This window comes from Streptomyces sp. NPDC107522, assembly GCF_055657525.1.
Genome location: NZ_JBVKAU010000024.1, coordinates 1 through 57,671, shown reverse-complemented (window position 1 = coordinate 57,671; position 57,671 = coordinate 1). Strand labels below are relative to the sequence as shown.

Below are 57,671 nucleotides of genomic sequence, written 5' to 3'. Positions count from 1 at the left end.
CCCTGTGCACAGTCCGAGATGAGGTAGGCCGGACACATTCCGGCGCCTACCGCTCCTCCTCCCGTCCCTGCCTGGGTCCCGTACCGAGCCAGGCACCGTACAGCCCGCCCATGGCGACGACGACGATCGCCAGGGACTCCGGGGCCACGCCGATGAGGAGCAGGATGATGACGGTCGCCAGCACGGCGACGAAAGCGAACAGGTCGGTCACCCGCTTGGGGCGTTGCATGGGTCCTCCGTAGGTCGTCACGGACGGTCCCTCCGTCCGTGCCGCCAGGTTGAACTGCCGAAGCATTGTCCTCACCTCGCGATCACGAAGGCACTGACCGGGCGCGGCTGCCTGGTGGACAATGGCCGTTGTCCACGGACAACGCACTGCGGAGGGGCATGAGCACGCAGGATTCACCCAGCGGGCGCGGGGCGCCCGCGCCCCGGCCGGGCCGCAAGTTCGGCCCGCTGCGCAACCGTTCCCAGGAGTACGACACCCTGGCTCGCTTCCTGCGAAACCGGGTGGAGGAGTCGGGGCTCACGGTGGCCGACCTGGTCGGCCCGACCGGACTGGGGAAGTCCGCGGTCAGCGAGCGGCTGGCGGGCGCCAAGCTCGATGAAAAGTTCGTGGACGCCGTGGTCCTGGCCTGTACCGAGGTCCCCGAACTCCTGCCCCGGCGGGCCCGCTTACGGTCCGATGCCGCGCGGCTGCTGCGCATTGCCAAGGAGCGGAACACCCCGGTACCCGACCTGACCCGGCACTCTCCCGCCGTGCGGAACACGGCGATGGCCGCCATGGAGACCGCGCAGCGAGCCCAGGAGGAACTCCTGGATGTGCACCGGGAGTTGCGGCGCAGGAGTGATGAGGTCGAAGCCCTCGCCCGGATCCAGCACCAGTCCCAGCTGGCGCTGAACGAGGCGACGACGCTCGCGTCAGCGCTGTCCACGTGGGTGATCGTGCTCGCCAACGAGGTTGAACAGCTCACCTTGGACAGGGAGCTGTCGATGACCGCTCAGCCGTCCGACCTGCCCCGGCTGATGGCCGTGGACGCCGAGCTGGCAGGAGCCGTCTATCGGCGGGAGCGCACAGCGGCGACTCTCGCGCGAACCGACCTGGACCGGCAGCTCGCCACCAGTCTGCTGGCGGAGGCGGTCATCCGCACCCGGCAGGTGCGTCAGGAGATGCGGCACCTGCGGGCCGCGGCAGCACTGCCCGCCACACACGGCACACCTGCCGAGACGCCGGCTCCACCGGACGAGGGGTTGCTTCCGCCCGGCCTGCTGGGTGACGACATCGACGCGGCGCTGGAGCGGGCCGAGACGGTCAGCCGCCGGATCGCCGAGCGTCTGAGCGGGGCCCTGACCGCCCTGGATCCGGGCGCCGAGACCCTGCCGCTGCCCGACCACCCGGCCGCGGACAACACGGACAATGCTGTGACCAGCGCGGACGCTGCGGACAACACACGGCTGTGGGTCCGGGTGAGCGACGCAGACACCACGGTGTTCCTCTGGGCCGAGCGGACGGCCGAGGGGATGCTGAGCGACCGGGACCCGCTCGATGCCCGCTTCGCCGAGGTTGCACGGACCCGGCCGCCCCGGGACGTCCTCCTGCTGGCCGACCGCCTTGAGCAGCACCGGTGGCTGGAAGGAGCGACTCGGCTGCGACTGACGCTGGCGCGGTCGCTGGATGCCCGGGAACTAGGACCAGTGATCCTCGCAGTGCTTGATGCGAAGGACTCCGAGTACCGTGCCCGGCAAGGGGTGCAGATGCTGCACGCGGCCCTGTGGGACCGGTCTGTGTCGGACATCGTGGCCCTGAACGAGTCCATGCATCTCGAGGACGGAGTGAGGTTCCCGGCCGTGCGCACGGCGTTCCGCGTCCTGGCCAAGCGACGGCCCTACGACGACGTTCTTGCCATGCTGAAGGAATTGCTGGGACACGGGGCCCGCGGCCTGCATACAGGCATGCTGTTCGAAGCCTGCGTCCAGTACCGCACGCCCACCGAGGTAGCAGACCTGGTCGCCGAGCTCAGGGCCGTGGACGACGTGATCGGGTTCGTTGTCTTCACCGCCCTTCGTGTGCCGCCCGTCGGCCATACGGAGTTGCTGGTGCGGCTGCGGAGGGTTCTGGAGCCCGTCCATTTCGGGGAAATGCTTCCGACCCTGTACCGGGAGCCGACCAGTGACCTCGCCGGCCACATCGCCGAACTGCACCAGCCGTGGCCAGACGGTCTCGACGCCGCAGCCCGAGAACTACGCGACGACGTCATGCCCTTGATCATCCGCGGGGCGTCACTCGACACCCTGGCCGCGATCGAGACGCGGCTGCAGCGCCACGGCCTGTCCGCCGACGGCATCTTCGGCCCGTACGCCGACCTCTTCCCCCAGTTTCAGTCGGGTGCCGACTAGGCCGGGGACTGTCAAACGAGTGGTGTAACTGGGTAGTTGGGGTTACTGACGGGCCGCTGAGAGGCGGCCGTCGAAGGTGATGTCGAAGGCGTTCAGCGCGGTCTTCCAGCGCATGGTCCAGCGGGCCTGGCCCTTGCGGGTGGGGTCGAGGAACATGATCGCCATGTAGACGCACTTCAACGCGGCTTGCTCGTTGGGGAAGTGCCCGCGGGCTTTCACCGCCCGACGGATCCATGCGTTAACCGACTCGATCGCATTCGTCGTGCAGACGATGCGGCGTATCTCGGTGTCGAACCGCAGGAATGGGGTGAACTCTTCCCAGGCGTTCTCCCAGAGTTTCACGATCGCCGGATACTTGCGGCCCCAGACATCGGCGAACTCGGCGAACCGCTCCAGGGCGGCCTCCTCGTTCGGGGCGGTGTAGACGGGCTTGAGAAGCTTGGCGATCTTGTCCCAGTCCTGGCGGGCGGCATAGCGGAAGGAGTTCCGCAGCAGATGCACCACGCAGGTCTGCACGATCGTCTTGGGCCAGACGGTCTCGACCGCTTCGGGCAGGCACTTGAACCCGTCGCAGACCAGCATGAGGAGGTCGCTGACGCCGCGGTTCTTGATCTCGGTGAGGATGTGCAGCCAGTGCTTGGCGCCCTCGCCGCCGTCGCCGGCCCACAGCCCCAGGATCTCCCGCCGACCCTCGGTGGTGACGGCCAGGGCGACATAGACGGGCCGGTTTGCCACCGCGCCGTCACGGATCTTCACGTGGATGGCGTCGATGAAGACGACCGGATAGACGGCGTCGAGGGGTCGGCTCTGCCATTCGGCCATGCCCTCGAGGACTTTGTCGGTGATGGTGGAGATGGTCTGGCGGGAGACGTCGGCGCCGTAGACCTCGGCCAGGTGGGCCTGGACCTCGCCGGTGGTCAGGCCCTTCGCGGCCAGCGAGATGACCATCTCGTCGACGCCAGTCAGGCGCTTCTGCCGCTTCTTGACTACCTTCGGTTCGAAGGAGCCGTCGCGGTCGCGGGGCACGGTTATCTCCACCGGGCCGACGTCGGTCAGGACGGTCTTGGAGCGTTTGCCGTTGCGGGAGTTGCCGCCGTTCTTCCCGGCCGCATCGTGCTTGTCATATCCGAGGTGGTCGGTGATCTCGCCTTCCAGAGCGGACTCCAGCAGCCGCTTGGTCAGTTGCTGCAGCAGCCCGCCCTCGCCGGTCAGCTGCAGGCCCTCGGCCTGGGCCCGGCCCACCAGCTCGTCGATCAACTGATCGTCCACGGCCTTCGCCGACGCAGCCTTCGTGGGCTCCACGGTCTCGGACTCGGACACGTTCTCACTGGTCATCGATGCATCTTCCATGATCGGGAGTTACACCGAACGTCTTACAGTCCCGTTCTCAAGACAGTGCAGCGGAGTGGAAGGGTGAAGTATCCGGGCCGGTCCAGGACTTGAGCCTGTGGCACGCGGGACCTGGACCTCATGACGCTCACCTGTTGTCCACGGGAGAGTCAGTGGACGGCCGCGGGTGAGCGCGTGGCCGACACAGAGTCTCCAGGACAAGACAGAAGGAGAAGGTCTCATGGCAGTGGCCAATGCGGTGGAACTGTCCGGATACATCACGGCGATGGCAGCATCGGCTCGGGCCGCCCAGGCAGTGCTGTCCGCAGGCACCGATCCGATGACGGTGCGGGAGTTCAAGTTCAAGGTGAACATCAGCGCCGACTTCAACATCAACAGCCAGACGGATGTCGGGCTGAACATCTGGGTGCTGTCGATCAAGGAGAAGCTGACCATCGACTACAAGAGCCACTGGGGCCTGGAGGTCGACTGCACTATCGTCCCGACCTTCGCAACGGTGTAACTGGGGCGGCTGTGGCTTCGGAATTCCTTCCGCTCGATCAAGTGATCGAGATCGTGCATCGTGCGGTGCTTTCGGCCGGCGGTGGTCTCGAACAACGGCCAGGCGGCACACCGTTCGTGCTCGGGGAATGCAGTGCTGCTCTGTCCCTGGAGCTGCGAACCGACGGGCGGCGGGCTGAGGCGCGCTTCCCCTCCATCGAGGAGCAGGTTCCGCCCGAGTACGTGTCGCAGATCCGGCTCACCTTCCGAGCCGGGGTTCGCCTCGACGACGGCTGACGGAAGCAGAAAGCAGGCATGACAGTGCAGATACTCCTGGTGGGACTGCGGGGGCCAGGCGGATTCCTGCGCGCCGACAGCGCTCCCCTGAGTGAGAGCGATGCTCAGCAGCAGCTGGCGGCTGTGGCGGATGCCAAGAAGGCCGGTCCCGACACGATGTTGCAACTTCCGTGGCTGGTCGTCGCATCCGGCGACGTCGTCTTCGGACGCCTGATCCCGATGGCCACCCCGTGACGACAAAAGCAGTACAGGGTGCCCGGCCGTCGAAGCCGGGCACCCTTCTGCGTCGTGCGGGGGCGGGCGGGGCGCCGAACCCACCCCCCGATGGGGCTCGGCGTCCCGCGTGAGAAGAGGATGCGCCCGCAAGTGGAGGACGCGCAGAGGCAGCGGTCCCAAGGGTCCTGGGAGGTTGGCCCGGGGCAGTCGGGACGGGTGCCTCGGGCGCCCCGACGGCCGATCGCACAGCGGCGGCCGGTCGGCGGCCACCGCCCGCTGCCGACGGCGCTGCTGCTTCACAGTCGACTGACAGGTGTCACACCGTGCCGGACACTGGGGCTGCGCCCTCTCCACCGCGCCTGTCCGTCGCTTTTGCCATGGGGGCTGACTGGCCTAGTCGCTGGGCAACTCCCTGTGGGGGCCTCCACCGACAACCTGTCCTCACACAACAGCCTGTCCTCCCGGCCTGGCTGGAGGACACCCCAGAATCCGACACGTCTTCGTTCCCGTCGGCGCCTGCTGGCTGAACCGCCAGGAAGGCTGGTGGCGCATCTTCCGCAAGGCCGCTCTCGCCGGCCAGTCCTTCGCCGGACCACCGAGATCGAACAAGCCACCCGTCTCGCAACAGCCCCGCTCAACGCCCGAGCCCGGCCCTGGATATGGGGAAGACCCGTACCACCAACTCGCCGCCTACGACGCCGATATGTGTACGTCCTTTGAGGAATCCGGCACTAGGCCTGTCCCGGCCGGGCCGGGCGGAGTTCCCGGCCCGGCCGGGACACACGACCGGGTCTTCGGGCGGAGAAGGACCGCACACTAGAGCCATGGCTACCCGTGCGGTGGTTCGGGTCATGGTGCTCGCGAGTGTCGTGCCGAGCGGCTTCGCGCTGTGGGTTTCGTCGCTGCCGCGCTCCCAGCCGGCGGGAGCGATGTCCGCCCCCTCCTTCGTGATCGCCCTGTCGGTGGTGAACGCGGCGGAGGCCGGTATCGCGGCCGTGCTGATCCACGCCCGGCCGCGGAACCCGATCGGCTGGATCTTCGCGGGACTGGCGGTGGCGTCCGGGTGGGAACAGGCTTTCACCGCGTACGGGGGTTACGGCCTGGCCGAGGCCGATCCGGCGTGGCCGGGCGCGCGGTTCGCCACCGTAGTGGCTTCGGGACTGTTCGTACCGGGCTGGCTGGCCCCGCCAACCCTGCTGGTCGCTCTCTACCCGGACGGGCGGCTGGCGGCACGCTGGTGGCGGTGGCCGGTGGGCGCCGCTGTCGCGGGGACCGTCGTGCTGACGTTCCTGTGCCTCTTCGACGCGGACGCTTACGGTGACCTGTTTCCCGCTCTGCCTTTGCCGTTGTCGATGCCACCCACGTTGTTCACTTGGCTCGCGCTGGGAGTGTGTCTGCCGCTGCTGGCGCTGTCGGCACTGGTCATCTGGGGCGGTACCGTCCTCCGCTTGTTACGCTCCCGTCCCCCTGAGCGGCAACTGCTGGTCTGGCTCGTCTGTACCGAAGTCCCCTGCATGGGCGCCAGCTTCTACGCGGCGATGGTCGACAACCGGCCGCTTCCCTCTGTGCTGCTGTCCTTCCTCGTGGTGGTCGCGGTCGCGGTGGGGGTCTTGCGGTACCGGCTCCTGGGGATCGAGGCGGTGCTGCGGCGCGGGCTGGTCTACGGCCTGCTGACCGGGGCGGTGATCGCGGTCTACCTGGCCCTGACGGTGGGAATCGGGTCCGCGCTGAACCGCCATCCGCTGCTTGGTGTGGTGGGGGCCGCTCTCATGGCGGTGCTGCTGGCCCCGGCCCGGGATCGGCTGCAGCGCGCGGTGGACTGGCTGGTGTACGGCGAACGCCGTGATCCGCTGCGGGCGTTGGCCCGGCTCGGCGACCAGGTGGCGGTCGCCGGGGAGCCCGACCTGCTGCCCGCCGCGCTGAGCGCGGTGATGCGGGCCGTACGTGCCCCGGGCGCTGAGGTCCGCGCGCCGGACGGGCACACGGTCGGCCGGCAAGGGGTGATGGCCGTGGCCGGTCCGTCGCTGCCGTTGCGGGTAGGGGGCCGGGACCTCGGCACGCTGACGGTGGCCGCTCGCCGGCCGGTGGCCTCCTACGACACGGCCGACCTCCAGTTGCTGGCGGCGCTGGCGCTGCAGATCGCCACCCTGCTGCGGGCCCTGGAACTCACTGAGGCCCTGGAGGCCGAGCGCGACCGAGTCGTGGCCGCCACCCATGCCGAGAGAGACCGGATACGGCACGATCTCCACGACGGCCTGGGACCTTCCCTCTCCGGTATGGGCCTCGGGCTGCAGGCACTCGCCGATGTGCTGGACTGCGACGGGGCCACGCCGGCGGGGACGCTGCTGACCCGCATCCGCCAGGAGGTCACCACTGCGGTCGGAGAGATCCGGCGGATCATCGATGGTCTGCGTCCCACCGTGCTGGACACACAGGGGCTGGCGGAGGCCATCCGCCAGTACGCCAAGACGCTCTCCGGCACCGTGCCGGTGGAGGTGGAGATCGACGGACTGCCGTTCTTGTCGCCGGGGCTGGAGGCCACCGCCTACCGCATCGTCACAGAGTCGCTCACCAACACCGCCCGGCACGCCGGTGCGTGCCAAGCCCGGGTGCGGGTGTCCGCCGCCGATGGGTCTTTGCGGGTCAGCGTCACGGACACCGGCCGCGGCATCCCCGACCGGGCAGCACCGGGGCTGGGTTTGATGTCCATGCGCCGCCGGGCCCAGGTGCTTGGCGGCACCCTCCACGTCGTCTCGCGGCCGGGACACACCACCGTGGCGGCGACGCTGCCGCTGGAGGCCGTATGACTGCCAGAGTCCCCGTCCGAGTGGTCATCGCCGACGACCACCCCATGTACCGGTACGGACTGACCGCTGCGCTGGCCGCGTGCGAAGACCTGGAGGTCGTCGGTGAGGCCGCCTCCGGGGAGGAACTGCTGTCCGTGGTGGCGGACGTCCGGCCCGACGTCGTCATCACCGATCTCGCCATGCCCGGCACCGACGGCGCCGCCGCCACCCGCGCCCTGCTTGCCGGCCAGCCGGAGCTGGGGGTCCTGGTACTGACCATGCACGAGGACGACGAGGCGCTGTTCGGCGCCCTGCGGGCGGGCGCCAGGGGCTATCTCCTCAAGGGGGCCGACCGCACCGAGATCCTGCGCGCCGTCCTCGCCGTCGCTGCGGGCGACGCCGTCTACGGCGAGGTCGTCGCCCGCCGCATCGTGGCGTTCTTCACCGGCGCGCACCAGCGCTACGCCGCCCAGGTCTTCCCCGGTCTCACGGAACGGGAGCTTGAGGTCCTGGAGCGGGTCGCGGGCGGGCACGGCAACCACGAGATAGCGCGGCAGCTCTGCCTGGCCGAGAAGACCGTCCGCAACCATGTGTCTTCCATCCTCCTCAAGCTGGGGGTGCGCGACCGGGCTGCTGCGGTCGCCGCGGCCCGTGACGCGGGGCTGGGCACGGCCCGACCGTCGGACGGTCCGGGGGGCAGGCCCGGCTGACGGGCGATGCCCCGGCTCGAAGCGCCTGCCCGGGGTGCGTCCCGGCCGTGGGCGTGAAAAGCCCGGCCGATCCAGGACCCCTGCCTCATGCCCGGCCCGGCCCGGGCGAGGGACGGTGAGCGCGAGTTCGCACACCTCTCCGACGGCAGAGGAGCAGACCATGGCTTCCGGAACGTTTCAGTCCCTTCCCGTGCCGCCCACGGCGCTCGACGGACGGATCAGCGCGATCACCCTGGACCCCGACGGCGCCCCGTCCGACGTGGTCAAGAACGGCACCCCGGTCACGGTGCAGGTGGAGTGGCACCTCACCGGGTTCCTGGTGCCGTTGCTCGCCGGCAACTGGTCGGTGCGCGTGGGCGTGGACGAGATCGGCGGTCCGCACGGCTTCACCCGCCCCGATCCCCCGCAGTCCGTCCCGGTGACCGGGAGCGGATCGTACCGGTGCGACCTCGCGCTCACCGGCCTCCGGCCGGGCCGCACCTACGCGCTGATCGCCTCCCTGGGCTACCGCGACCGGCCGGCGCGCCCGCCGCGCTCGGCGGCTACGTCGACATCGGCACCGTCAGCGTCCTGCCCTGTGGTACCTCACCGGGTTCCTGGTGCCGTTGCCCCCCCGTCCCTGGGCCCCGGGCCGCCGGCGTCCCGCGAGGACCCCAGGGGGCCGGGGCCCGTCTGTATCGATATCCGTGGGGAGTTGCACAGATGAATGATCCGTTGGCTTTGCTCGCCTGGTGCGATCCCGCGCGCCGGCGTGTCCGGTGGACCTGGTCGGGGATCTGGGTCGGCGTGCTGCTGGTGGACCGGGACCGGGTCGTCTACTGCGTCGACGGCGAGGAGAGGTTCTCCGCGCCGCTGGAGGGGACGCGGTTCGAATGGCGCGGCGGCAGCCGGATGACGGCGGCCCGCTTCGACCTGCGCCTGCCCGGGACGGCGTTCCGTCTCTATCTCAGCCCGCCGGGCAACGACGCCCCGCAGCCCGACCGGAGCGTGATGGACCAGATCGCCGGGGCGCTCGACCGGTTCTCCGTCATCGGCCTGCTCGACGGCACGCTCGGGACGCTGGGCGACACCTCCGGAGTGCTGGGCAACGCGCTGGCACTGCCCGGCGCCATCGCGCAGCTGCGGGCTGGCCACCGTGCCGCGGAGCGGCTGCGTGCCCAGCTGGCGCAGACGACGCCGTCGTCCGACCCCGAGTCACGGGAGCGCACACCGGAGCCGTGCTTCGCCCGCGGTGACGACGACACCTGGGCCACCGCGGTGCGCTTCAGCCCCGGCGGGGAGACCGTCGCCTGCGCCCACAGCGACGGCTCGGTCCGCCTGTGGAACACCCGCGACGGCACGCCGCGGCGCCGGCTCCACCCTCTCGGCCGCGGGGTCGCCGTCCAGGACATCGCCTACGTCAGTGCCGGACGGGTCCTCCTGGCGGCCGGAGACGACCGCTGCGCGCGGCTGTGGGACGTCCTCACGGGCGACGAACTCGCCCGGCTCGCCCACCCCGACGCCGTCTGCCGGGTCTGCGTGGACGCCAGCGACCGGTGGGCCGCCACGGTATGCGAAGACATGACCGCCCGGGTCTGGGACCTCGCCACCGGCGCACTGCTACGCACCCTGGACGTGGACCGCGCCCACGGCGTCCTGTTCGCGCCCACCGGTTCGCACCTCGTGGTGAGCGGCATCGGCGGGGACGTCTCCCGCTTCCCGTCGCCCGCCGCCGCGTGCTCGGATCGGACACAGACGGGCACGGGGGTGGTGGACTGCCTCGCCTTCTCCGACGACGGACGGCTCGCCGTCAACGACTCCGAGGAGAGCGCCGTGACCCTGTTCGACGACGCCCTCGACCAGGCAGTGGCCGAACTGCGCAACGGCGCTCCCGTGCTCTGCGGTGCCTTCGGCCCCACCGGGCGGTCGTTCCTCGGAGGCGACGAGAAGGGCGATGCGGTGCTCTGGGACACCCGCACCGGGCGACGGCTGCTCAGTCTGGCCCACGGCTCGCCCGTGGAGAGCATCGACTGGAATCGGCGGACGGGACTGATCGCCACCGGCACCCTGGAGGGCCTCACCGTGTGGGATCTGCGCGGACACCCAGCGGCTGTGGAACCCTCGGACTAATACCGCAGTGACACTTCACCATTTCCGCTCGTTAGAGGGTAGTTTCAAGCCCAGCGGGCTGACGGGTCATCAGGAGGCGGTGCGGGTGAGGGTATCGGTGCGGGAGCCGGTCTCCCCTTGACCGCGAGGACGGCCGCCTGGCTGATTTCTTCCTCGAGGACGCCCGCCGCCGCGGCGATGTGTGCGAGCCGCTGGACTGGATCCCCGAGGTCCATCACCCGATCGGGAGTGGCGAGGCCGTCATCCCCGACGCCCTGCTGTACTACCGGCGCGGTCTCACCGATGGCGACAACGGGTCGATGCTGCGGGCGTTCGTGGAAGTCGACCGGGCCACCATGGGACCCGAACGCCTCGCCGCCAAGCTGACCTCGTACGAGCGCCTCTACCGCTACGTGCCCGCGGTCCCGGGGCGCCGGCCGACCCTCGAGGAACCGGCGGTGGAGGAGTGGCGGCGGCGCTACCCGCTCTTCCCCCGCATCTTGTTCGTTCTGGACGGCACCGGACCCGCCGGTGTGGAGACCCGGATCAGCGCCCTGCGCGCCGGGGCCGGTCTGCTGGCGCCGTCCCGCTTCCTGAACGAGGTTCCCGTGCTCGCGGCGCCGCCGGCCGACCTGCTCCAGCACGACGCCCCTGCGCACCCGTGTGGCGTCCCGTCCACGACCCCGACCTCCCCTGGACCGGGCGTGCGATGCAGCAGACGTAGCGCGCTGACCAGCCGTGGTCGGGGGTGAGAGCGGCTACGGCATCTACATCGTGGTGCCCGACGAGGCCCACATCCCCAGCGCCACGACCGACACCACCACCACAGCGATCTCCACCGTGCCTCCAGGTTGTCCGTCGTTCTTCACCACGGTCTTACTGCCGCAACGGCAGGTCGCTCAACTGCCAGCCGCACCCGGCGTCAGGCGAGGGCCCCGCTTACAACGGCTGACTCGGACAGCGGCAGGAGCCGCACGGTGGGCCGCCCAGCCTCCCTGTCGCGACAAGCCGGCGCTGTGGGCGATGACTCTGCTGTGAAGCAGTCGGCTCAGCTATCGCCTGGGGCTTTCGACGCCACAGGTCACTGCCACGGCAGTGTGGGCGTGCCGTCCGGGTCCAGGCCATGGGGCCACATCCGTGTGAGGACCGAGCCTTGTTTACTGATCCAGCCGTAGTCGGCGGCTTGCCGGGCCAGGGCCTCGGCACCGTCCCGGTCCCCGGCCTGCTCCCGCATCAGGGTCAGGCGGTACAGGGCGTCGCTATTACCGTGGTCGGCGGCCTGCCGGGCCGCTGCTTCGGCGCCGTCCTGGTCCCCCGCCTGTTCCCGCATCATTGAAAGCCGGTACAGAGCAGTGGTGTTACCGCGGTCGGCGGCCAGCCGGTAGAGATCCTCGGCGCTTTTCTGGTCCCCGGCCTCCTCGCGCATCTCAGCCACTCCACGAAGTACGTGAGGGCTGCCGCGGTGAGCGGCCTGCCGGGCTAACGTCTCGGCGCGTTCTTGGTCCCCGGCCTGTTCCCACATCATGGCCAGGCGGCGCAGGACATGGTCGTTGCCGTGCTCGGATGCCAGCCAGGCCAGCGCCTCGGCGGCCGCGCTGTCTCCGGCTTCCTGCCGTCTCATGGCCAGCCGGTACAGGGCGTCACTGTTGCCCTGGTCGACGGCCAGCCGGTGGAGGTCTTCGACACCCTTCGGGTCCCCGGCTTCCTCGCGTATGGCAACGAGGACCAGCAAGGCGTGGGCGCTGCCGAGTTCGGCGGCCCGGCGGTAGTGGTCGTGAGCGGCTTTGGGGTCGCCGGCCTCCTCCGCTATCTCGGCCAGAAGGCACAGGGCGTGGGTGCTGTCGAAGCTGGCGGCGAGCTTGGCCAGGGTCTCGGCGCTCTTCCGGTCTCCGGCTTCTTCTCGCATCCCGGCCAGAAAGTACAAGGTGTAGGGGTACCCCTGGTCGGCGGCGAGCCGGGCCAGAGTGTCGGCACCTTCCCGATCGCCGGCCTGCTCTCGGATCTCGGCCAGCCGGTGCAGCACTTGAGGGTTGCCATGGTCAGCTGCGACTCTGGCCAGAGCCTCAGCGCCAGCGTCGTCCCCGGCCTCCTGCCGGATGACGGCCAGCCGGTGCAGAACCTGGGTGTCGCCGGAGCCGGCAGCGACTCTGGCCAGAGCCTCAGCACCAGCGTCGTCCCGAGCCTTCTGCCGGATGACGGCCAGCCGGTGCAAGGCGTCGCTGTCGCCATGGTCGGCGGCCAGCTGGTAGAGGTGCTCAGCGCCTTCTGGGTCTCCGGCCTGCGCCTGCATCTCGGCCAGGCGGTACAGGGCTGCGGGGCTGCCGTGATCGGCAGCGCGCTGGCGGAGATGGTGGGCCCACTGCAGGCGGTGGCGGTAGAGCGCAGCTCGGGCGAGGTTGTCCACGTCGTCGGGGTGGGTCAGGTGGGTGTAAGCGGCGTGCCAGAAGGAAGAGTTGGGGCACAGATGGCTGCGGGTGGTGCGGCCATGGTGTTCGAGGTAGTCGGCGAGCCGGAACAGCGGCCCTGTAGGCAGTGAGGGTGGCGCGTCGGCATGCGAGGAGGGGGTGGGCGGGCGTCGTCTGGGCCGGGGAGTGGTGCGGCGCAGGGGTGCTTGTTTGCCATGGACGGGTTCGGCGAGTGCGGCGAAGACTTGCTCAGCCCAGTCCTCGGCGAGGTGGTCGTAGTCGGTGTCGGTGAGGTAGTCCACGGCGGCAGCGGTCAGGAAGGCCTGGGGCAGGTGCAGGCCGACGCCGAGACGGCGCGCGTCCATCGCTGCTTCCAGCACTGCTTTGGCGGCTGGGGTCGCGTGCAGGTAGCGATTGAGGAGTTCGCGGGCTCCGGCCAGGTCCTGAGTCACCCGCCCGTCGATGTTGGCGCGGGTGAGGGCGTCGGCCAGCAGCCGGTCACCGCCTCGTGCAAGAACGGCTGCGCTGGCGAGAGCATGTGTGTCGAACGTATCCGGGACGCTTACGGTGTGCCCGGCCAGCAGTTCCCGGACCCGGCTGTGGGGGTCCTCCTCTCCTGGCAAGGGCAGCGCGGTGTAGCGGGCGGCGTACTCGGGCCAGAGCGTGCCCAGCACCAGGACAGGGCTGCATTGTGGGTCGGTGAGAAGGCTGTGCACGGCAGCTGCGATACGTTCGCCGGCTGCCCGGTCGCCCAGGTAGTGCTGGGCTTCGTTGAGCCACACCACGGTATGGGGCTGTACGCGGTGCAGGTCCTCAAGGGCGGCCTCGGCGCGGGTCGGGTCGAAGGGGTGCCACAGCCGCCACTTCTCGTCTGCCAGGGGCTGTACTGCCTCCCAGCACGCCCGCGTTTTACCCGTGGAGGAACTGCCCACCAGGACCACGATCCGGCTGTGTCCCGCCTTCACCGCGCGCACCGCATTCGCCAGCACCCGGTCATGCCGGCGCCGTACATACCCGGGCAGGACCAGGCTTCCAGCTGCATCGGAGGCGTCAGCGACTGCGTTGCCTGCCGGATGAACCTCCAGATCGTGTGGTCCCCACTCCCCAATGGGCCGCCCCAGACCAGACTGATCTCCACCTCTGTCCGTGGCAGCGGCCCGCCGCAGCGCCTGCAATTCCTCGACCGGCAGTCGTAGCGCACGGGCCAGCGCCGTCACCGTCTGAGCCGACGGCACCGGCCCTCCCCTCTGGAATGCCTCGGAGACTGTCGTACGGCCCAGCCCGGCCCGGCGGGCCACGTCCGTCTTGCTCAGCCGGATCCGGACCAGTGCGCCGGCCAGCCGGGCGCGCAATTCAGTGAGCGCCGGACTGTCGCCCGTGTGTTCGTCGTCCACGTCCTCGCCCCCGAGTCCCGATGTGTCCGCCGGTGTTCATCTTCGTCCCGGCGAACCCCGGCGCACACCGCTTTCACGAGCCTGGGCCCCATCAACATCTCATCGTGTATCGGGAGTTTGCCGTGATTCTCGCCGTCGTACTTCTCACCACCGCGTTCGTGTTCGTCGTCGCTCTGCTGGCCGCCGCCGGCGCGGGCAAACTCGCCCGCCTGGACGGCGCCACCTACCCCGCAGCCCTCACCCACGCCGCGACCGCCTTCGCCGCGGTCGTCACCCTCGCCGCCGCCGTGAGCGGCGCCCTCGCAGCCCTCCTCACCTGACCCGTGCCCCTGCCGGTTGCACGGTCGCGGCATGGGTGTCGTCCTGGGACTTGTCTTCAGTCTCACGGCCGCCTCGGAACGGCGCCGACAGCACAACCAGAAGGAGCTGTTGCACGGGCGTCCCAATCCATGAGCTGGGGGCGGCTTCGGCGGCCGCCTGCACAGGCGACCGCCCATCTCATCGACGACGCGCGGCTCGTCCAGTCCTGAAGTGCTCAGACGTGGTTGGCGCGGCCGCAGCTCGCAGAGTGAACACGACATCACCACCTCCCCCAAGCCTAAGGAATTATCAATGCAGTTGAGACATTCTCAATCTACTTAGGGCACTGCAGGTCAGAGACATGAGGCCCGAGCCTCCTGGAGACGAGATCGCACATACAGCCAGCTCAGAGGGCCATTTGCCCACCCTCCGCTCCTATGACTGCAGTTGAGACTCTGCAGGTCACAGTCATACTCATGTCTCAACTAGACGAATAACCGACACCCGTCGAATGCCGCGCAGATTGGGGAGGTCACCTGCACAGAGCTGACGGCAACTACCCCGGTCCTGTCCGCCCGCAAGGTGGCCGAGCGCATCAAGGACGCCTCGTGAGCCTGCCGCCGTTCCGCCCCGAGGACTTCGACGAGAAGTGCGAGACCTGCGGGGCTGCGCCCGGGCAGCTGTGCCGCCCCCGGTGCGACCCCGGATACACCGCCGACGGCTTCCGCGCTGACGCTGCGCGCCATGCCGACCGACCCGACCCTCAGCGCCCCCCCCGCGGGAGCATCGCCCCGAAGGAGAGCCCGTGATTGGACCTGTCCACTCCTTGCTGGTCTGGAGTCCCTCGCCCGCGACGTCGCCAGGCTGCTCGGCGCCCAGCGCACCGAGCAGGACGGCGCCGCGGGCCGGGTCCGGATCATCTTTGCCGACGGCCGCACCCTCGAACTCATCCCCAACCGCCCCGGACCCGGATCATCGTCAGCGCGGTTCTGCCCGGGGGAGCCGCAGCGCAGGACCTGACGATCGAGCCCATCACCGTCGCCGCCCAGCCGCGCCCACATCCCAGCGAGACCCAGGACGAGGCCACCGCCCGGCACATCGCCGACCACATCCGTCGGCGCCTCATGCCGCAGCAAATCGCCGTTCATTCGCGGCTGTCCGCCACCGTCGAACGCGCGCGGACGGCCCTGTCCGTTCTCCCCGACAGCCCCGAACAGCAGTGGGTCCTCTCGGACCTGCCTGTCACCCACCCGCTCGGCCTGGACCGGTGGTGCCCCATCGCCTGGTGGCACACCCCCGCCGGGGCGTCCCGCGCCGTCGCCCCGTTCCTCGCCGACATCCTGCGCCGCGCCGGACTGGTGACGACGGAGCCGCACGGCAGCGGGCACGTATTCTTCGCCGAACCGCCGACCGAGCAGCCCGACGCCCGGTTTCACATCGCGCTGGCCTCCGGTCGCGCCGGGTGGGATCTCGTGGACCAGTTCACCGGGGCATCCGTGCGTACGTACGACGATGCCGCGGCCGAGGGCGTCGCCGAGAGCGCGAACCGCGAGTATGAGACTGCCCGGCGCGCCGGGATCCCGTCGCTGGAACTGCCCGGCCTGTCGGACGATCTGATCAAGACGGCACAAGTCCGCGCCCTGGCCGCCGAGTTGGCGCTGTCCGGGCACATGCCGTATGGCTTGGTCGACGTCGACTACACGCAGGCGGCCGGATTCTTCATCTACCCCGGGCCGCATCCGAGCGTGGTGCGGGTGGCGCGGCTCCTGGAGCCCTGGGGGCGATCCGGCCCGGAGCCCGCGTCGAGGCCCCCGAGCGCGAAGTCGAGCACTACGACCGGGACCTGGAGGCCTACGCACAGCTCCTGAACGCTCCAGGCCGCACCGTGACCGTCCAACCGGACGGCATCCAGGTGACGTTCAGCACCACACCGTCCAGGACCTGAGCTGCCGCCTCGGGGCGGGGCAGCGCAGAGAAAAGCAGTAGCCCCACCCCACTATATAGGTATTATGGAACACGTCCTTTATTCGGAAGGATCCTTGTGGACCTGCACGATGCTGCCGCCCTTCTCACCTCTCACGCCCAGCACGCCTTCACACTCCAGCAGCAGGCCGGAGCCGCTCTCACTCAAGGAATTCAGCGCGATCCCGGGCGCCTGGCCCGCCGCGCCCACCAGGCCGACGCGCCGTAGAACCGGCCGTGTTGTGGGACGGGGTCCTGTGGGAAGCCCACGGCACCGACACGCGCGCCCTCTTCTCGCTCGCCGGCCCCGAGCGCTTGGTCGCCGCCGCGCGCACCCTGCGCACCCTCATCCGGGACGGGATCACCCGCGCGTACGACCTGACCAGCTACGACCCCACCCGTCCGGAGTTCCGTGCCGCCGCCCCCGAGAGTCCGGCCAAGCACCGGGCGGAACGGCTCTTCCTCCTCCACACCAACATCGTCGACCACCTGCCCGGCGCACCCACCGCCACCGCCGTCCTCGCCGAGTTGCAGTCCCGCCTCACCGACGCACCTGCCGGACCCACAACCGCCCCGGACGTGGTCACCGCCCTGCGCGAGCACCTCGAAGCCGGTCCTGTGGCCGCCCGCGACATCGCTTGCCGCGCGAGTGAAATCCTCATTCGCGCACTCGAACAGGCCGCCTTCCATGGATGCAGCCTCACCGGCACGGGAGGCAACCGCACCGCCGTGGCCGTCCCCCTCGTCGACGGCTGGACGATCCGCATCGACGACGGAGGCTCCGCCGACCACCCGGAGGAGAACCACGGCACCGCCAAGGGCAGCCCGGGATGGACAGCCCACCTGCACAACCCGGACGGCGACACCACATCCGCCACCCTTCCCCCGACACCGCTCACGAGTGCCTCGCCGACAGCGCAGCATGCGTCCGCCAGCTGACGCAGTGGCGCGACGAGAGCCAGGCCAAGGGCCCCATCCAGGGCTGAGCGCCACCACCACCGCGGACCGCTGCTCCTGCGGATGAGCGTGACCGTCCCATCGCTGCTCGGCGCCCGAGCGATGCCCACGCAGCACCGCCCCAAGGCACGCCACCGGCGCCGAGCAGCGCCCCCTACCCGACGGCCCCTATGACCCCGCCCCAGCCCGAAGACGAAGGAGGTTCCGCCATGTCCCGCTCCGCCAAGTCTCCGCCGCCCGCGCCGGCCCCCGTGACCGGCGACGATCGCAGGTGCGTCGACTGCGGCGTGCCCTGCACCGAGCAGGTGGCATCCATCCCCCGCCTCCCGGGCGGAAGGCGCGGCGTGTACGCCTGTTCCGTGCACACGGCACGACGCCGAAGAGCGCCCTGACCTGCCATTTGACGCTGAGGCAGTGCATAGTTCAGTTGCCCCACTGCAACGCCCGCGAGTACGACACCGAGCCCGACGACGACCTGATCAACTCCGTCAAGGCAGTCGGTGTCCAAGACCCCGTCAGCGTCCGCCCCCGACCGGACGGCACCTATGGCGCGTTCAAGGTCTGGCGGCACGCCCAGGCCGCGCAGATCGCCAACGCCACCGCCGACGCCGACGGCCACGAAAGGCGGCAGATCAAGGCGTTCGTCCGCACCGACCTGGTCGGCCGGGACACGTGGACCCGGTTCCTGTCCCTGATCGCCCGGGCACCCGACGGTGCCTGGCCCCCGGCAACCCCCAATCAAGACTCGGCGGAGTCACGCGAGCATCGCCCAGGCCGTGATGCCGATCGAGACCGCGGCAAATCCCGTGGGCCAGCCCATCCTGGACAGCCGTCCGGATTCCAGGAACGCGGCTGCCAGCACCTCCGCGACCACCGCCAGCGCCGTGGCTGCGGCCAGATACAGCCCTCGAGCACCGGCCGCGTCCGCCAGGTCCTTGTGCCTGTTCTGCGCAGCCCGCATGTCCGGCCAGTCCTCGGGCCGGGCCCGCAGAGCAGCCACGGACGCAACGGAAACCCCGTCGGTGACGGCGGGTGCCCGACCCATGTGCTCCGCCATCACACGCAGCCGGGAGGCATGGCGCGTCTCGGCTGCGGCGACGGCCCGCTCGTGCCGTACGGCGGGAGAGTCCTTCTCGTAGACGACCGCAATCTCGCGGGCAGCCGCATGGATGTCGGCCACGTGTGACGAGGTGACGGCCTGCGTCAGAAAGGCCGAGCGCTGGCCGCTGGCCACGATGGCGGCGCCGAGCCGCAGCGCCTGCCGGGACGCTTCGGCCTGCGCGCGCTGCTCGCCGGAAGCTGCCGCCAACTGCAGCAGAGGTAGCAGGAACAGCAGCACGACCACGAGCAGGTGCAGCTGCGTGCCGCGCCGGCGGTCCGGCGAGGCCGTCGCCGGCTGCGGAATGGGGTCGATGCCGCGCAGGAGGCGGCGCGACCCACCGGCGGACGGTGGCGGGATCCGCCACGCCTCGGGGCGCAGAACGCTCGCGGCAGCCAGCACCGCAAGGATCGCCGCACCGGCCACGGCCAGCGAGACTCGCCCCCACAGCGCCCACCGGTCGCCCTCCGCCATCGTCCGGCCGGGCACGAGGCGGTGGTCGGCCGGATGCTGTTCCTCCTGATCAGCGAGGCGGCGGGGAACGTCGTAGCCCTTCTGGGCGTCCCCGTACCGGTCGCTGCCGATGATGCTCTCCGGCCGGGCACGGTCACGGAGGCTGACCGCCTCCTGCTCGGCGAGCGCGAACTCCGATGCCGCGAGCCGGCCGTCGTCCCTGAGCGGGCCGAGGGCCTCGGCCCGGCCAGCGGCAGCCGCCACGCGGAACGCGAGGGGGGCCTCGTCGGCGTACACATACCGGGCCTCTTCCTGGACCGCCGCCTGCAGCTTCATTTCCTCGGCGACCGCGTCCTGATAGCCGTCACCGGCCTTCTTGAACTGCCAGGTGGCCAGCAGGGTCGCTGCCACAATGACGGCTATCAGCCCGAACTGGACACGGGTCCGCAGACAGAACCGCCGCCGGGGCGGAGCGGTGCCGGCCGGGTCCGCATGCGTGGGGCCGGTCATGGGGACACCCACGTGAAGACGAACTTCGTTCCGTCCCGGCGGATGAGCGACAGTTTCCGGTCCATTACCGTCCACCGGTAGTGCTGCGTTTCCACCGGGGCCGGCCTGTTCGTGTAGTCCCGCTCAGGGTTCTCGGGGTTCTTCCTGGTCACGGTCGCGGAGCGAGGCCTGAGGGTCAGCACCTCCGCCGACGCCTCGTACGTTCCCTCAACGATGTGGGTGAGTTCGTAGATCCCTTCCGCCCCCATCGGGTACGAGAGCAGGCCGACGTACTTGTACTTCCCCTCCTCGGTGAACCGGTACGCGAGTGTGGTGTTGCTGCCCGGCCGCGCGCTCTCCCACGCGCCGACGAGGTCCCGGGGCCCGGCGGCGGCCCTGGTGGGTGAAGCGGACGGCACGGTGTCTGCCCGGTTCCCGGAGTCCGAGCAGGCGGCAATGGCGGACAACAGCAGCGCCGCCAGAGGGAGGAGCGGAGCGCGACGCCGCCGCCCCGGGGCCCTGTCAGGGACAGCACTGGTCATGAGCACTTCCCCCGTACGTAGCTGAAGCCGTCGATGTACAGCAGGTCACCGAGGGTCGGATCGGAATACAGCGACCACGGGTAGGAGATGAGGGGCTGGCCGTTGACGAGGAGCGTCAGCTGCCCGCTGTCAAAGCGTGCGATCCCGGAGTCACCCTGCCTCCCGTTGCTGCGGGCGTACCGTCCGTCGTCGGTGAAGACGTAGGTCCAGTGCGCCGCCGTGTCCGTTCCTCCGCACCAACTGCCCACCACGCGCGGCGGAGTACGGACGGACACGCCACCTGGCGCGCTCCGTGAGTCGTCTCCGGCGGCCGTCCGGGGGCCGGGATTCACCGGCCCCGGTGGTGGTGTTCCGCCCTCCGAGCACGCCGCAGTGGTCATCAGCACCGGAGCGAGCAGCACAGCGCAGAAGAGGCGTGAAAGGAACGCAGTCGCACGCAACTCTTCCCCCCAATCGATCGTGTGTGGTGTCCAAAAACGCTACGGAGCGGCAGCGCACGGCGCCCCAGGGACGACCCCGGGGAGATCCCTGGGGCGCGCACCGGCGCGCAGCGAGGAGAAGAGGGCGCCGCCCGGCGCCGGTGCCGCGCGCCCGACGCCCGTTCGTATCTGGGTTGTCATGCGTCCCGGGCCAGCTTGTCGATCAGCCCCATGCGGGAGGTGATGCCGAGCTTGCTGTAGCTGTTGCTGAGGTGGTACTCGATGGTCTTAACGCTGAGCACGAGCTCGCGGGCGATCTGCTGGTTCGTCATACCCTGCATGGCCAGCCGCGCGACGGTGAGTTCCTGCGCGGTCAGGACCGGATGCCAGGTGCTGCGCGGACGCACGGTCGCGTGTCCGCAGGCTGTCAGTTCCCTGTCACACCGCTCGAGGTACGGCGTGGCCCGGAGGCGACGGAAGGTCCGGTGCGCGGCTTCGAGCTCGGCCGCCGCGCTCTTGCGCCGGCCGGACCGGCGAAGAAATGTGCCGTACGCCAGGTGCAGCAGAGCCTCTTCCCAACAGCCGTCGCCCTGTGCGCAGTGCCGCAGGCCGTCCCGGAACGCCTGCCCGGCGGCTTCGGCGTGGCCGCGGGCTTCCTCCAGCAGCCCCCGGCAGCGTGCGGCAGCCGCCTGCTCCAGCGGCCGGTTCCGCTCGGCCGCGCGCCGCTCATACGGAGCGAGCACCGCCTGCGCTTGCTCCGTGCGGCCGGTGCGGGTCAGGGCTTCGCAGAGCAGAGGGCGCCAGGCGACCAGGCCGGGTTCCTCGATGCCGTACCGGTGGACGATCTCCGGGCTCAGGAAGGGGCTCAACTGCTCGATCACCCTCTCGTGCTCACCGCGCGCGGCATGAACGAGAGCGCGTGCGGTGGCCGCGAAGGCGGAGTCGTTGACGTCCGAGAGCACACAGGCGTGCTCGGCCGCCGACTCCGCATGGGCTTCGGCGGCCCGGAAGTCGCCCCGCCCGGCGAGGGGGTAGGCGGTCACGGCGTGCACCACGGCGAGGATGGATATCTGGTCAGTGTCCTCCGCCAGGGACACGGCATGGGTGCCGTGGGCGATCGCTTCGTCCCACTGCCCGGCCCGGTACGCCGCGTCCGTGAGGAAGCCCAGCGCGACCAGAGCCGCGTAGGGAAGCCCGCCACGGCGGTGGGCGTCGAAGGCCTCCTTCAGATCCTTGCGGGCCTGGTGCAGCTGCCCGTTCCAGAGCCGCAACATGCCGCGTGCGAGAAGGCCGTCCAGCTGCTGCGGGGCGGCCCGCGGCCCGATGTCCGGCAGGTGGGCGAGGGAACGCATGCCCTGTTCGTAGTCGCCGGAGAGGGCCAGGCCGATGGCGAGGGAGTCGCGAAGGAACGACGACCGCTCGCCCGGCGGTAGGGCGAGCCCGCGTTCGGCCCAGTGGATAATGCGCGGGGCGTCCCCCTGTATGAGGCACAGCCAGGCCATCTGCTCGGCGGCCTTGCGTAGAGTCTCCGGCTCCGTAGTCGCGTCACAGGTGTCCCAGCAGGTGGCGAGCTCTCGGCGGGCTTCGTCGAGTCGGCCCGTGGTGAGGGCGAGGTGCCCCAGGACGTAGTGCTGTTCCGCGTCGGGAGCCAGGCCGCGGACCGTCCGTTCGAGTTCGGCGGCCTGGCTGACATCTCCGGCGAGGAGCAGGTACTCGACTCCTTGGAGCAGCCACCGTGCCTGCCGGCCGGGCTCGGCGGCCAGCCGGGCGGCGGCCATGGAGGCGGAGGCCGCCGCGGACCAGGCGCCTTTCGCGGACTGCTGCGAGGCGAACTCCGCAAGGTCATCCGCGAGTTGGCCGTCCGGTCCGGCGGCGGCGTGCACCCGGTGCTGCAGCGCGATCCACGGGTCGACCGCGAGACCGGCGGCCACGCGGTGCAGGTGCGAACGCTCGGCCGGCTCCAGCCCTCGGTAGACGGCCGCACGCAGCAGGGGGTGGGGGAAGGCCACCTGCGGCGGGGTGCCGGTGGGGCCTTCCTCCAGCACCTCGCACGCTATCGCCCGGGTGAGAGCGGTCAGGGGCTCCGCGACAGCGCCCACCTCCGCCGCCAGATGGAGTGGGCTGGACATGCCGAGAACGCTGGCGGCCTGCACCAAGCGGCGTGTTCCGGGGTCGCAGGCGGTGAGTCGTTCGGCGATGATCCGCTCGTACCTGCGGGGTGCCGGCAGGACCGCGCGGCCACCGAGCACGTCGGCGGGGAACTGCTGGAGCAGCGCCTTGACGTGCAGCGGGTTGCCAAGTGTGTGATCCCGCAGCCGGACCATGGTCCGGCGGGGCAGCGACGCGGGTCCGAGGGCCGCGTTCAGCGCCATCAGTTCCGGCACCCCGAGGCCTTCGAGGGTCAGCCTGAGCGTGGTGTCGTCCTGGACCAGCCGGTGCAGCCCCTGCGGCAGCCGGGGATCGGCCGAGTCCCGGGTGGCCAGCACGGTCAGCACCCGGTCCACGCGCAGTCGTCTCAGGACGAAGGTCAGCGCATGGAGAGAGGGAGTGTCTGCCCAGTGGATGTCGTCGATCACCAGAACCACCGGTTTCTGGTCCTGGAACCGCCCCAGGGCATCCAGGAACACGGCCCCTACGGAAACCGGGTCCTGCACGGCGGGGCCAAAAGCGGCACCGTGAGCCGCCTCCGGGAGCACAGCACCGGCCGCACCGGGCAGGTGGCCCATCAGTTGGGTGACAAGACCGTAGGCCAGGTCCCGTTCGAGCTCCTCGCCGCTGGCCGTCAGCATGCGGCAGTCGCGGGCCCTCGCGGCGAGAAAGCGTCGGATCAGGGAGGTCTTGCCGACCCCGGCGGTTCCGTCGACGACAACGATCCGGGGCTCGCCGCCCGCCGCTCTGTCCAGCCAGGTGCCCATCCTGGCCAGTTCCTCGTGCCTGCCCAGGAACGGCGCCTCGGACGTCTGCCGCATTCGTCCCCCACTGGTTCGACGCAACCATGAGCTCGCAGGACGCTGCGGCGCGCAAGACGCCGGGCGCGGGCTTCCTGCCGGACCTCCCCGGGGCCGGGCCGCACCCGCTGAGCAGCCCCCAGGGTGACAGCCCCGCCCGAAGCCGCCAGAGGTTTGCGTCAAAGTGCTGACATGGCGCCAGGGAGCGTGTAGGGGAGCAAGGGCCGTCAGTGCCGGGCGAACTGGACCCGCGTCGGCTGAACGACGTCCGGCTGAACGGTGATGCCATTGACGGTCAGCTGCCCTCCGTAGGCACCTCGTGCCTGCGGCTCGTGCCCGAAGAGCGGCGCGGACTGGCCTCCAGCGCGGCCATCAGATCCTGCGGCGATTCGTCGGGGCAATCGGGGCCTGGAGTTCCCTGCCCGGTGCATTTGAGCGGGGCGGGCGGGGAGTCGAGGTTGCTCCGCCGCCCGCCCCTGGTGTCCGCCGTCTCCCGCTGCCCTTCTTCGCAAAGACCGGAAGGCGGCGGGGGGCATCTGGCCAGGCGCGCCGAGGGCAGCGCCCGGCGGAAGTCTTTGGGCTACTCGCTGTACGCCGACACCATCAGCGGGCGAGGCCGCCCACGGAGCGTGCCGCTCACCTCCCAGTTCCCCGACGCCGTCGACTGCGAGCGCGCCAACCGCGCCGCCGTCTTCCCCGCAGGAATCCAGGGCGGTCTTCCCTGTCTGAAGGTCGACGGCGTCCTGGTCTTCGCCTACCTCGACCCCCAAGTCGGCGCCGTCCGGGTGTCCTCACCGCCCGTCGCGACCGTCCCGCAGCAGGCCGGCACCCGCAAGTACAGCCTGCGCGCGAAGGGCGACGTCGGCGACCGGTGGATCGCTCCCTTCATGGGCGGCCGTCGCCGGTTCCTGTCTGTGAACCTCGAGTATCAAAGGCGGCATGCTGGAACAATCTGCACAGGGTATCTGTCACCATGCAGGCTGGCGATTGCCCGCCGTGCTGCTCTCGGAGGGGCTGCTTCGGGGGGATTCACGAGGGCGCAGGAGGGCCGTGTCAGGGTCCTCTCGCTTGCCCCGGCAGCCGGCGCCATGGCCGGGGTCTTGACCAATCTGGTCATGCGATCAGGAGACAGCACGACAGCACTGGCGTAAGGCCTCAGCGATACATCGGCGCCTGCACATGCAGAGCAAGGCGCGCGACCTCGAACAGTTCTTAAGCCAATGAGCTTCTTCGAGTTGGCCACCGATCAGGTGACGGCCGCGAAGCGCAACGAGCGAGGCCCCCGAGCTGTTGATCGAGATGTCTGACGTCTCAACCACGCTGCTCGGGGGCCTCGTTGGTCATCCATCCTGCCGCACTCGACCTGCCCCACGCACTCGTGGAGTGGGTGACCATGCTCGTCGTCACCCGTGAGGGCGACCGGCGCTGCAAGCTCCGCCCGTCTCAACGCGCGATGGTGGCACTGGTGTACCTGCGCGAACACACCACCCTGGCGAAGATCGCTGCCGGGTTCGGGATCAGCGAGTCCACCGCCCACGCCTACACCAGCGCCATCATCAACCTGCTGGCTGACCGTGCCCCGGGGCTGCTGAAGGTCCTGCGCGAGGCCGATGCGGACTTCGTCCTGCTGGACGGCACGCTCGCCGAGTGCGACCGGGTCGGCGACGGACGGGCCGACTACTCCCACAAGCACCGCCGGCACGGCGTGAACGTGCAGGTGGTCACCGATCCGAACGGCCAGCTGCTGTGGCTTTCACCCGCGCTGCCGGGCCGAGCTCACGACCTGACCGCCGCCCGCACCCACCGGATCATCCGCATCTGCGAGCGCCAGGGCATCCCCATCCTGGCCGATCTCGCCTACCAGGGCGGTGGCCCCTGGGTGACCACGGGCATCAAACACAGGCCCCTGCAGGAACTCAGTCTCACCGAGCAGACCCGGAATCGGGCCCTGGCCGCGGCACGGGCGCCGGTCGAACGCGGTGTCGCGCGCCTGAAGTCCTGGCAGATCTTCCGCCGATCCCGGTGCAGCCCGAATCGCATGACGTCAATCGCCAAAGCCGTCCTCACCCTGGAGCGGCAACGCTGAAGAACCTCAATGATCACCGACAACTCCATGTGGCCACTTGGAGGAAGGATCAGCGCCGGCGTCTGGAAGAAAACATCCGACGGTGACCGCATCGAGGAGGACCGCCTCAACGGCTGGCTCGGCGAGATTCACGGACTCCACATCTTCTCGAAGTCGCGCGCAGCAAAACGTCGAGGGAAGCCGCGGCATGGCCGGCGCCCCTGCAGTGGATGGAGGAGATGACCACGAACATGAACCCCACCGCCGTGCTGCTCGATCTTGCAGCCCGGGCCCAGAGCGTGAGCGACCCGCACGCGCTGCAGGACTTGCTGTCCAGGGGCCCTCGCGCCCGGCGCGAGGGCGTCGCCGATGTCCAGGCAGGCGTTGACCGGGAGGCCGTGAGCCTGTCCGACGCCGGGCTCGCCAAGCGGTGTACTGCGGCGGGTTCACCGTGGGCGGAAGGGACGACGCGCAGCGAGGCGGTCTCCGCTCTGGCGTTCGTGACCTGGGACGCCGCGCCGGCCGCCATGGCCTACGCGGAACTGGCGCAGCGTGCGGCGCGCTTGGGGGTGTGTCTGCTGGGTGAGGAAATGCTGTAGGCCATTTTGGCGTCAGACTGGACACCAAACCACCCCCTTTGGCATTATCGAACCTGTCGCGCTCGATGGTGCCGGCCCCGCCTTGCTGATCCTTCGAAGGGGACCTGATGTCTTCCGCCGAGCGACTCGTGGACACCGGGCAGATCGTGTCCGAGTTCGGCACGAGCAAGTCCCGGATCAGCGAGTGGAGCAACAACCCGGACAGCGGATTCCCCTCGGCCTCCCACACCGAGGGCCGCAAGCGGTTCTGGCGCCACAACGAGGTCGCCGCGTTCTTCGCGCAGCGCGCCCCGAAGAAGCGCACGCTGCCGGCCGCCGTACTCGAGGCCGACCAGAACGAGCTGCTGACCAAGCGTGAAGTGACCCAGCTCCTCGGCTACACCCGCACGTCCACCATCGACGCCTACTTCCGCGACCGGCCCGGGTACTTCCCCGAGCCCGACGAGGACATCGACGGCCCGATGTGGCGCCGCGGCACGATCGTCGCCTGGGCAACCAGCCGCCCGGGCAAGGGCCGGCGCGCCTCCGCCCCGGCCGCCGCACTGCCCGAGGTACCCGTCGACGGGGACCCGGACGAGCTGCTCGGTACAGCTGAAGTCGCGAGCCTGCTCGGCTACGGCAGCGTCGCTTCCTTCTCCAGCTCCCTCTACCAGGGGCGCATCCCCGAACTGCCGGAACCGCAGACCCTGGAGAAGCCGGAAGGCAGCCGCGGCGGGGCCCGCAAGAAGTGGCGTCGGGCCACCGTCATCGCCGCCGCCCGCGAGCGCGGTGTACTGCCGGCCGCCGACCAGGACGAAAACGAGGACCTGGTCGGCGCCGCCGAGGCGGCCCGGATCCTCGGCTACCGCAACGCCGACAGCTTCATCAGCGCCCTCGGACACGGGCTCCTGCCCGATCTCGAGCAGCCCGACGGGTTCGAATACCGCCGCGGCAGTGCCGGCCGACCGCGCCAGCAGCGCTGGAGACGCTCCCGCATCGAGGCGCTGGCCGCCCGCCGGTCCTCAACGCCCTGACCACGACGCGAATCGCGTGACACACGGGATACCGTAAGAACCCGCGGCCTGTGGTTCAAGGGATCGACGAACTCCCGGCGGGCCAGACGCCGCACGATGACCGGTACGGAAAGGCCAGCCACCTCTCCCCCGCGAAACCACACGGCCTCGCGGCACCGGCCATCGCCGTTTCCGAATGGAGCAGCATCTCGACCTTGCTCCAGCTGGCCAGCCGGGGGCGCAAGCCCTGCTCCTGCTGTCTGCCTGCTCAGTGCTGAGTTCCAGCGTCCGCCAGCTGCTGCAACGCCTTGGCCGTCTACGCACCAGCGTGCCGGGGGCCGCACGGGCCATCAGGGAGTGTCTTGGGCATCGGTGAGTCAAGGCACCTGAAGCTGTGGTCGGGTCGACCACAGGCCCGACCAAGCCGTTGTGTCCCCATCGTGACCCTGGTCAGGGCCTCGAGGTCGGTGAGCGGGTCGGGGACAGCAGGTCTTCTCAAGGCCAGCAACAACCCGTTCCAGCTTGCGAGACTGACCATGTCTGCTGCACAGCAGACGTCGCAGAACGAGGCAACTGCCCCGACGCTGCGGCACGCCAAGAGCAAGAACAGCGTGGCCTCAAGAACGTGAAGTGGCCCCACCTGGGAGTCTTTTCTGGCCCCACTTAGCGATCTTGGAAGCGGGTTCCGGGAAATTTGGCCCCACCCTGTGCGCCGGAGGGTTCGGCGTCAGTCGCCGGAGCGAGGTGTGGGGGCGTAGGGCTCGATCTCTCGCCATGGCGGCGGTCCTCCGAGCTGCCGGTCGATGGACTGCTGGGAGCCGTCAAGGGAACGACGGGCCGCGTTGACGAAGGCAAGCTGTCCGGATGCGAGTTCTGCCATGATCCGCTGGAGGTCGTCGCGGTTCTTCGGGCCGCCGTCGGCGACCAGGAGCGCGAAGCGGCCGATCGCATCGGCCAGGTCGCCGGCTGCGTTCGCGACCTCGCGGGTGGCGACCAGGCTGAGTGAGGTCAACGCGGCGTTGAACGGTGGCCAGTTGGCGTTGTTGTGGCCGGTCGTCGAGGTATGCCTCACGCAGCTCGATCTCGACGGCGGTGAACTCCCGGAGGAAGGCTCCGCAGGCTGCTGTCTGGGTGTCGCGCAGCCATTGCTGGTTCTGGCTGCGGCGGCCGACGAAGCCGCCCACCACGATGCCGAGGATGGTTGCGACGGCACCGATGCTCGTGGACGCCAGAGCATCCCAGGGGGCGGCCAAATCGGATTCCTCCTTCAGCACGGTGGCTGTGATCCGTGGTCAGCGTGGCGAACGACTGGTCCATTCTTGATCAAGAGGTCTGCCTTGTGGGGCCGGATCCGGAGGTCAGGTGGTGGCTTGCTGCTGTGCCCGGGTCTGTGCGAGCCGCTATGAGTCGGTTCCGGTCTCGATGATGTTGCCGCCGAAGGTGAGCCGGTCGACGATGGCCGCGCAGAGCCGGGGGTCGGTGAAGGTCTTCGTCCAGCCGCTGAAGCTCTCGTTGGAGGCTATGGCGACGCTGTTCTTCTCCTCGCGTTCAGTCAGGACCTGGAAGAGCAGTTCGGCGCCGCGGCGGTCGAGTCCCATACAGCCGAGTTCGTCGATGCAGAGCAGATCGACCCGGCCGTAGCGGGCGATGGTCTTGGTCAGCTGCTTGTCGTCCGCCGCCTCGACGAGTTCGTTGACAAGCTTGGCGGCCGGCACGTAGCGGACGCGAAAGCCGGCCATGGCAGCTTCGGTGCCCAAAGAGATCAGCAGGTGGGACTTGCCGGTGCCGGAATCTCCGATCAGGCAGAGCGGCAGTCCTTTGCGGACCCACTCGCAGGAGGCCAGGGAGTGGACGATGGCGGGTTCGATGTTGGGGTTGACATCGAAGTCGAAGTCCTTGAGGGCCTTCTGCCGGGGGAAGCCGGCGGCCTTGATGCGGCGTTCGGACGGCGTCGGTCCCGGTCGTCGCATTCGGCCATCAGCAGCTCGGCGAGGAAGCCGCGGTAGGTGAGCTGTTCGCGTTCAGCGGCCTCGGCCATGGCGGGGTACTGGGTGCGGATGGTGGGCAGTCGGAGCATGCGGCACCCGTTATCGACAGCGGCGTCGGCGGCCTGTTCGGTCAGGCCGCGGTGGCGTTGGACGGTCACGGCAGCTCTCCCTGGCTGGCGGGACGGGATGGCGGACGCCGTAGCAGCTGATCGTAGGCGGCGACCGAGGGAAGGGGGCGGTTGTCGGCTGGCAGAGCCGCCAGGCGGTGCTGCGTCAAAGAGGTGACCTGCGGTCCGGGCAGCGGGTCTGGAGGTGTCAGATGGGCAGGCGGACGGGACGATTCTTCGTCCTGGGCGGCCTTGCGGGCCTCGACCGCGACGGCATCGGCGGTGAGGGCGCCGGCCTGCAGGGCGGTCGCGATGCCGGTGACCACGTGTTCGTGCGGCATGGTGCGGTGCAGCAACAGAACCTTGATCAGAGCGCGGGTGCCTTCGGCGTCGCCGTGCGCTCTGCGGACGGCAGCCCACCAGGCGTCATGCACCGGCGTGAACTTGCCAGCCGCGCGGGCCTGGTCCAGTGCGGTGGCTCCGGGCAGGGCGCCGGGCTTGCGCACCAGGGCTTCCAGATAGTGGTCCAGCTCCAGGCGGCAGCTGCCCCGGGGTGACGAGCCGTTCGTGACGGGCGACTTCGTCGCGTCCGTCGTAGACCACCAGCTCAGAGGCAGGCAGCAACACCCGTACTCGCCGCCCGATCAGGCGGACGGGCACCGAGTAGTGGTTCATACGCACGCTGATCTGACCGAACCGGTCCACCCGGGGAGTGAAGACGCGAGCCGTCTCGACCGGTTCGGCAGGCAGCGGCTTCAGCAGGGGCTGCTCGATGGCGAAGTATTCGCCGACGGTCCGCGGACGCGAGCCGATCCGGCGGGCGTCGTCCTCCATGTCCTACTGGTCGATCTTCGCGTTCAGTTCCGCGAGGGAGTCGACCCCGGGGACGGGCACCAGGTGGTTGCGGCGGAAGCGGCCGACCTCGCCTTCGACACCGCCCTTTTCGTGGGCGCCTTCCAAGCCGGGCTGGCAGTAGAAGACGTCCAGGCCCAAGTGTGAGCGGAAGGCGACCCAGCGGTCGGCTTCCTTGCGAGTGCGACCGTAGCAGACCCGGTTAACGGCGGACCGCAGATTGTCGTAGCGGACCTTGCCGGTCGGCAGGCCGCCCAGCACCCTGAAGGCGTGCAGGTGGCCTTCGAAGAAGGCTTCCTGGCCGCAGGAGGCGAAGACGCGGTGCACTGCCTTGCCCGAGTACGACATCCGCAGCGTGAACAGGTAGCAGTTCGTCTGCCGTCCTGCCAGTTTCACCCACACGTCGCCGAAGTCGACCTCGGCCTCCTCGCCCGGACGGTGCGACTGCCGGATGAAGACCTACAGCGGATCCCGGCCTTCCTCAACACGGATCTCCACCCTCCGCCAGGCGACGTAGTCGCAGACCGTGGCGTAGGAGATACCCTCCATTTCCCGCTCGTCGATCAACCGGTCGTAGATCCGCTTGATTGTGTACCGCTGCTTGCGCGGCGCATCCAGGTCCGCCCGCAGGATGTCGTCGATCACGTTCTCGAACACGTCCAGGCGCGACTTGCGCGGTGGCATCTTCTTACACGGCTTGGGCCAAGCCGAGACCAGCGCCTCCCGCACCGTCCGCCGGTGAACCCCGTGCTTGCGCGCCAAAGCCCGGATCGACAGCCCTTCCATCCGGGAGTCCCGGCGGATCACAGCGAACAACTCGACCTTGGTCTTTGGCGGCATCCGTGCCTCCTCGCGGCAGGAGCACACCGATCCTCCCACCACAAGCCCACGGGTGGGGCCAAAACTCGCTCAAATGCCCTCCGCAACAAGGGCCGTGGGGCCACTCCTCATCCGTAGATGCGGCCAGCACTGGTTCCCAGAACCAAACAGCGCGAACACCAAGTGCTCGGCAGTGACCACCACCGCCACCAAGACCCCTCGGCGTACACCCCCAGTACCGTCGAGCCGCTGCCCCATCAACTCCTGTCCGCGCACGCCCAGCACCGAATGGCCACCACCCACCAACTCCACGATCTGCTGCGGCCGAACGCCGCCCGCCAGACCCTCCCCAGCCCACTGAACAAGCCGCAGCACAAGGGCCTCGTCGACAACACGGTGCTGCCCGCGTCCAACCGCTCCCGCGCCAGGTACCTCACCAGCGAAGGCGCCCGCCTGACCCGGGACCCCAACGATACGAACCCGCCCCCCGTACCCCATCACCCCCGCCACAGCCGCCTCACTCAAAACACCACACACCCTCACCATCGTCCGCACCCACCTGCCCTTCGCAGCAGACGCCCGCCGACTCGGACACGAACACGGACCATAGGACTGGACCCCCGAGATCTCCCACCCCATCAGCGACAAAAAGCGACCCGTCACCGACACCGTCACGCACTACACCCCCGTCGACGGCAAACACCCACGCAAACCACGCGCATTCGTGGAAGCCGACCGCAGCACCATGAACATCGAACGCCCCGCCGCGAAACTCATCCAACACGCCCGCCCATTCCAGTACGAAACCCAGACCCGCCAACCGCCGCAGACACTCCCCGCAGGCCCTGCCTGGCTGCGCCGGTACCCCCCCCCCGCTCTTCGCACCCACCAGCCCCTCCCCCACCACACTGCCGGCCGACGACCTCGAGGGCGCAGCCCGCATGATGGCGGCGTACGGACCCCTCTTCGGCGTCGACCGGGACGACCTGTCCTTCGACCGCGAGGACGTGGACGAAAAGCTGCAAGACATCCCCGAAGCCGACGGCGATCAGCAGCCGTATCCGTTCGGTATGCACCGCGATCCGGTGGCCATCTACGTGCGAACCGCCGCGGCCCGCGCGATCAGGTCGACCAGAGTGCGCACGACAACCACGAGCCGGTGAGCGTCGGGGTCAGATGAGGATGCCCGCGAGGTGGAAGGCGGCCTGGCAGGCGATCGCGGTTAACGGGGCAGCACACGGGCCCCTCACCTGTCGACCGAGACGGGCAGGCTCGAAACACCACTTGATCACCGACGGCAGGAAGGCGGCGAGCACGGTGGTGGAATGGGCGGCCGCGTCCCTGCGGGCGACCGGATCGGTCAAGCGGTGATGGTTCCCGCGGGCCTTGACCAATTCACCGAGCATCGTAGGCAAGGAGAGCCGGACGCTGGCCCACCCGTACCCCGGACCGCCACGCGTGCTGACGGACGAGGACCGCCCGCTGGCCGGCCATTCGCCGAAACCCTCTCCTCGCCACCCCACTTCGCAGAGACCTTCGGGTAGCTGTTGGACCGGCACGGGACGAAGACCGGCAGCGTCCGGACGCCGGCCTGGCACGAGCCCGCCATGAAACTGATCCGCGCTTCCCTGAAACCGGCGAGCCGCACCGCACGGCGCCCTGTCGGCCGGTTGCGTACGAAACAGCCCCAGGGGTGCGAGCCCTGGGGCCGTTCACATCTTCAGGCTGATCGGCGAGAGCGATGCCCGTTACGGCGCGATGCCGGAGATTGGGACTCGCTCAAATCCTCCGGTCGGTTCAGAGGCAGGTGGTCTACTTCTACTCCTATGCATCGGGGTCGCAGACCTTGTTGGAGTTCACCGACTCACAGGGGATCGTCGGCAGCGTCCAGCGGGCCCACTCGATCCGCTGGCGGTCGCTCCAGTAGGGGGTCTGCCCCTTTCTGATCTTGACTGCCTGGGCGTACTCGACCTCCTGATCACCGTCGTAGTAGGAGAAGCCCTGATCCATGTAGATGCTGTACTTGCCCGCGGTACTGCCCCAGTTGACCGTGTAGTCGGTGCAATCCTTGATGGGGAAGCCCACCTCGACGCCGAATCCTGGCACACCGGTGGTGACCGTTCCATTGAAGATCTCGTCGCACTTGTTCAGCGTGGTGCGGGGTTGCTGGTCGATGTTGGAGAGGAACTTGGACTCCTGTCCCGGCTTGGCGTAGGAACCGAGGTACATGCCAACGACGGACCAGTCCTCCCCGGAGACGTCCACCGGACGCCCGACCGCCCACCGCTTGTAGACCCAGACGTCGTGGGTGGACGCTGAACCCGCCTTGCACTTCTGCCAGTAGGCGTACATGTACCCGACCCCGAGCATGGTCAGTTTCCACTGTCCGGTCTCGCTGGTCAGCGGGCAATCCATCTCCCCCTGGGTTCCAGTGATGCCGGCATCCGTGTGGTCGGAGTCCGCAGCCACGGTCGAAGAGCCCGCGCCGAATGCCTGTGGTACATCCTCCACCTCTGCGCTGAACCGTCCGTCGTCGTGCTTGGTGACGGTCACCGACTTGATGTCGGTTTCCTCGGGCAGGGTGAGCAGTAGGTCGTGGCCGAGGTCCACGACGTCGACGTCCTCGCGTGAGACGTCGTCGACGCCCTGCCTACGGCTCTCCTGAAGGTAGGAGGTCCGCTCCCGTTCACGGGTCGGAGCCGCCGCGGAGGCGGTCCGAAGAGCCTTGGTGTCGGCTGCCCGGGACTTCGCCCGGGCCTGGCGGAACTGGTCGCCCGAGATGGAAATGACGGTGTCGCCCTCACCTGCTGCGGGAGCGTGATATGCCTGTGCCGCGCCGGTCGTGGCCGTCGCGACGGTGACGAGCCCGGCGACGAGCAACGCCACTCGTCTCCACGGTCGTTGAAGCATGCGGTGACTCTCCTTCGGTAAGTACGCCGTGCCCGCGCGCGGTGCGCGGTCAGGGCTTGGTTTGAAATGGCCTTGCTGCGCTGCAGGGCGGATGGTCGTCCGTCCCACAGCTCGGTCTCCCGGCCGTCCAACAGCCAACCGGGTGGGCCTGTTCGCGCGGGCTGCTGTGTGTCTTGCCGTGCCGTGGTGACTGATCGGCCAGCTGTGCACCACAGAGCCTGCTGACCGCCGACGGGCCGTATAGCAACGGCAATCGGCTGTCCTGGACAGACAGGGGATTGTCTGGGCTCGTCAGGGCCTTGTCTGGACGTGCCGAACTACGGAGCATGCCGGAACCCGCCGTTGTCTCTTCTGCGATGGTTGCCGTGGCCACGGGGCTGGTGTGCGTGAGATGGCGGTTGCTCATGCGGCGATAACGCCGATAGCGAACGTCCCGCCGAGACCGGCGGTCACGAGGGTTCGACGAAAGCGCCTATGCGGGCTCCCTATCAAGGCGGTCGGTGTTCGAGCGCCTACAGCAGCACCTTGCTCCCCAGACCTTGACAGAACGTGCAACAAATCTTGAATTGGCTGCTCAAGGGCGTGCTGCTTGAGGGGCAAGGGCACGCTGTGGAGGCGGTGGGCCGGCCGAGCGTCAACTGGCCGGTGGTTCACACGGCCCGGTCGCCTGGAGGCGGCCAAGTACGGCGAGCACGTCACGGTGTTGTCGCTCGAGCCTGAGCTGTACGTTAGGAGCGGCATCATGCCGCTGAAACCCCACCTGAACCCATTGCCGTCAAAGGCGCGTGGCCGACCGCCGGCGCGGCCTCGCCTCAGACGGTGTCCGACCTTGTCGGAAGGCTGAGGGATGACGGCACGGATCCCGCGTCGGCGAAGGTGACTTCGGATGGCGCGGGATGAATACGCGCCGTCTGCCAGAACGGCACCCGGTCGGGTCCTCGGTCTTCCGGGGCCACTTCGGGGAACACGCCATGACAGCCTCGAACGCCGGTGCGTCGCCCGCCTGGCCTGCGGTGACGCGGAGGGCCAGCTGCACGACTGTCGCCGGCAAGGTGGACCTTCGCGCTCAGGCCTCCGCGGGAGCGTCCGACCGTGATCGTCGGGTTCGGCCCGGTCCACTGCCCCCTTCTCCTGGCTCCGACCGCATGCTGGTGAGCCCAGCAGACGGTTGAGTCCACCGACACGGCCCAGCCGATGTCGTCACCCTCGTCGGCCGCTGACAGGACTGCGGCAGGATCCGCTCCCAGGTTCCGTCCACGGCCCACCTGATCAGCCGTTTGGGAGCTGTTTGGAACGAGCCGAGCTCGTCCGGCAGGTCTCGCCAGGCTACGCCCGCGCTCCTGCCTTCGGCCCGCTCGGCGCTGCCGCCGCCGACGCGCGCCCACATGGATGGTTCCAACGGCCCAGGACGAGCCTCTGGGGCGGCGGACGGTGCCTCGAAATCGGCAGGGGCCGACCATTTGAGGATGCGCCGTCCAACGATATGCCGTCCGCAGCCCGCGCGCGTACTGTGGTCCGGGTACGTCCCAGACCGCGCCCCAGGGCGTGATCGTCGGTCCCGCGTGCCCCCCACGCTTCCGCGTCGCCGGGGCTCGCCCGGGCGAGCGGAGGGTCAGCGATGGGTACAGTCACCACCGACGACGGCACCACCATCTTCTTCAAGGACTGGGGTCCACGAGACGGCCGGCCGATCGTCTTCCACCACGGATGGCCGCTGAGCGCCGACGACTGGGACAACCAGATGTTGTTCTTCCTGGCACACGGCTACCGAGTCATCGCCCACGACCGCCGGGGGCACGGACGCTCGAGCCAGACGGCCACCGGCCACAACATGGACACCTACGCCGCCGACGTGATCGCCCTCACGGACGCGCTCGACCTCCGCGAAGCGTTCCACGTCGGCCACTCCACCGGCGGCGGCGAGGTCGCACGCTACGTCGCACGCGCCAAGCCCGGCCGCGTCGCGAAGGCGGTGCTGGTGGGTGCCGTACCGCCTGTCATGGTCAAGTCGGAGAGCAACCCGGGCGGCCTGCCCATCGAGACCTTCGACGGCTTCCGCGAGGCTCTCGCTGCCAACCGCGCGCAGTTCTACATCGACGTGCCCTCGGGGCCGTTCTACGGCTTCAACCGCCCCGGCACGCAAGTGTCGCAGGGACTGATCAACAACTGGTGGCGGCAGGGAATGATGGGCGCGGCCAACGCTCACTACGAATGCATCAAGGCGTTCTCCGAGACCGACTTCACCGAGGACCTCAAGCAGATCGACGTACCGGTCCTCGTCGTTCACGGAACCGACGACCAGGTCGTTCCGTACGAGGACTCGGCGCCGCTGACGGTCAAGCTCCTGAAGAACGGCACGCTCAAGAGCTACGAGGGGCTTCCGCACGGGATGTTGTCGACCCACTCGAACGTCGTCAATCCCGACATCCTCGCGTTTCTGCAGTCTGACCGCGTCCCCGCCTGACGGAGAGTGATGCTCTTCGCACCATGTGCTCCCGGGGGCCGGCGGAACGAGACGTCGGCCCCAGGGGCATTCGGAAAAGGAACAGCGTGGGATTTGAAGTCATAGGCGCACAGCGGAGTTCGGCGAGCAAGGTCCTGTAGCCGTCATGTTCCAGACTTCGCCTTGTCTTGTGAGACGCGGCGGTCGGGGGGTGCTGGCTCGCTTTGGAGATGGACGAGACGGGCGTTCGTCGCCTGTCCTCCTCATCCATCCAGGGTTGCGTCCGGCGAAGTGATGTACGGGTTCGACCTTATCCGGCGGTTGGTTCCGGATTCTGGCTGCTGCCCGCATAGACGAACGGCCACCGGCTGATCTTCGAGGTGTCGAAGCCCGAAGGAGATCAGCACGATGACCGCACCCGACAGTCTGCTCCTGCACGCCCTCACGGAAGACAACCTCGCCGCGGCGGGTCACGATCTGCTGCGGGCGATGATCAGGAGGGGCGCCTAAGCACAGTCCCGGGCCTGCCGCCATGCCCGATCGAGCCTGCTTGCAGGGTACGGGCGTTTGACAGCGAACCCAGTCGTTCAGGCTTCCTTGTCAGCGAACCTGGTCGCTCTTCGCCCCGATGCCTTTGATCCTGGTCGGAGTTCCCTCCGGGGCGAACGGGTGGTGGAAGGTGAAGGCGTGCGGCGCGGAGCCGTGGCCGTGGAGGTGTTCCAGCCTGGAAACCCCGTCCTGCCAGGTGGGTATCACGCCGTCGAAGACCCACCAGAACACGTAATTCGGGTGCCCTGTCCTCTCGAACCAGTCGTAACGCCTGGTCAGCGCCTCACGGTGCAGACCGGTGTAGACGGCGTCGAAGGCGGGGCGCAGGTCGGTCCAGAGTGAGAGGGTCGCGGCCAGGGCGGTGGTTTCCACCGTACGGCCCTTGCCGTACCAAGTCGGTACGGCGAACGCTCCCCATGCACCCCAGTCCGCCTCGAAGAGCATGCCCCGGTCACCGTCCGCCGCTTCAGCACGCGCGAGGTACCCGGGGTGCTGACTGATCTTCCGGTACACGGCCTCACCCCAGTCGTAGAACTCGCGCATGAGAGGTGCGGGATCGGCGAGAGGTAACTTCAGGACGCCGAATGTGTACACCGCAAGATGGGGCATGCATCTCTCCCTGGTTGGGGGGTGCCTGGTGTGGACCCGGCTCGGTGGCTTACGTCCTGGAGGCGAGGATGGGGCGTGACCGACTCATCACGTCGCGGGTGGCTCAGCCTGAGGGAACTCCTGTGCGGCCGTGGGCGGTCGCCGAAGACCAGGTGAAGGTAGCTGCTTCTGCGGGCCATGTCGAAGTTGCGTTTTCCCTGTCCAAGTGGCCTCTTGCACCGGTCATTGCGAGGGCTGGGGCGGTGACGGGCGGGGCAGGCTGCGGGGTACCAGTGAGCTTCTTCGAGCTGGCCCGCGATCAGGTGACGGCCTATGAAGCGCAACGAGCGAGACGCCCGAGTTGTTGATCGAGATGTCTGACGTCTCAACCACGCTGCTCGGGGGCCTCGTTGGTCATCTAGCTCCTCAGGCAGTGAGGTGGTCGTGGCGGCAGCGACCGCGCCGGAGGGCGCGAAGCCCAGGAGCAGAGGGCGAGGACGCTGCGCAGCACCGTGTCGTGCCATGGCCCGGTGTAGATGAGGTGGTCGGCTCACTGTCGCCAGGTGGCGGCGCTCTTCTGCAGGCGGTCCTCGCATTGGGCGGGCGTGGGCAGGACCAGCGGTTCCTGGTGCGCGTAAGACAGCGCGGCCTGGGTGTCAGCGTCGGCCTGCACTCGTGCGGTGACGGAGTCGTGCGTGCACTGCGGCTTTCCCGCGTTCCAGGCGCAGACGGCGACCGCATGGGGCCCCCGAGGCCGCGACCGGGATCCCGGCGCGCCGGGTCATGGGCGGTGCACCAGCGCCGTCCTCGAAGCGACGCTGAACGCTCCAGCGCATGGGGACGCTGCCGGCGAGGCCCTCGATCCGCCGGACCAGTTCCCGGCCGGGCGCCAGCGAGAGGTGGTCGGCCAGGGTCAGGGCGTCGGTCAGCCGGACCGTGCCGTGCGCAGTGGTGAACGTCGTCTCAAGGACGTTGGTGCCGGCGAGGTAGCGGCGGCTGCGGTGTAGGGGACGTCGGGCCAGAGGAGGAAACCTGCCGCCGCGGGCCTGGTCGAGGACGGCGGCGAACCACGGCGGGCGAGTGCCGGTCGGGCCAGGCCGGCCAGTCCAAGGTGCCGTCGCGGGCGACGAGCGCGGCGCAGCGCCCGTCCCCGATCACGGCGTGGTCCCGCAACGGCGCGTATCCGTCTGCCCTTTACCGGCTGTGCGGTGTCCGGGTCGGTGGAGGTGCGGCCGGATGTGGGAGGCGGGGCTGTCACCTCGAGGCCCCTCTCTCTGGACTATCGTCCAAGTGGGTCCGATCGGCGGAGGAGGTCGTTCAGGGGTACGTCGGGGTCGGCGAGCCGGGTCGGATCGACCGGCTTCCTTGAGGTGACGAGGGCGCGGATCGGGTCGGTGACGTCCCAGACGTTGACGTTCATGCCGGCCAGTACCCGGCCCTCGGCGAGCCAGAACGCGATGAACTCGCGGGTATCGGTGCGGCCGCGGAAGACGACCTGGTCGTAACCGCCGGGTTCGACATGGCCGGTGTACTCCATCCCCAGGTCGTACTGGTCGCTGAAGAAGTACGGGATGCGGTCGTAGGTCACGTCCTGCCCCAGCATCGCCCTGGCTGCGGCCTGCGGCTGGTGGAAGGCGGTGGCCCAGTGCTCGACCCGAATGTGCTTCCCGAGCAGCGGGTGCAGGGCGTTCGCAACGTCCCCGGCGGCGTGGATGTCCGGGTGGGAGGTGCGCAGATGGGCGTCGACGCGGATGCCGTCGTCGACCTCGAGGCCGGCGGCTGTGGCGAGCTGGGTGTTGGGGGTGATGCCGACCCCGACGATGACCGCGTCGGCGTCGACGCGGCTGCCATCCGCCAGCAGAACGCCGCTCGCCCGGCCGTCTTCACCGGTGATCTCGGCGACCTGGACGCCGAAACGCAGGTGGACTCCGTGATCGGTGTGCAGATCGGCGAAGATCTCCGACACCTCGCGGCCCAGCACGCGCAGCAGGGGAAGTTCCGCCCTCTCCAGGACCGTGACCTCCGCGCCGGCCGCGCGGGCGGCGGCCGCGGTCTCCAGGCCGATCCAGCCGGCGCCGATCACCGCGATGCGGGACGCGGTTCCGAGGGCTTCCTTGACTCGGTCGCTGTCGGCGAACCGGCGCAGGTAGTGGACACCGTCGAGGTCGGCTCCGGGCACGGGCAGGCGGCGCGGTGAGGAGCCGGTGGTCAAGAGCAGCTTCGCGTAGCCGATGCGGCTGCCGTCGGCGAGCGTCACCTCGTGTCCGGCCGGGTCGATCGCGGTGACGGTGGCGTTCAAGCGCAGGTCGACGTCGTGCTCGGCGTACCAGTGGGGCGGGTGGACGTAGACCGTGTCACGCTCGTCCTTTCCAAGCAGGTAGCCCTTTGACAGCGGCGGCCGTTCGTAGGGGCGCTCGGTCTCCTTTCCGAGCAGCACGAGGGGCCTGTCGAATCCCTCTTCCCGGAGCGTCTGTGCTGCTTTCGCGCCCGCCAGGCCGGCTCCGACGATCACGAATGCCGTGTTCGCGGTCATGTGCTCTCCTCTGCTGCGTCGGCTGGGCATCAGGTGGCGCCGCGTGTGGTGCGCAGAGCGGTATCCAGCTGCTCGAAGAGCTCCTTGCCGGAGTTCGTGAACTTGGTGATGCCCTCCTCTTCCAGCACGCGCACCACGTCGTCGTAGGCCACTCCGACGGCCTCAAGGTCATCGAGTACCTGTTGGGCTCGCGCATACGTGCCATGGATGGTGTCGCCCGGAACGCGCCCGTGGTCCGCGAACGCGCGCAGGGTCTGTTCCGGCATGGTGTTGACCACGCCGGGCGCCACCAGTTCGTCGACGTAGCGGGTGTCGTCGTAGGCGGGGTCCTTCACCCCGGTGGAGGCCCACAGTGGGCGTTGCGGGCGCATCCCGGCCGCCGCCAGGGCCCGCCATCGCTCCGATGCGCATGCCTGCTCGAAGTGCTGGTAGGCCAGGCGGGCGTTGGCGATCGCGGCCCGGCCGCGCAGGTCCCGTGCCTGGGGCGTACCGATCTTGTCCAGTCTGCTGTCGACCTCGGTGTCCACCCGGCTGACGAAGAAGGACGCCACCGACGCGACGGAGGCCATGTCACGTCCCGCCGCATGCGCCCTGTCCATGCCGTCCAGGAAGGCGCGGAGCACCTGGTCGTAGCGATCCAGGGAGAAGATCAGCGTCACGTTGATGCTGATGCCCTCGGCGAGCGCCGTACTGATCGCTTCCAGGCCCTGCTGCGTGGCGGGGATCTTCACGAACAGGTTCGGCCGGTCCACCAGCCACCACAGGGCCCGTGCCTCGGCGACCGTTGCCGCGGTGTCGTGGGCCACCCGCGGGTCCACTTCGAGCGACACGCGCCCGTCCACCCCGTCGCTGGCCTCGTACACCGGGCGCAGTACGTCGCAAGCCCAGCGCACGTCGTACGCGGTCAGGAGCCTGACGGCTTCCTCGACCCGCACCCCGCGCCGGGCGAGATCCGCTGCCTGCTCGTCGTAACGGGCACCGGTGCGGATCGCCTTGGCGAAGATCGTCGGGTTGCTGGTGATGCCCACGACGCCCTGTTCGCGCACCAGCTCGGCCAGCCGGCCACTGGCGAGTCGCTCCCGGTTCAGATCATCCAGCCAGACGGCTACGCCCTCGGCGGCCAGACGACCCAGGTTCACACTCATGATCTTCTCCTTCGCGTCGCTACGGGTGATCCCCTCCGGTTGCCGCCCAGACTGTCCGCGGACCGGACACAGGCCTCCTTCACACCTGGCCGGGTGAGCCGCATGGAAGGGCTCGCCCGCCTCGTCACCTTCCGTGGCTGCCGCCTGCTGGCAGTGAGACCGCCGCTCGCCTTGGTAGCGCTGGGCGAGTCGGGCGAGCGTGACAGCGCCGAGCAGCAGGCCGAGGTCACGCAGCGCCCGTCGCAATGGCCGGGATGGTCAGCAGGTTGACGATGATGCCCGCGAGCCATCCGGCCACCAGCCGGCCCCCGAAGCGCGGGCGAGCGCTACGGCAAGGCCCGCGACGATCTCGATCGCTCCGACGGCGTACATGGCGTGTTGGGCACTGCCCGGAACGCTGTCGTCGATCCACGGGGCGAGGTAGGCGGGCCAGTCCCGTCCGGATGGGGTGGCTGTGGTTACGGACGACATGACACCCTTCCTTCTATCGACAACCCCCACTAACGATAGAAGCGCGGGAGCCTTCTATTGTCAATCATTATTGGTTTTACAATGTCCTCGTGGACCCCTCGAAGAAAGCACCCCGTCACGACGTCTCCGCCGTCGCAGCTCTTGACGAACCGACCCGCAGGAGGCTCTACGACCCCGTCGCGCGCCGACCGGAACCGGTCAGCCGCGACGAAGCCGCCGAGGTCCTCGGCCTTGCCCGGCAGACCGTGGCCGTCCACCTGGACCGGCTGGCCGACGCATCATTGCTCGACGTCGTCTACGAGGAGCGCAGCGGACGCACCGGACATGGAGCAGGCCGGCCCGCCAGGCTCTACAAGCGCCCCGCCAAGCAGGTCACCGTCAGCCTCCCGAAGCGGCACTACGAGCTGGCCGGACGGCTCCTCGCCCAGGCGCGCTACCCCACCGCCCGCCGGCATGCGCCCGTCCGGAGGCGTAACACCACCCGCAGTTCTCCATCCCCCGAGAGGTACGTCATGGACATCACCGCACCGATCACAGCCTCGGCACCGGAAAAGGACGGCATGCCAACCCGCTTCGCCGGCATCCCTGGGCCCCAAACGACGAAGCCGTCCATCACCCCGCTGCGTGTAGTCCACGACACCGGCGGCATAGACCTGCCCGGCGCCGAACGCGCCGCCGCGCAGTTCCTTGAAGCACTCGGCATCCAAACCGAGACCGAAAGCCTGCACGGCACCCCCGGCCGCATGGCCCGCGCCTACGCCGAACTGTTCAGCCCACGCCCCTTCGACCTGACCACCTTCCCCAACGACGAGGGCTACGACGAACTGGTACTGGCACGCAGCATCCCTGTCCGATCGATATGCGAGCACCACATGCTGCCTGTCGTCGGCACGGCCCACGTCGGCTACCTGCCCGACAACCGCATCCTCGGCCTCTCCAAACTGGCTCGCGTCGTCGAACACTTCGCCTGCCGCCCCCAGGTCCAGGAACGCCTGACCAAGCAGGTTGCCGACTGGCTGCACACCCACCTCGAACCCAAAGGCGTCGGCGTCGTGATCGAAGCCGAACACACCTGTATGACTCTGCGCGGAGTCCAGGCCACCGGCTCCAGCACTCTCACCTCCACTCTCCTCGGCACCCTCCGCCACGACGCCCGCTCACGGGCAGAATTCCTCTCCCTGACCGGCATGCCCACCTGAACCACCACCAGCGGCCCCGCCTTCGGTCAGGCCTCCGCGCGCCGTTGTCGGCGAGCCCGGGCGCGTCCGGATCGCCCAGGGCCGCAGGGCCCGGCAGCCGGAGTGGAGGCACCGAAGCCATGCGGACCAGCACGTTGAGGTTCTTGGTACTCCAGCAGCGGTTCGTGTCCTGATTTGCGTTTTCGGTAGTGGGAGTGACGGGCGATGGTCTGGCGGTGTCTTCGCCAGGCCGACCATTTCAGTGTGTGGGTAGGGCGGGCCGGGGCCGCACACCTCAGCTAACGCGCTTTCACCGTGACCTGTCTCGATGGACCTGAGCCACTTCGGTTCTCTGACCAGCGGTGGTTCAGGTTGAGCGAGACGTAGCGGCAGGGGTCGTCTCGCTCAACCTGGGCTTTGAGGGGCAGAGTTGTGTCGCTGGCCAGTTCCATTTCCCCACTCGCGGCCATGTAATGGGGAGTCAAGTGGCCGCGAATGGTCACAGCGAGTCATCGGCCTGGAAGGACGCCGCGTGATAGCTGTCCGAAGCCCTGGCGGATCCTGCTGGAGCCCCCTCTAGGAGGGGCGTAAGACCGGTGCAGCATGATGAGCCTGTGGACTTCGAGCCGTACCGGGGTGAGTTGGTGGCGTTCTGCTACCGGATGCTGGGCTCGGTGCATGAGGCCGAGGATCTGGTGCAGGAGACGTTGCTGCGTGCCTGGAAGGCCCGTGACCGGTACGACCCGGCGCGCGCGTCGGTGCGGACCTGGCTGTACCGGATCGCGACCAATGTGTGCCTGACCGCGCTGGAGGGGCGCGGGCGGCGTCCGCTGCCGTCCGGGCTGGGGATGCCGAGCGGCGATCCCGAGGCGCCGCTGCTGCCGGCGCTCGATGTGCCCTGGCTGGAACCGTTCCCGGACGCGCGGTTCGATGTGGAGGTGCGGGCCGATCTGCGGCTCGCGTGGGTGGCGGCGGTGCAGGTCCTGCCGGCGCGGCAGCGGGCGGTGCTGGTGCTGCGCGAGGTGCTGGCGTTCACCGCCGCCGAGGTCGCCGAGCAGTTGGGGACCACGGTCGCGGCGGTCAACAGCGCGTTGCAGCGCGCCCGTGCCGCCCTCGCCGACGTGGGCGATGCCGGGGCGGTCACCGAGCCGGACGATCCCGACGTGCGGGCGGTCATCCAGCGGTACATGCAGGCGTTCGAGGCGGCGGATGTACCCGCGCTGGTGCGGCTGCTGGCCGACGACGCGGTGCTGGAGATGCCCCCGGTGCCGCTGTGGTACCGGGGCAGCCAGGACTACGGCCGGTTCCTGGAGCGGGTGTTCCGGATGCATGGCGCGGGCTGGGGCATGCGGGAGCTCACAGCAGGCGGGCAGCCCGCGCTCGCCGCGTACGCGCCGGAGCCCGGTGGCGGGCGCCGTCTGCACACCCTGCAGGTCTTCACCGTCATCGACGGCCGCATCGCGCACAACGTGGTGTTCGCCGATCCGCGCGTCTTCGACGCCTTCGAGCTGCCGGGCGAGATTCCCGCGGGAGAGTTCCGCCGGGAGCGATGAGTCGGGGCGGTGCAGCCGGTACGTACCGGTGAGCACCGAACAGAAGGGAGTCTCATCGTGAGCGTCATCGTCATTGAGTTCATCACCTTGGACGGGATCGTGTCCGACCCGGACGGGTCCGCCGGCACACCGCGGGGCGGCTGGGCATTCCGGCACGGCCCGGAGGCGGTCGCCGGGGACAAGTTCCGGCTCGGCCGCACGCTGGACGACGGGGTACTGCTGCTCGGGCGCGCCACCTGGCAGCTGTTCTCGCGGCTCTGGCCGGGCCGCGACGATCCGTTCGCCGCGCGGATGAACGCCGTCCCGAAGCTGATCGCCTCCCGCACCCTCACCCGCGCCGACACCTCGGTGTGGGCGAACTCCCAGCTCCTTGACGGCGATCTGGTCGACGCCGTCAAGCGCGAGCGGCGGGACGTGGTCATCACCGGGAGCCTGAGCGTCGTGGACCGGCTGATAGCCGCGGACATGATCGACGAGTACCGGCTGCTGACCTTCCTCACCGTCCTCGGCACCGGCCGACGGCTCTTCCCGACCGATGGCCCCCACGCCGAGCTGGAGTGCCTTGCCGCCGAGCGGGCCGGTGCCGCCGTCCTCACCCGCTACCGCAGGGCCGCCTGATGACCGCCCGTTTCATCGCCCTGTACGAGACACCCGCCGCCCCGGCGGCATTCGACCGGCACTACCACGATGTCCACATCCCGCTCGCACGCCGCCTCCCGGGTTTGCGCCGCTACACGATCGGCCGCGACCTGATCGCCGTCCGCGGCGGCCTCCCGTACGACCTGATCGCCGAGCTGGAATGGGACTCGATGGACGAACTGCACGCCGCGTTCGCTTCACCCGAGGGCCGCACCACCGCCGCCGACGCGGCGCACCTGCAGGAACTCGCCCCGGTCCGCAGCATGATCTTCACTGTGGACGAGAGTGTGCTGTAGGCGATCCCTGCCGTACGCGTAACGAACGAACGAGGCCGAGGAGCCCGTCCCTCGGATCGTCCGCGTCGGCGCCGGTGAAGACGCCCGCTCGCCCGAGCGAGAGGGCGTGTCATCTGTCAGGTTGAGGTCTTCGACTGCGACTCGCGGCCTTGGGCACGCAGTTCCTCGTTGATGCGCCGGGCTTCTTCGAGTTGGTCTTCGAGGATGACGATGCGGCAGGCGGCCTCGATCGGGGTGCCCTGGTCGACCAGTTCACGGGCACGGGCGGCGATGCGTAGCTGGTAGCGGGAGTAGCGGCGGTGTCCGCCCTCGGAGCGCAGCGGGGTGATCAGGCGGTGTTCGCCGAGGGCGCGGAGGAAGGCGGGGGTGGTGCCGAGCATCTCGGCGGCCCGGCCCATGGTGTAGGCGGGGTAGTCGTCATCGTCGAGATTGTCGATGGGACGGGAATCGGCAGGGATCATAGACCTCTTCTTTCAGCGGACGCGTCGGGGGGCCTGGGTGCCGTACGGCACCCAGGCCCCGAGCTTTCAACACCATCTACCGGCGAACTGTGCCGGCCTTCTTTGTCCGCAGGTTTCGCCTGGGAGGGCGGGGCTGCGGGGATCGCGGATGCGTGACCGGGGACCACCTTCCAATCCGGGGCCTGCGGTACCCGGGCGGACTCTTCCTCGCCCGGGCGATCCTGATGGCGTCTGCTCCTTACTTTCGGTTACTCGGTTGTACAGCTGGATCCTGCGGGTACTGCTCGCGGCCTCTGCGAGGCCGCGTCCTGCTTGACGTGCATGCGCGGCAGTTCGTGTCTGCCGTGCCCTTATCGACTTCCTGGGTACAGCGGAAACTGTAACCCTGGGATGAGTCAATGTCTACTGCGGCCAGAGCAGTTTTTCCTCAGGTTCGATACATGTTCTTCTGCCGTGCATGCACCTGAAAGAGTGATGTCTCGGGGTGGGTGTCTGTCTATCCGGTCACGGCGGTGCAGCAGCTGGCTGACGGCGCGGCTCTCGTGGAAGGGTGGATGCGGACGCCCCGGGGTGATCGTCAGCGCGCTGCGCTGGGACCATCCTGAACGACTGGGTCCGGTTCCTGAACGACGACGAGCACCCGGACAAGACGGCCGAGATGGCGTACGTGTGGGGATTCATCAACCGGGATTTCGGCGGCGAAGCGCTGCGGTGCCTGTGGAGCAAACACGAGACCAACTACCCCATGTTCGCCGAGGCGGTGTGGCTGCTGCACCGCGAGTTCAGCGAAGGCCGCGGCTCCGACAATCGCCCTCTCTTCGCCGGCCTGCCGCCGATCCCTGCCGACGTCCTGTTCCGGAAGATCGCGAGCTCGTCGGCGGTGGTCTTCCGGAAGCTCACCGAAGACCAGATGGTCGAGATCCTCCGCACGGCACCGCAGGACTACGCAGCGATGCGGTGAAGGCCCCCCGTCATGTCTTCGCGGTCCTGCAAGAGGGCCGCTGGCCTCCGGGCCCGGCATGCTGGATCACCGGTGAAGTGACCAGGGGGATACATGGAGTTAGAGCCCACCGAGCTGTCCGAAGCCATCAAGGCGGTTCGCGCCGGACTGGCCGCAGCACAGCAGGACGGGGACGGCTCCCCGATCCGGTTCACGGTCAAGGACATCGTGCTGGATCTCGGCATCGAACTGCGGCAGAGCGCCTCGGCCGGCGGCGGGGTGAAGGCGTTCGTTGTCTCCGCGGATGCCCGCGGCGAACGCGCGAGCACCGCGACCACCGGATGATCGTCACCCTTCAGGTCGAGACGGGCCCGGGCGGGCGGGACGTGCTCATCGGCGACGCGGGCCGCGGCCTGGACCCGGTGCCCGCTCCCCCGGCCGGCATGTAGGCCTGGAGCAAGGGCAGCCTGGTGGAGCTGCGGACCGTCGAAGTCGTCAACCCCCGCGTCCCCATGTTCCGTTCGGGCGCCCTGGTCGCGCCGGGGCTGCACACGGACCGTGTCGTGCTCGGTGCCGGCCTCCCCGTCGCCCGCTGGGTGAGCTGACCTGCGACTATCCGGATGCACGGCCGGTGTGTTCCATAACCGGCTTCCCCCGGGCCATGCGCAGGCCGCATTCCGTTCTGGCGCCGCCGTATGCACTGGTAGGCAATGGCCTCACGAATCGGCGGGCCGTCCAGGCAGTGCACTGTCTCCGGCGCCACCGGGCCAACACACCGTCGCGAGCTCCGCCGCAACGGCCCCGGGGGGTGAGGGCATGGTCTGTGCGAAGGCAGGTTCGCCGCGTAATGCCTGGGCCAAGATAAGTATGAGCAGTCCCATGACAGCGGCGGGAGACCTAGCGGGTGGCGGATGAGCAGACACAGCGTGCTGTAACGGGGCATGAGTCGGGCCAGAGGCGGGCCGACGGGACGGTGGAGGCCGCGCAGTTGGGAAGGCCCGTGCCTGTGGTGCTCTCGGTCGTGGCGCAGGAGTTGCGCGTGCTGGTGCGGTCTGTGCGGTGTCTGGCTGTCGCGGGGACCGCGCCGTGACGGGGGTGGGGCGTCCGGGTCAGCCCATCGCACAGTGCAGCCCGCACGATTTGGAGGTGCATCCCGCGGGCTCTCCGCCAGGCCGGGGCGGCAGCCCGGGGGTGCGGGTAAGCCTGCTTCCCGGCTATGTGGTTCGCCGCCACGACCACACTCTGGCCGAGGTGGTCCGGGAGGCGGCGCAGGGCCGCAGTCACATGGTGGTGTTGGTCGGCTCCTCGTCGACTGGTAAGACGCGGGCGTGCTGGGAGGCTGTTCGGCCGCTGGCGCGGCTGGGGTGGTGGTTGTGGCACCCGTTCGCCCCCAGTCGGGCTGAGGCTGCGCTTGCAGACCTTCACGCAGTACGGCCGGGCACGGTGGTGTGGCTGAATGAGGCTCAGCACTACTTCGGTGATCCGAGGGTGGGTGAGCAGATCGCCGCTGCGCTGCATGGCCTGTTGACAGAGGCCGGCCGCGGGCCGGTTCTGGTTTTGGGCACGCTGTGGCCGGAGTTCGCCCAGCGGTTCATGGCCTTGCCCCGGCCAGGTGAGGAAGATCCGCACAGCCGGGCGCGGGAACTGCTTGCCGCGCGGCTGGTGTCCGTGCCGGAGACCTTCGACGAGGAGGCGCTGCGCGCGACGGCTGCTCTGGCGGGTGAGGGAGATGTGCTGCTGGGGGATGCGCTGATGCGGGCCGGCGCGTCGGGTCGGATCACGCAGGATCTGGCCGGGGCGCCCGAGCTGTTGCGTCGTTATGAGCATGGCTCGCCGGCGGCCGCAGCCATCCTCAACGCGGCGATCGATGCCCGGCGTCTGGGGGTGGGCGTCCACTTGCCGCAGGCCTTCTTGTCGCAGGCTGCCGTCGATTACCTCGATGAGGTCGACTCCGCGCAGCTCGACGAGGGCTGGGTGGAGTCGACCTTCGCCGAGCTGACCCATCTGGTGCATGGCAAGCAGGCGCCACTGCGCCGCACGACCGCGCGTCCCCCGCACCGCTCCCTCACCAGCGCGCCTGCCGGTAGCTGGGCGGCAAGTACATCGGGTCCGGTCTTCCGGCTTGCCGACTATCTCGAGCAGCACGGCCGTACCGTGCGTCGGCGGCTGTGCCCGCCGGCCTCGTTCTGGCAGGCCGCTTGCGTTCATCTCGCGCATCCCGACGACCTCAGCAGCCTGGCCCGGGCCGCTCACGCCCGGTGCCGTTTGCAGTGGGCTGACCATCTGCGCCGGCGTGCCGCCGACGCCGGCGATGTCCGGGCGCTGCTGGCCCAAGCGGCACAATGCGAGCGGGCTGCTGACTGGGCGGGGGCCAAGGCCCTGTACCGCAAGGCTGTCGACGCCGGGCACAGCCGGGCTCTGGCTCTGCTGGCGGAACTGCACGAGGCGACCGCTGACCCCCAGACGGCAGAAGTCCTGGCCTGGCAGGCGGCCGAGGCCGGCTACCCGCGGGCACTGGCCCGTATCGCGGTGCTGCGGGAACAGGCCGGCGACCGGGCCGGGGCACAGTCCTTGGCACTCCGGGCCGCTGACGGCGGCCATGGTCAGCCCCTCGTCCGGCTGACCGCACTGCGTGAGACGCGCGGACAGCACGAGGACGCCGCAGCAGCCGCCCAGCTCGCCGCCGACCGGGGCCACCCGCAAGTTCTCGCGTTTTTGGCCGGGTTGAGGGAAGCAGCCGAGGACGTTGTCAGTGCGGATGCCCTGTACCGGCAGGCCGCCGACGCCGGCCACACCTACGCCCTGGTCTGCCTGGCGGCGCTACGCGAAGAGGCCGGATGCCCCGCCGACGCCGATGATTTGGCCTTGCAAGCCGCCAAGGCCGGGCACACGCGTGGCCTGACGCTGTTGGCCGGGCTGCGTGCCGAATCCGGTCACCCCGACAGAGCCGAAGCGCTATGCCGCAAGGCAGCCGAGGCCGGCTACCCGCACGCTCTGATCCTCCTGGCCGAGCTGCGGGAAAGAGCCGGCGATCTCAAGGGCGCTGAAGCCCTCTACCGGCAGGCCGCCGACGCCGGCCATACCCACGCCCTGCTGTCCGTGGCCCGGCTGCGCGACAAGGCCGGCGATCCCCACGGCGCGGAAACCGTGTACCGGCAGGCCGCCGACGCCGGCCACACTCCCGCCATCATTGCGCTGGCCGCGTTGCGGGAGAGGGCCGGCGATGCGACCGGTGCCGAAGCCCTCGCCTGGCAGGCCGCGGACGCGGGCAACGCCCACGCCCTGCTCCACCTGGTGGCGGTACGCAGCCGCGCGGGAAACCGCGACAACGCCGAAGCGCTCGCCCGCCAAGCCGTCGATGCCGGACACGTCCTTAAGTTCGACACCCGCCGCGCGTCCCCCCAACATCAGTGGCCCCACGGCCTTGATGCCGATGGCACACCCACACCGCCCTGGTCGTAAAGACCCCTCAGCACAGCTCCTGAAAGGACCTGCCGGACCGTGGCTCGCCGCCGCATACAGGCAGCCACCCGGCTCCAGCGACTCGCAGGGGCCGTTGCGGCCCCAGTGCTGCGTCGCCGCGTGGCTGGCGACTCGGCTGGGCTGGAGGAGGGAGCCGGTGCCAGACAAGGTGCTGGGGCGATAAGTCAGGCGGTGGTAAGGGCGGTGCGTGCAGCATCGAGGAAGGCGGCGTGGGCGCTCTGATACTGCTCCAGGGGAGCGTTCGCGTCGAGGAAGCGTTCCAGGGCTTGAGCGGCATCGGCAACCGGGGCCGGGCCTTCGAGACGGACCAGGGTGAGCGCGTCCGTGACGGCGGGCAGGGCTGCCCGGTAGCGCTCGCGGCAGTCGGCGGCTGCGGGGCTGCCCAGGGCCTGCTGCCATTCCCGGCGGTGTTGGTGGGCGGTGTGGGTGGCGGCGAGGAAAGCGGCGTAGGCGGCGCGGCGTACCTCCCGCTCGGCGGCGCGGTGTTGGGCGGTGAGGGTCTGGCGGGCGACATCGAGCTGGGCGTCCGCCTGCAGGCGTCCGGCCTCCCAGGCGGCATCCGCCTGACGGCGCCCGGCCTCCCAGGCAGCGTCCGCCTGGCGCTGGCCGGCCGCCCACGCTGCATCCGCCTGCCGGACTGCGGCGTCGACCGTGCCTTGCGCCTGTTTACGGGCAGCCGCCAAGGTGAACCAACCGGTCAGCGCGCCGCCGGCCAGGGCGCCGGCCACCGCGGAGCCGGCGGCGATCCACGCCGTCATCGCTTCCCCCGCCACCTGGCCCCTTCCGGCTGCTGTCCGATCCGCTCAACCCACCTCTGCAGTGTGGCAGTTGGAGCAATACGTGAATGCCGGGGCGCTGGCGTTGGCCGCGCACGACTCATCGTTGGGCGACCGACGGAATTCGTTGACCAGCCGTAATGCGGCTTCCGTCGGGTTGGATTCGCGCGCAGGAGTGCCACGTTCCCGCGAATCGCCGACCCGCGACCCGCCATGACGTCGGAAAACGACCAGACGACCCGAGAGCATCATCGAGCGCGACAGCCTCAGAGGTTAGAAGACAAGCCTCACCTGACATCCGTGTTCCACATCCTTCCGAGCAGGACGTGGGGGTCCGCCGACTCCGCCCGGCGGACCCCCACGCAAGACCGCAGGTCAGGGATCTCTGAACAGCTTCTGCTGGCGCCTTCTTTCCAGGAGGCACGTGCCGCCAGCGACCGCGCCAAGTGCCGGTCCCCCTAGGAGAGCAGTCTGAATGCTGTAGGTGACCCCGTTCCCGGCACTCAGGGATGCAAGGAGAAGGACCCCGGACATGACCACTCCTACGGATACCCCGATGAACATGGGGTGCCTCGCGGAGAATCTTTGGCTTCTGGTGGGCGGACGGCCACCGCCAAGGTGCTTGTCGAGGCGCGAGTACGCATCAGCCATGCGGGCCAACAGGCCCCTTGGGTTCTCAGACCTCATCAGATCGTTCTACCCCTCAGTCGGGGAGGTTCCGGTCGGCCCTCCACCGGTTTACCGCAGGGCCGAGCCTCCCCGCGTAGTTACCGGCAACCCCCCACGCCATTGGCTGCCAGGTCGCCGACCAATACCCGCCGAGGCTCCGGTCCGCACCCGGCGTGAAACGGTTGGACACCGCTCCGGCCACACCCGATCCGATGATGACGCAAGCGGCCGCCACGGCCCCGGCAGTCATAAAGCTGCACCCGGCGGCGACACCAAGTCCGATGATGGCGCCGCTGTGCTTCTTCCAGGTCTCCTTTGCCCATTTGGGTATGCCCCATGTGCCGTTGGGGTCCATGAGGTTGGTGGGGTCACCGGAGGCGTAGAGGTACGGGTTGGCTTCCAGGCCCGAGGGGTCGGGCTGGGTGAAGCGGCCAAGCTGCGGGTCGTAGTAGCGAGCCTCGTTGTGATACAGCCCCGTCGGGTCCTGGTAGCCGCCCGCGTAGCGGTAGGGCTGGGGGACCTGTTCGGTGGCATCGGTGATGCCGTTCGGGCTGTAGTAGTACCAGTTGACCTTCTCTCCCTTCGAGTTGACCACGGCTTCGACGGAACCGAGTCCGTCGGTGAGGTAGTAGAAGGTCTCCGGCTCGCTCCGCGTGGTGGTGTGGGTGTGGAAGGAGTTGAGGTTGCCGCCCGGTTCACGGGTGAAGTTCATGTCCACCCCGGCCTTGGTCTGCGCGGAGAGGCCGACCGGGCCGTGGTGGAAGACCGTGTCACCGAACTGCGTACGCTCCGACTGGTCGGTGGATGCGTAGCGGCTCTTGAACTCCTCACCGTCGACCGTGGTCACGGTCATCTGAGAGAAGTCGTTGAAGGACGAGGTCCGGGCCTGGTCACCGGAGGGCAGGGGGCGTGCCGATGTTTCGTTGCCTGTCTTGTCGTAGGCCCAGCCGTCGCTGTTGCCGTTGACGGCGGTGAGCTGGGAGGCGTCGTCGTAGGTGTAGGTGGTGCCTGCGGGGCAGGTGTCTGCGGCCTGGATGCTGCGGGCGGCGGGCAGGTTGCCGTTCTGCGAGGTGAGGTTACCTGCCTCGTCGTAGCAGTACAGCCAGGAGTTGTTGAGGGTCGAACCCTCGGTCTCCTTCGCGTGCCGCAGGCGTCCGGCGGAGTCGTAGTCGAAGGTGCGCTTGAGGCCGTCCACCGCATCGGTGCGGGTCCGCAGCTGGGTGCCGTCGACCTGTTTCCCGTTCACGGTGCGCGTGTAGTCGTAGGCGATGTCGGTCAGGGTGCCCTCCCGGTCGGAGGTCGCCTTGATCCGTATCGCCCGGTTGGACTTGTCGAGGGTGGTCGTCTCCACGATCCCGGAGGGCAGGTTCCGCTTGGTGCGGGCGTCGTTCGCGTTGTACTCGTAGCTGGTCTTCTTGCCGTCCGGATCGGTCAGGGACAGCAGGTTGTTGGTCTTGCTGTAGGTGTACTTCACGGTGCCGGCCGGGTCGGTGTAGGACTCGACGTTGCCCTCGGCCGTGTAGACCAGCACGGTCTGGGAGCCGTCCTGCAGGGTGCGCACCGTCTCCCGGTTCAGGGGGTCGAAGTCGTACTTCGTGATGCCAGTGGCATCGGAGCGCTGCTTAAGATTGCCGTCACCGTCGTAGGCGTAGGTCACGGTTTTGTCGGTGCTGGAGACCTTGATGATCCGGTCGCGCTGGTCGTAGACGTAGACGGTCTTGATGCCGCGCCCGTCGATGACGGTCTCGGGACGCCCCAGACTGTCATAGGTGTAGCGGGTCTCACCCTGCGGCGAGGGCGGGGTGACCTTGGTCAAGTTGCCCTTGGCGTCATAGGCGAACTTCGTCGCCTTGCCGCCTGCGTCCTTGACCTGGCAGCGCTGGCCCGCGAAGCCGCCGCAGGTGGCGTCTGCCGGGTTGTAGGTGAAGCTGCGCGTACCGCCCTCCGCTCCGGCGACGGTCTCCTCGGTAATGTTGCCCGCCTGGTCGTAGCTGTAGGAGACCTCTACGCCATCCGCGCTGGTGATCTTGCCGGGGACGTCGGCTCCGGCGATGGTCCGATATCCGGTCAGGGAGGCCGTAGCGCCGGTGGGCAGCTTCACCGAGCTCGGGTTCGAGCGCGCGTCCCAGCCGTAGGCGGTGACGTTCGCCGGGTCGGACCCAGTGCCCATCGCGTCGGCGGCGGTCTGCAGGTTCAGGTTCGCGTCATAGGTGTGCTCCCGGTTCCTGCCGAGCGCGTCCGTGACCTTGGTGATCTCACCGTCCGCCTGGTGCGCGTACTTGGTCGCATTGCCCGCCGGGTTGGTGACCGTCGTCGTCCCCGACCGCCCCTCACCGGAGGTGTACGTGTAGGTGTAGGTGGGGCCGGTCTCGCCGGAGCTGTTGAAGCCGGTGGCACGCTTCATTGAGGTGACGCGGTTGTCGGCGTTGTAGGTGAAGACCGTCACCCGCCCCTCCGGGGTGGTGATCTTCGTCAGGCGCCGGTCCGCGTCGTAGCCGAGCGCGGTGGCCTTGCCCTCCGTGTCGGTGACCTTGGCCAGGTCACCGGCCGCGTTCAGGTCGTAGACGACCGTGCGGCCGGTGTTGTCCTTGGCCTGCCACTGCGAGGCGTCGGTCTTGACCAGGTCGATCCAGCGGCCGGAGCGGGACTCGGTGAGCTTGAATCCCTTGTTCTCGCCGCCCTCGTCATGCTGGTCCACGAGTACGTGCCCGCCGTTGCGGTCGCTCATCTTCACCAGCGTGCCGACCGCGCTGTAGGTGTCCTTCATGCCCGAGGCGCGCTGGGTGATCGTGTACTCGCCGCTGGATGTCTTCTTCAGATCCAGGCGGTAGCCCTCGGGGGTGGTGAAGGTTCCGTCGGCCTTCTCAGCGAAGGAGACCGAGCCGCCAGTGGCGTCGTAGAGCACCACCTTGTCGCTCTCGATCTGCAGGTAGCGTTCGTAGCCCTGCCACCAGCGCTGCGAGACCTTCCCCCAGGGAGCGTCCATCGAGTTGTACGTCCGTGACAGCTGCAGCGACTGGCCGACGCCGGCGATCTGGAAGTCGGTCGCTGCCAGCATGAGATTGCCGGTGGAGTAGTTGACGCGCGCGACCAGGGAGTCCGTCACCCGGACATCCGAGATCAGGTGCCAGGGCACTTGCCCCTGCCCCTTGGGCACCACAGCTGCGAGCGCACCCGCGGCACGCTGCCAGTCACCGGTCGCGGCATGCGCGTGTTCCTTCTGCGCGGCCAGCCATCGGGCAACCTCTGCCGTGGGCGCCTTCGCCCCGATGGACGCCGGGGCCTTCGTCTTGCCGATCTTCACCGGCGGCATCTCGGCCTTCGCGCCGTCCTTGCCCCACTCCGAGGACGGCTTGTCCGGCCCCGGTTCGGCCGCCATCGCGGGGATGACCCCTGCCGCCAGGGCCAGGGTGAGCGAGGCCGCCACGGCGCCACGCCTTGCCTGGATGCGGGCACGTCTGCGGGACGTGCCGTTGATTCCTAAGTACACAGTTTCCCCTCCGGTTTCCCATCTGGAGGCACAGAGAGCAGCGGAGCTCAAAAGGGGAAGGTGCCGACGCCCTCGGATGACAGGGAAGGTGCGGGCCTAGGGCCGCGACGCTGCTCTCCGTGCCGTACTGGACCACACCGGGCTCGAGTTGGGTTGAACCCCGGTGCGGTGCGCTCGTCGTTCAGCCGAGCCGCAGCTCGTGGTCTGGCAGAACGTCACGGGGTGCCGGGACGTGTATGCCTTGGTCTGGACCGTTCGGCACGGCTGCCACCGTAGGCACAGCGGTCGCTGCCCGTACACCGCCAGTCGAACACGTGGCCGAAATTGAAGGGCTAAGCGGAAGAACCGGACGGCGAACCGGAAAAGCACAGAGCTGCGTCATTCCGCGAGGCCCGTGTGAACAGCGTGGCGGAGCGGACCGTTCCGGCGGAATCGGATCGGCTCAATGCGACCCCGTCCCCGGACGCCGCTACCCCCGGCTGAGAGGCCACCATGCATGACAGCGAGGAGCACACCACCAGCCCCGCGTTACGTGCCTCGGACACCGACCGCGACCAGGTCGAAGCGCAACTGCAACACCACTACGCAGTTGGTCGGCTGACCCTTCCCGAACTCGAAGAACGCGTGGTCGCAGCCTACGAAGCGCGCACCCGTGGGCAACTCGATGCCCTCTTGAGGGACCTGCCGGGCGAGTCGCAACAGCCTCCGTCACACACTCATGTGATCGACTCCCGCCTGCTGATCGTCCTGCTGTGCGTCGCGCCACCCGCGGCGCTCATCTACTGGCTCATCTGCCAACGCGCGGCACGTCGAGGGGACTCTCGGCCCCAGGCCGTGGAAGACGCCCGAACACGGAGACCCGAGCTAGCCCCGTGATCACTCCTGCCGATGGTCTCTGTTCCCGATCCCTCCGAAGGCCGAGTGACATCAATTCTCGTTGACATTGATCATGCAGACGAGCGGCAGGTGACTCCCAACTCGCGTCGAAATGACACCCACGGCAAGTGACACAGCCACCGCGCATATAGGCCAACGCCGACTCCCTCGGCTCCGACCTGCTGAACCGGTGCACGAACCGCCCATGCAGAGAGGTCAGTTCACCGGCCCACAACCTGACATCAACAAGGCCCCCACCCGCAACCACACCAACGACCAACCTGGCCAACAGTCACGACAAGCACCGTTGCAGTACTAGTACTGCAGTGGCACTTCACCATTCCCGCTGGTCAGAGGTGTAGCTTCGAGCCTAGCGGGCTGACGGCTCATCAGGAGGCGGTTCAAGCAAGGCGCCTTCAGGCACGGGTGCGACGACGGTAGTGGCAGGCGCGGGCAATGGCCTGGTGACGTCTGCGCCAGCGGGACCAGCTCAGTGGACCGGCGCCACGGTGCGCGGGCCGGGGGCAGACAGCTGCCAGCAGACGCCGGATTTCTGCCACGGTGAGCGGGGCCAGGCCGGCTGTGTCGTTTCTGCCACCCCCCTCTCGACCGCGGCCGCAGCCACGGCGGCGAGGAAGGCGTGCGCGAGCATGGCCAAGGTGATGTGCCGATACCAGCCGGGATAGCGGCGGACCTCGTACTGGTCCAGGCCGCACTCGCCCTTGGCGGCCTGGAAGCACGCCTCGATGGCCCAGCGGGTGCCGGCGACGCGCACCAGCTGCTCGATCGTGGTCCCGTCGGGTGCATAGGCGAGGTAGTAGGCGAGTTCGTCGGGGCGGGCCAGGCTGCGGCGGGCCATCACCCAGCGATGGTGTGTGGGTGGATCCGGGTCGAAGACGATGTTGACGGGCAGCCGGGCGATGGCCCAGTCATAGACGCGCGGGCCCTTGGCGCCGTCGCCGCAGGACAGCACCTGCCAGGCATCGCTGGGTGCGTCGGCGATGACCTGGTCGATACGCCAGATCCCGGCCAGCGACTTGATCTGCTGGGACTTCGGCACCGCCAGGACGTAGCCGACATCGGCCTCTTCCAGCATCCGGCGGAAGGTCCAGTCCTGCCCGTAGGCGCTATCCGCGGTCACCCAGGCGATCGGCAGCGACGAGGCCAGTGCCCGCAGCACCAGGGTGCGGGCCAGCTCTGGCTTGGTCGCAAAGCCACGGTCCATGGGAACCCGGGCAGCCCGGCACCGCGCGGCATCATCGGTCCACGACTTAGGCAGATACAGCTCCCGGTCCACCAGCGCCCGCCCCCGGCTGGAGGCGTAGGCGGCGAAGACGCCGATCTGGCAGTTCTCGGTCCGCCCGGCCGTGCCGGAATACTGCCGCTGCACCCCGGCAGAGACGCGGCCCTTCTTGATGAAGCCGGTGTCATCGACGATCAGCACGCCGTCCGGCATGCCGAGCCGCTCGGCCACGTAGTCCTGCAGGTCGTCGCGGAGCCCGTCGACATCCCAGCGGCTCCAGGACAGCAGGTGCTGCAGCCCGTACGGGCCGGAGTGGCCGGCGTACTCAGCCAGCTGCCAGCTGTTCTTGCGGCCGACCGGGCCCAGCAGACCCCGCACGTAATCCCGCATCCGACGCCGCACCTCGACCCGGCCGAACCGGCCGCCCACCCGCAGGAACAACTCCTCCAGCTCGGCCGTCCACGGCCCCGTGACGAAGTCCGCCATCATGACCCGATCGTGCGCGGCCTCGCCCGCCGCACCGACCGGCTTACCCGAACTGCCCCCTGATGAGCCGTCAGCCCGCTAGGCTCGAAACTGCACTTCTGACCAGCGGGAAGGGTGAAGTGCCACTGCAGTACTAGACGAGTAGTTCCGATTGCGGGGTTCACGGACGCCGGGAGGGTGTCCAACATCGGGTTGTGACGACCGAGTTAGACACCCTCTTGACCGCAC

Annotated in this window: 44 protein-coding genes and 6 pseudogenes; 28 read left to right on the top strand and 22 right to left on the bottom strand. The window is 69.1% G+C overall.

Going from position 1 to position 57,671, the window contains the following annotated elements; genetic code table 11:
- Positions 1–46: 46 nt before the first annotated feature.
- Entirely contained in the window at positions 47–229 is a 183-nt protein-coding gene (locus ACZ7L6_RS40345) for a hypothetical protein (protein ID WP_471932974.1), read from the bottom strand.
- A gap of 158 nt (positions 230–387) precedes the next feature.
- On the opposite strand from ACZ7L6_RS40345, the gene ACZ7L6_RS40340 reads away from it, so the two are divergent.
- On the top strand, positions 388–2,397 hold the full coding sequence (locus ACZ7L6_RS40340; RefSeq protein ID WP_471932973.1) for a hypothetical protein: 2,010 nt from the start codon (positions 388–390) through the stop codon (positions 2,395–2,397).
- 42 nt (positions 2,398–2,439) lie between these two features.
- On the opposite strand, the gene ACZ7L6_RS40335 is transcribed toward ACZ7L6_RS40340, so the two are convergent.
- Complete coding sequence (locus tag ACZ7L6_RS40335) at positions 2,440–3,732, bottom strand: IS256 family transposase (protein WP_471932971.1); 1,293 nt, start codon at positions 3,730–3,732, stop codon at positions 2,440–2,442.
- A gap of 235 nt (positions 3,733–3,967) precedes the next feature.
- Here ACZ7L6_RS40335 and ACZ7L6_RS40330 point away from each other — a divergent pair, with 235 nt between their 5' ends.
- From ACZ7L6_RS40330 to ACZ7L6_RS40295, 8 genes are all read left to right on the top strand, one after another.
- Positions 3,968–4,249, top strand: a complete 282-nt coding sequence (locus ACZ7L6_RS40330) for a hypothetical protein (RefSeq protein ID WP_471932969.1) — start codon at positions 3,968–3,970, stop codon at positions 4,247–4,249.
- Between the two features lie 41 nt (positions 4,250–4,290).
- Positions 4,291–4,524, top strand: a complete 234-nt coding sequence (locus ACZ7L6_RS40325) for a hypothetical protein (RefSeq protein ID WP_471932968.1) — start codon at positions 4,291–4,293, stop codon at positions 4,522–4,524.
- 18 nt (positions 4,525–4,542) lie between these two features.
- Entirely contained in the window at positions 4,543–4,758 is a 216-nt protein-coding gene (locus ACZ7L6_RS40320) for a hypothetical protein (protein ID WP_471932966.1), read from the top strand.
- An 806-nt stretch (positions 4,759–5,564) separates the two neighbouring features.
- Complete coding sequence (locus ACZ7L6_RS40315; protein ID WP_471932964.1) at positions 5,565–7,547, top strand: sensor histidine kinase; 1,983 nt, start codon at positions 5,565–5,567, stop codon at positions 7,545–7,547.
- Entirely contained in the window at positions 7,544–8,236 is a 693-nt protein-coding gene (locus ACZ7L6_RS40310; protein ID WP_471932963.1) for a response regulator, read from the top strand. The genes ACZ7L6_RS40315 and ACZ7L6_RS40310 overlap by 4 nt, the downstream gene beginning before the upstream one ends.
- Positions 8,237–8,396: 160 nt before the next feature.
- Complete coding sequence (locus ACZ7L6_RS40305) at positions 8,397–8,942, top strand: hypothetical protein (RefSeq protein ID WP_471932961.1); 546 nt, start codon at positions 8,397–8,399, stop codon at positions 8,940–8,942.
- Positions 8,939–10,345, top strand: coding sequence for a WD40 repeat domain-containing protein (locus tag ACZ7L6_RS40300; protein ID WP_471932959.1), 1,407 nt, complete (start codon positions 8,939–8,941; stop codon positions 10,343–10,345). Before ACZ7L6_RS40305 ends, ACZ7L6_RS40300 begins: the two co-directional genes overlap by 4 nt.
- A 179-nt stretch (positions 10,346–10,524) precedes the next feature.
- Positions 10,525–11,076, top strand: coding sequence for a replication-relaxation family protein (locus tag ACZ7L6_RS40295; protein WP_471932957.1), 552 nt, complete (start codon positions 10,525–10,527; stop codon positions 11,074–11,076).
- Positions 11,077–11,405: 329 nt separating this feature from the next.
- On the opposite strand, the gene ACZ7L6_RS40290 is transcribed toward ACZ7L6_RS40295, so the two are convergent.
- Complete coding sequence (locus tag ACZ7L6_RS40290; protein ID WP_471932955.1) at positions 11,406–14,123, bottom strand: tetratricopeptide repeat protein; 2,718 nt, start codon at positions 14,121–14,123, stop codon at positions 11,406–11,408.
- A gap of 104 nt (positions 14,124–14,227) precedes the next feature.
- Between ACZ7L6_RS40290 and ACZ7L6_RS40285 the strand changes: the two genes are divergently transcribed.
- From ACZ7L6_RS40285 to ACZ7L6_RS40275, 3 genes are all read left to right on the top strand, one after another.
- Positions 14,228–14,443 (top strand): hypothetical protein, encoded by a 216-nt coding sequence (locus tag ACZ7L6_RS40285; RefSeq protein ID WP_471932953.1) that lies wholly within the window; start codon positions 14,228–14,230, stop codon positions 14,441–14,443.
- 1,104 nt (positions 14,444–15,547) lie between these two features.
- Positions 15,548–16,291 (top strand): hypothetical protein, encoded by a 744-nt coding sequence (locus ACZ7L6_RS40280; protein WP_471932951.1) that lies wholly within the window; start codon positions 15,548–15,550, stop codon positions 16,289–16,291.
- A gap of 331 nt (positions 16,292–16,622) precedes the next feature.
- Entirely contained in the window at positions 16,623–17,324 is a 702-nt protein-coding gene (locus ACZ7L6_RS40275; RefSeq protein ID WP_471932949.1) for a hypothetical protein, read from the top strand.
- Positions 17,325–18,096: 772 nt separating this feature from the next.
- Here ACZ7L6_RS40275 and ACZ7L6_RS40270 read toward each other — a convergent pair.
- From ACZ7L6_RS40270 to ACZ7L6_RS40255, 4 genes are all read right to left on the bottom strand, one after another.
- Positions 18,097–19,404, bottom strand: a complete 1,308-nt coding sequence (locus ACZ7L6_RS40270) for a hypothetical protein (protein ID WP_471932947.1) — start codon at positions 19,402–19,404, stop codon at positions 18,097–18,099.
- Positions 19,401–19,925, bottom strand: coding sequence for a hypothetical protein (locus ACZ7L6_RS40265; RefSeq protein ID WP_471932945.1), 525 nt, complete (start codon positions 19,923–19,925; stop codon positions 19,401–19,403). The genes ACZ7L6_RS40270 and ACZ7L6_RS40265 overlap by 4 nt, the downstream gene beginning before the upstream one ends.
- Positions 19,922–20,200, bottom strand: a complete 279-nt coding sequence (locus ACZ7L6_RS40260; RefSeq protein WP_471932944.1) for a hypothetical protein — start codon at positions 20,198–20,200, stop codon at positions 19,922–19,924. The genes ACZ7L6_RS40265 and ACZ7L6_RS40260 overlap by 4 nt, the downstream gene beginning before the upstream one ends.
- 341 nt (positions 20,201–20,541) lie before the next feature.
- Complete coding sequence (locus ACZ7L6_RS40255) at positions 20,542–23,313, bottom strand: helix-turn-helix transcriptional regulator (protein WP_471932942.1); 2,772 nt, start codon at positions 23,311–23,313, stop codon at positions 20,542–20,544.
- Positions 23,314–23,921: 608 nt separating this feature from the next.
- On the opposite strand from ACZ7L6_RS40255, the gene ACZ7L6_RS40250 reads away from it, so the two are divergent.
- From ACZ7L6_RS40250 to ACZ7L6_RS40235, 4 genes are all read left to right on the top strand, one after another.
- Entirely contained in the window at positions 23,922–24,443 is a 522-nt protein-coding gene (locus tag ACZ7L6_RS40250) for a hypothetical protein (protein WP_471932940.1), read from the top strand.
- Positions 24,444–24,628: 185 nt separating this feature from the next.
- On the top strand, positions 24,629–25,378 hold the full coding sequence (locus ACZ7L6_RS40245) for a transposase (RefSeq protein WP_471932938.1): 750 nt from the start codon (positions 24,629–24,631) through the stop codon (positions 25,376–25,378).
- A gap of 209 nt (positions 25,379–25,587) precedes the next feature.
- On the top strand, positions 25,588–25,956 hold the full coding sequence (locus tag ACZ7L6_RS40240) for a hypothetical protein (protein WP_471932936.1): 369 nt from the start codon (positions 25,588–25,590) through the stop codon (positions 25,954–25,956).
- Between the two features lie 107 nt (positions 25,957–26,063).
- Positions 26,064–26,969, top strand: coding sequence for a helix-turn-helix transcriptional regulator (locus ACZ7L6_RS40235; protein ID WP_471932934.1), 906 nt, complete (start codon positions 26,064–26,066; stop codon positions 26,967–26,969).
- Between the two features lie 706 nt (positions 26,970–27,675).
- Here ACZ7L6_RS40235 and ACZ7L6_RS40230 read toward each other — a convergent pair.
- The 3 genes and pseudogenes from ACZ7L6_RS40230 to istA form a co-directional block, all read right to left on the bottom strand.
- Positions 27,676–28,020, bottom strand: a complete 345-nt coding sequence (locus ACZ7L6_RS40230; protein ID WP_471932932.1) for a hypothetical protein — start codon at positions 28,018–28,020, stop codon at positions 27,676–27,678.
- A gap of 328 nt (positions 28,021–28,348) precedes the next feature.
- Positions 28,349–29,094, bottom strand: a pseudogene (gene istB / locus ACZ7L6_RS40225) (IS21-like element helper ATPase IstB).
- Positions 29,091–30,735 (bottom strand): annotated as a pseudogene (gene istA, locus ACZ7L6_RS40220) (IS21 family transposase). The pseudogenes istB and istA overlap by 4 nt, the downstream one beginning before the upstream one ends.
- A 920-nt stretch (positions 30,736–31,655) precedes the next feature.
- Here istA and ACZ7L6_RS40215 point away from each other — a divergent pair.
- Complete coding sequence (locus tag ACZ7L6_RS40215; protein WP_471932930.1) at positions 31,656–31,877, top strand: hypothetical protein; 222 nt, start codon at positions 31,656–31,658, stop codon at positions 31,875–31,877.
- A gap of 9 nt (positions 31,878–31,886) precedes the next feature.
- Here the strand turns inward: ACZ7L6_RS40215 and ACZ7L6_RS40210 are convergent, their stop codons facing one another.
- From ACZ7L6_RS40210 to ACZ7L6_RS40200, 3 genes and pseudogenes are all read right to left on the bottom strand, one after another.
- On the bottom strand, positions 31,887–32,078 hold the full coding sequence (locus ACZ7L6_RS40210) for a hypothetical protein (protein WP_471932928.1): 192 nt from the start codon (positions 32,076–32,078) through the stop codon (positions 31,887–31,889).
- A gap of 460 nt (positions 32,079–32,538) precedes the next feature.
- Entirely contained in the window at positions 32,539–33,624 is a 1,086-nt protein-coding gene (locus ACZ7L6_RS40205; RefSeq protein ID WP_471932926.1) for a hypothetical protein, read from the bottom strand.
- A 759-nt stretch (positions 33,625–34,383) separates the two neighbouring features.
- A pseudogene (locus ACZ7L6_RS40200) lies at positions 34,384–34,948 on the bottom strand (IS5 family transposase); the annotation flags it as partial.
- 294 nt (positions 34,949–35,242) lie between these two features.
- On the opposite strand from ACZ7L6_RS40200, the gene ACZ7L6_RS40195 reads away from it, so the two are divergent.
- Entirely contained in the window at positions 35,243–36,088 is an 846-nt protein-coding gene (locus tag ACZ7L6_RS40195; protein ID WP_471932925.1) for an alpha/beta fold hydrolase, read from the top strand.
- A 579-nt stretch (positions 36,089–36,667) separates the two neighbouring features.
- On the opposite strand, the gene ACZ7L6_RS40190 is transcribed toward ACZ7L6_RS40195, so the two are convergent.
- The 4 genes and pseudogenes from ACZ7L6_RS40190 to ACZ7L6_RS40175 all read right to left on the bottom strand — a co-directional run.
- The gene (locus ACZ7L6_RS40190) at positions 36,668–37,225 is read right to left on the bottom strand and encodes a DUF3291 domain-containing protein (protein WP_471932923.1); all 558 of its coding nucleotides are present in this window, start codon (positions 37,223–37,225) and stop codon (positions 36,668–36,670) included.
- A 1,258-nt stretch (positions 37,226–38,483) separates the two neighbouring features.
- Positions 38,484–39,737, bottom strand: coding sequence for an NAD(P)/FAD-dependent oxidoreductase (locus ACZ7L6_RS40185; protein ID WP_471932921.1), 1,254 nt, complete (start codon positions 39,735–39,737; stop codon positions 38,484–38,486).
- A 29-nt stretch (positions 39,738–39,766) separates the two neighbouring features.
- The gene (tal, locus tag ACZ7L6_RS40180) at positions 39,767–40,882 is read right to left on the bottom strand and encodes a transaldolase (RefSeq protein ID WP_471933037.1); all 1,116 of its coding nucleotides are present in this window, start codon (positions 40,880–40,882) and stop codon (positions 39,767–39,769) included.
- Positions 40,883–41,038: 156 nt separating this feature from the next.
- Positions 41,039–41,353, bottom strand: a pseudogene (locus ACZ7L6_RS40175) (hypothetical protein); the annotation flags it as partial.
- 89 nt (positions 41,354–41,442) lie between these two features.
- On the opposite strand from ACZ7L6_RS40175, the pseudogene ACZ7L6_RS40170 reads away from it, so the two are divergent.
- From ACZ7L6_RS40170 to ACZ7L6_RS40150, 5 genes and pseudogenes are all read left to right on the top strand, one after another.
- Positions 41,443–41,589: pseudogene (locus ACZ7L6_RS40170) on the top strand (transcriptional regulator); the annotation flags it as partial.
- 324 nt (positions 41,590–41,913) lie between these two features.
- The gene (folE, locus tag ACZ7L6_RS40165) at positions 41,914–42,552 is read left to right on the top strand and encodes a GTP cyclohydrolase I FolE (RefSeq protein ID WP_471933036.1); all 639 of its coding nucleotides are present in this window, start codon (positions 41,914–41,916) and stop codon (positions 42,550–42,552) included.
- Positions 42,553–43,145: 593 nt separating this feature from the next.
- Positions 43,146–44,084 (top strand): RNA polymerase subunit sigma-70, encoded by a 939-nt coding sequence (locus tag ACZ7L6_RS40160; RefSeq protein WP_471932919.1) that lies wholly within the window; start codon positions 43,146–43,148, stop codon positions 44,082–44,084.
- A 57-nt stretch (positions 44,085–44,141) separates the two neighbouring features.
- Complete coding sequence (locus ACZ7L6_RS40155; RefSeq protein ID WP_471932917.1) at positions 44,142–44,702, top strand: dihydrofolate reductase family protein; 561 nt, start codon at positions 44,142–44,144, stop codon at positions 44,700–44,702.
- Positions 44,702–45,019 (top strand): EthD family reductase, encoded by a 318-nt coding sequence (locus tag ACZ7L6_RS40150; protein ID WP_471932915.1) that lies wholly within the window; start codon positions 44,702–44,704, stop codon positions 45,017–45,019. Before ACZ7L6_RS40155 ends, ACZ7L6_RS40150 begins: the two co-directional genes overlap by 1 nt.
- Positions 45,020–45,135: 116 nt before the next feature.
- Here the strand turns inward: ACZ7L6_RS40150 and ACZ7L6_RS40145 are convergent, their stop codons facing one another.
- On the bottom strand, positions 45,136–45,480 hold the full coding sequence (locus ACZ7L6_RS40145; protein WP_471932913.1) for a MerR family transcriptional regulator: 345 nt from the start codon (positions 45,478–45,480) through the stop codon (positions 45,136–45,138).
- Positions 45,481–46,138: 658 nt separating this feature from the next.
- Between ACZ7L6_RS40145 and ACZ7L6_RS40140 the strand changes: the two genes are divergently transcribed.
- From ACZ7L6_RS40140 to ACZ7L6_RS40125, 4 genes are all read left to right on the top strand, one after another.
- Positions 46,139–46,441, top strand: a complete 303-nt coding sequence (locus tag ACZ7L6_RS40140) for a hypothetical protein (RefSeq protein WP_471932911.1) — start codon at positions 46,139–46,141, stop codon at positions 46,439–46,441.
- A gap of 93 nt (positions 46,442–46,534) precedes the next feature.
- Positions 46,535–46,765 (top strand): trypco2 family protein, encoded by a 231-nt coding sequence (locus ACZ7L6_RS40135; RefSeq protein WP_471932909.1) that lies wholly within the window; start codon positions 46,535–46,537, stop codon positions 46,763–46,765.
- Positions 46,766–46,890: 125 nt separating this feature from the next.
- The gene (locus tag ACZ7L6_RS40130; RefSeq protein ID WP_471932907.1) at positions 46,891–47,025 is read left to right on the top strand and encodes a hypothetical protein; all 135 of its coding nucleotides are present in this window, start codon (positions 46,891–46,893) and stop codon (positions 47,023–47,025) included.
- Positions 47,026–47,908: 883 nt separating this feature from the next.
- Positions 47,909–49,882: an SEL1-like repeat protein gene (locus ACZ7L6_RS40125; RefSeq protein ID WP_471932905.1), complete on the top strand. Its 1,974-nt coding sequence runs from the start codon at positions 47,909–47,911 to the stop codon at positions 49,880–49,882.
- A 185-nt stretch (positions 49,883–50,067) separates the two neighbouring features.
- Here ACZ7L6_RS40125 and ACZ7L6_RS40120 read toward each other — a convergent pair whose 3' ends face one another.
- Complete coding sequence (locus tag ACZ7L6_RS40120; protein WP_471932903.1) at positions 50,068–50,661, bottom strand: hypothetical protein; 594 nt, start codon at positions 50,659–50,661, stop codon at positions 50,068–50,070.
- Positions 50,662–51,382: 721 nt separating this feature from the next.
- Entirely contained in the window at positions 51,383–54,775 is a 3,393-nt protein-coding gene (locus tag ACZ7L6_RS40115) for an RHS repeat-associated core domain-containing protein (RefSeq protein WP_471932901.1), read from the bottom strand.
- A 555-nt stretch (positions 54,776–55,330) separates the two neighbouring features.
- Between ACZ7L6_RS40115 and ACZ7L6_RS40110 the strand changes: the two genes are divergently transcribed.
- Positions 55,331–55,714, top strand: coding sequence for a DUF1707 SHOCT-like domain-containing protein (locus ACZ7L6_RS40110; RefSeq protein WP_471932899.1), 384 nt, complete (start codon positions 55,331–55,333; stop codon positions 55,712–55,714).
- Between the two features lie 139 nt (positions 55,715–55,853).
- Here ACZ7L6_RS40110 and ACZ7L6_RS40105 read toward each other — a convergent pair.
- Positions 55,854–55,982: pseudogene (locus tag ACZ7L6_RS40105) on the bottom strand (IS701 family transposase); the annotation flags it as partial.
- 222 nt (positions 55,983–56,204) lie between these two features.
- On the bottom strand, positions 56,205–57,446 hold the full coding sequence (locus tag ACZ7L6_RS40100; protein ID WP_471932897.1) for an IS701 family transposase: 1,242 nt from the start codon (positions 57,444–57,446) through the stop codon (positions 56,205–56,207).
- Between the last annotated feature and the right edge of the window lie 225 nt (positions 57,447–57,671).

Bases quoted from the DNA above. Each gene is read 5' to 3' on its own strand.
- ACZ7L6_RS40345 (WP_471932974.1), bottom strand. From the start codon at position 229: ATGCAACGCCCCAAGCGGGTGACCGACCTGTTCGCTTTCGTCGCCGTG.
- ACZ7L6_RS40340 (WP_471932973.1), top strand. From the start codon at position 388: ATGAGCACGCAGGATTCACCCAGCGGGCGCGGGGCGCCCGCGCCCCGG.
- ACZ7L6_RS40335 (WP_471932971.1), bottom strand. From the start codon at position 3,732: ATGACCAGTGAGAACGTGTCCGAGTCCGAGACCGTGGAGCCCACGAAG.
- ACZ7L6_RS40330 (WP_471932969.1), top strand. From the start codon at position 3,968: ATGGCAGTGGCCAATGCGGTGGAACTGTCCGGATACATCACGGCGATG.
- ACZ7L6_RS40320 (WP_471932966.1), top strand. From the start codon at position 4,543: ATGACAGTGCAGATACTCCTGGTGGGACTGCGGGGGCCAGGCGGATTC.
- ACZ7L6_RS40315 (WP_471932964.1), top strand. From the start codon at position 5,565: ATGGCTACCCGTGCGGTGGTTCGGGTCATGGTGCTCGCGAGTGTCGTG.
- ACZ7L6_RS40310 (WP_471932963.1), top strand. From the start codon at position 7,544: ATGACTGCCAGAGTCCCCGTCCGAGTGGTCATCGCCGACGACCACCCC.
- ACZ7L6_RS40305 (WP_471932961.1), top strand. From the start codon at position 8,397: ATGGCTTCCGGAACGTTTCAGTCCCTTCCCGTGCCGCCCACGGCGCTC.
- ACZ7L6_RS40300 (WP_471932959.1), top strand. From the start codon at position 8,939: ATGAATGATCCGTTGGCTTTGCTCGCCTGGTGCGATCCCGCGCGCCGG.
- ACZ7L6_RS40280 (WP_471932951.1), top strand. From the start codon at position 15,548: ATGCCGCAGCAAATCGCCGTTCATTCGCGGCTGTCCGCCACCGTCGAA.
- ACZ7L6_RS40270 (WP_471932947.1), bottom strand. From the start codon at position 19,404: ATGACCGGCCCCACGCATGCGGACCCGGCCGGCACCGCTCCGCCCCGG.
- ACZ7L6_RS40265 (WP_471932945.1), bottom strand. From the start codon at position 19,925: ATGACCAGTGCTGTCCCTGACAGGGCCCCGGGGCGGCGGCGTCGCGCT.
- ACZ7L6_RS40255 (WP_471932942.1), bottom strand. From the start codon at position 23,313: ATGCGGCAGACGTCCGAGGCGCCGTTCCTGGGCAGGCACGAGGAACTG.
- ACZ7L6_RS40240 (WP_471932936.1), top strand. From the start codon at position 25,588: ATGGAGGAGATGACCACGAACATGAACCCCACCGCCGTGCTGCTCGAT.
- ACZ7L6_RS40235 (WP_471932934.1), top strand. From the start codon at position 26,064: ATGTCTTCCGCCGAGCGACTCGTGGACACCGGGCAGATCGTGTCCGAG.
- ACZ7L6_RS40215 (WP_471932930.1), top strand. From the start codon at position 31,656: ATGATGGCGGCGTACGGACCCCTCTTCGGCGTCGACCGGGACGACCTG.
- ACZ7L6_RS40205 (WP_471932926.1), bottom strand. From the start codon at position 33,624: ATGCTTCAACGACCGTGGAGACGAGTGGCGTTGCTCGTCGCCGGGCTC.
- ACZ7L6_RS40195 (WP_471932925.1), top strand. From the start codon at position 35,243: ATGGGTACAGTCACCACCGACGACGGCACCACCATCTTCTTCAAGGAC.
- ACZ7L6_RS40190 (WP_471932923.1), bottom strand. From the start codon at position 37,225: ATGCCCCATCTTGCGGTGTACACATTCGGCGTCCTGAAGTTACCTCTC.
- ACZ7L6_RS40185 (WP_471932921.1), bottom strand. From the start codon at position 39,737: ATGACCGCGAACACGGCATTCGTGATCGTCGGAGCCGGCCTGGCGGGC.
- tal (WP_471933037.1), bottom strand. From the start codon at position 40,882: ATGAGTGTGAACCTGGGTCGTCTGGCCGCCGAGGGCGTAGCCGTCTGG.
- folE (WP_471933036.1), top strand. From the start codon at position 41,914: ATGCCAACCCGCTTCGCCGGCATCCCTGGGCCCCAAACGACGAAGCCG.
- ACZ7L6_RS40150 (WP_471932915.1), top strand. From the start codon at position 44,702: ATGACCGCCCGTTTCATCGCCCTGTACGAGACACCCGCCGCCCCGGCG.
- ACZ7L6_RS40145 (WP_471932913.1), bottom strand. From the start codon at position 45,480: ATGATCCCTGCCGATTCCCGTCCCATCGACAATCTCGACGATGACGAC.
- ACZ7L6_RS40140 (WP_471932911.1), top strand. From the start codon at position 46,139: ATGGCGTACGTGTGGGGATTCATCAACCGGGATTTCGGCGGCGAAGCG.
- ACZ7L6_RS40135 (WP_471932909.1), top strand. From the start codon at position 46,535: ATGGAGTTAGAGCCCACCGAGCTGTCCGAAGCCATCAAGGCGGTTCGC.
- ACZ7L6_RS40120 (WP_471932903.1), bottom strand. From the start codon at position 50,661: ATGACGGCGTGGATCGCCGCCGGCTCCGCGGTGGCCGGCGCCCTGGCC.
- ACZ7L6_RS40110 (WP_471932899.1), top strand. From the start codon at position 55,331: ATGCATGACAGCGAGGAGCACACCACCAGCCCCGCGTTACGTGCCTCG.
- ACZ7L6_RS40100 (WP_471932897.1), bottom strand. From the start codon at position 57,446: ATGATGGCGGACTTCGTCACGGGGCCGTGGACGGCCGAGCTGGAGGAG.